62 protein-coding genes (2 of these 62 running past the window's edge) are annotated in these 56357 nt (G+C 51.6%); 39 read left to right on the top strand and 23 right to left on the bottom strand.

What is annotated here, in order from left to right; genetic code table 11:
• The 4 genes in view from csgG to csgD are tightly spaced (at most 25 nt apart) and all read right to left on the bottom strand, a layout consistent with a single transcriptional unit that may run on beyond the window.
• Positions 1-581, bottom strand: partial view of a curli production assembly/transport protein CsgG gene (csgG, locus tag N7268_RS18010; RefSeq protein ID WP_198903672.1) — the 5' portion only. 253 nt of this gene lie to the left of the window's left edge; 581 of the gene's 834 nt are visible here — the first part of the coding sequence; its start codon is at positions 579-581; its stop codon lies beyond the left edge, outside the window.
• A gap of 25 nt (positions 582-606) precedes the next feature.
• On the bottom strand, positions 607-1020 hold the full coding sequence (gene csgF, locus N7268_RS18015; protein WP_198903673.1) for a curli production assembly/transport protein CsgF: 414 nt from the start codon (positions 1018-1020) through the stop codon (positions 607-609).
• A gap of 25 nt (positions 1021-1045) precedes the next feature.
• Complete coding sequence (csgE, locus tag N7268_RS18020; RefSeq protein ID WP_045441570.1) at positions 1046-1438, bottom strand: curli production assembly/transport protein CsgE; 393 nt, start codon at positions 1436-1438, stop codon at positions 1046-1048.
• A gap of 4 nt (positions 1439-1442) precedes the next feature.
• On the bottom strand, positions 1443-2093 hold the full coding sequence (csgD, locus tag N7268_RS18025; RefSeq protein WP_198903675.1) for a biofilm master transcriptional regulator CsgD: 651 nt from the start codon (positions 2091-2093) through the stop codon (positions 1443-1445).
• A 763-nt stretch (positions 2094-2856) separates the two neighbouring features.
• Between csgD and csgB the strand changes: the two genes are divergently transcribed.
• The 6 genes from csgB to N7268_RS18055 all read left to right on the top strand — a co-directional run bounded on the left by csgB (position 2857) and on the right by N7268_RS18055 (position 6746).
• On the top strand, positions 2857-3312 hold the full coding sequence (gene csgB / locus N7268_RS18030; protein ID WP_260863941.1) for a curli minor subunit CsgB: 456 nt from the start codon (positions 2857-2859) through the stop codon (positions 3310-3312).
• A gap of 41 nt (positions 3313-3353) precedes the next feature.
• Positions 3354-3806, top strand: a complete 453-nt coding sequence (gene csgA / locus N7268_RS18035; RefSeq protein ID WP_260863942.1) for a curli major subunit CsgA — start codon at positions 3354-3356, stop codon at positions 3804-3806.
• A gap of 60 nt (positions 3807-3866) precedes the next feature.
• Positions 3867-4199: a curli assembly chaperone CsgC gene (csgC, locus tag N7268_RS18040; RefSeq protein WP_260863943.1), complete on the top strand. Its 333-nt coding sequence runs from the start codon at positions 3867-3869 to the stop codon at positions 4197-4199.
• A gap of 160 nt (positions 4200-4359) precedes the next feature.
• Positions 4360-4680 (top strand): type 1 fimbrial protein, encoded by a 321-nt coding sequence (locus tag N7268_RS18045; RefSeq protein ID WP_260863944.1) that lies wholly within the window; start codon positions 4360-4362, stop codon positions 4678-4680.
• 100 nt (positions 4681-4780) lie between these two features.
• Positions 4781-5323: an O-acetyl-ADP-ribose deacetylase gene (gene ymdB / locus N7268_RS18050; protein ID WP_260863945.1), complete on the top strand. Its 543-nt coding sequence runs from the start codon at positions 4781-4783 to the stop codon at positions 5321-5323.
• On the top strand, positions 5256-6746 hold the full coding sequence (locus N7268_RS18055; protein WP_260863946.1) for a phospholipase D family protein: 1491 nt from the start codon (positions 5256-5258) through the stop codon (positions 6744-6746). Before ymdB ends, N7268_RS18055 begins: the two co-directional genes overlap by 68 nt.
• Here N7268_RS18055 and mdoC read toward each other — a convergent pair.
• Positions 6741-7904, bottom strand: coding sequence for a glucans biosynthesis protein MdoC (gene mdoC / locus N7268_RS18060; RefSeq protein WP_260863947.1), 1164 nt, complete (start codon positions 7902-7904; stop codon positions 6741-6743). The genes N7268_RS18055 and mdoC overlap by 6 nt on opposite strands.
• Positions 7905-8175: 271 nt before the next feature.
• Between mdoC and mdoG the strand changes: the two genes are divergently transcribed.
• The 3 genes from mdoG (at position 8176) to N7268_RS18075 (ending at position 12535) form a co-directional block, all read left to right on the top strand.
• Positions 8176-9711, top strand: a complete 1536-nt coding sequence (gene mdoG / locus N7268_RS18065) for a glucan biosynthesis protein G (RefSeq protein WP_198903683.1) — start codon at positions 8176-8178, stop codon at positions 9709-9711.
• Positions 9704-12232, top strand: a complete 2529-nt coding sequence (gene mdoH, locus N7268_RS18070; RefSeq protein ID WP_260863948.1) for a glucans biosynthesis glucosyltransferase MdoH — start codon at positions 9704-9706, stop codon at positions 12230-12232. The genes mdoG and mdoH overlap by 8 nt, the downstream gene beginning before the upstream one ends.
• A 75-nt stretch (positions 12233-12307) precedes the next feature.
• Entirely contained in the window at positions 12308-12535 is a 228-nt protein-coding gene (locus tag N7268_RS18075; RefSeq protein ID WP_260863949.1) for a YceK/YidQ family lipoprotein, read from the top strand.
• Here N7268_RS18075 and N7268_RS18080 read toward each other — a convergent pair whose 3' ends face one another.
• The 3 genes from N7268_RS18080 to N7268_RS18090 all read right to left on the bottom strand — a co-directional run bounded on the left by N7268_RS18080 (position 12536) and on the right by N7268_RS18090 (position 15290).
• Complete coding sequence (locus tag N7268_RS18080) at positions 12536-12913, bottom strand: MysB family protein (RefSeq protein ID WP_198903686.1); 378 nt, start codon at positions 12911-12913, stop codon at positions 12536-12538.
• A gap of 80 nt (positions 12914-12993) precedes the next feature.
• Positions 12994-14214, bottom strand: a complete 1221-nt coding sequence (gene mdtG / locus N7268_RS18085) for a multidrug efflux MFS transporter MdtG (RefSeq protein WP_260863950.1) — start codon at positions 14212-14214, stop codon at positions 12994-12996.
• A gap of 155 nt (positions 14215-14369) precedes the next feature.
• The gene (locus N7268_RS18090; RefSeq protein WP_260863951.1) at positions 14370-15290 is read right to left on the bottom strand and encodes a Kdo(2)-lipid IV(A) acyltransferase; all 921 of its coding nucleotides are present in this window, start codon (positions 15288-15290) and stop codon (positions 14370-14372) included.
• 219 nt (positions 15291-15509) lie between these two features.
• Here N7268_RS18090 and N7268_RS18095 point away from each other — a divergent pair, with 219 nt between their 5' ends.
• On the top strand, positions 15510-16562 hold the full coding sequence (locus tag N7268_RS18095) for a rhodanese-related sulfurtransferase (protein ID WP_260863952.1): 1053 nt from the start codon (positions 15510-15512) through the stop codon (positions 16560-16562).
• Positions 16563-16628: 66 nt separating this feature from the next.
• Here the strand turns inward: N7268_RS18095 and N7268_RS18100 are convergent, their stop codons facing one another.
• The 9 genes from N7268_RS18100 to mdtH form a co-directional block, all read right to left on the bottom strand.
• The gene (locus tag N7268_RS18100) at positions 16629-17204 is read right to left on the bottom strand and encodes a YceI family protein (protein ID WP_198903690.1); all 576 of its coding nucleotides are present in this window, start codon (positions 17202-17204) and stop codon (positions 16629-16631) included.
• 1 nt (position 17205) lies between these two features.
• Positions 17206-17772: a cytochrome b gene (locus tag N7268_RS18105; RefSeq protein ID WP_260863953.1), complete on the bottom strand. Its 567-nt coding sequence runs from the start codon at positions 17770-17772 to the stop codon at positions 17206-17208.
• Between the two features lie 262 nt (positions 17773-18034).
• Positions 18035-18148: a YceO family protein gene (locus N7268_RS18110; RefSeq protein WP_198903692.1), complete on the bottom strand. Its 114-nt coding sequence runs from the start codon at positions 18146-18148 to the stop codon at positions 18035-18037.
• 52 nt (positions 18149-18200) lie between these two features.
• Positions 18201-19319, bottom strand: a complete 1119-nt coding sequence (solA, locus tag N7268_RS18115; RefSeq protein ID WP_260863954.1) for an N-methyl-L-tryptophan oxidase — start codon at positions 19317-19319, stop codon at positions 18201-18203.
• A gap of 114 nt (positions 19320-19433) precedes the next feature.
• Positions 19434-19688, bottom strand: a complete 255-nt coding sequence (bssS, locus tag N7268_RS18120) for a biofilm formation regulator BssS (protein WP_003036154.1) — start codon at positions 19686-19688, stop codon at positions 19434-19436.
• Between the two features lie 341 nt (positions 19689-20029).
• On the bottom strand, positions 20030-20275 hold the full coding sequence (gene dinI, locus N7268_RS18125) for a DNA damage-inducible protein I (protein WP_260863955.1): 246 nt from the start codon (positions 20273-20275) through the stop codon (positions 20030-20032).
• A gap of 75 nt (positions 20276-20350) precedes the next feature.
• Positions 20351-21397 carry a dihydroorotase gene (gene pyrC, locus N7268_RS18130; protein WP_260863956.1) on the bottom strand — a complete coding sequence of 349 codons (1047 nt, stop codon included), beginning with the start codon at positions 21395-21397 and terminating at the stop codon, positions 20351-20353.
• A 105-nt stretch (positions 21398-21502) separates the two neighbouring features.
• Positions 21503-22063: a lipoprotein gene (locus tag N7268_RS18135; RefSeq protein WP_260863957.1), complete on the bottom strand. Its 561-nt coding sequence runs from the start codon at positions 22061-22063 to the stop codon at positions 21503-21505.
• A gap of 115 nt (positions 22064-22178) precedes the next feature.
• Positions 22179-23387 carry a multidrug efflux MFS transporter MdtH gene (mdtH, locus tag N7268_RS18140; RefSeq protein ID WP_260863958.1) on the bottom strand — a complete coding sequence of 403 codons (1209 nt, stop codon included), beginning with the start codon at positions 23385-23387 and terminating at the stop codon, positions 22179-22181.
• Between the two features lie 259 nt (positions 23388-23646).
• On the opposite strand from mdtH, the gene rimJ reads away from it, so the two are divergent.
• From rimJ to murJ, 4 genes are all read left to right on the top strand, one after another.
• Positions 23647-24231: a ribosomal protein S5-alanine N-acetyltransferase gene (gene rimJ / locus N7268_RS18145; protein ID WP_260863959.1), complete on the top strand. Its 585-nt coding sequence runs from the start codon at positions 23647-23649 to the stop codon at positions 24229-24231.
• A 35-nt stretch (positions 24232-24266) separates the two neighbouring features.
• A complete protein-coding gene (locus tag N7268_RS18150) occupies positions 24267-24914 on the top strand; it encodes a YceH family protein (RefSeq protein WP_260863960.1) in 648 nt (215 codons plus the stop codon).
• Between the two features lies 1 nt (position 24915).
• The gene (locus N7268_RS18155) at positions 24916-25839 is read left to right on the top strand and encodes a Gfo/Idh/MocA family protein (protein ID WP_260863961.1); all 924 of its coding nucleotides are present in this window, start codon (positions 24916-24918) and stop codon (positions 25837-25839) included.
• Positions 25840-26062: 223 nt separating this feature from the next.
• Complete coding sequence (murJ, locus tag N7268_RS18160) at positions 26063-27598, top strand: murein biosynthesis integral membrane protein MurJ (RefSeq protein WP_260863962.1); 1536 nt, start codon at positions 26063-26065, stop codon at positions 27596-27598.
• A 43-nt stretch (positions 27599-27641) separates the two neighbouring features.
• Here the strand turns inward: murJ and flgN are convergent, their stop codons facing one another.
• The 3 genes from flgN to flgA form a co-directional block, all read right to left on the bottom strand.
• Positions 27642-28064 (bottom strand): flagella biosynthesis chaperone FlgN, encoded by a 423-nt coding sequence (flgN, locus tag N7268_RS18165; RefSeq protein ID WP_198903701.1) that lies wholly within the window; start codon positions 28062-28064, stop codon positions 27642-27644.
• Between the two features lie 3 nt (positions 28065-28067).
• Positions 28068-28361, bottom strand: coding sequence for a flagellar biosynthesis anti-sigma factor FlgM (gene flgM, locus N7268_RS18170; RefSeq protein ID WP_198903702.1), 294 nt, complete (start codon positions 28359-28361; stop codon positions 28068-28070).
• 91 nt (positions 28362-28452) lie between these two features.
• Positions 28453-29112 carry a flagellar basal body P-ring formation chaperone FlgA gene (gene flgA, locus N7268_RS18175; protein ID WP_260863963.1) on the bottom strand — a complete coding sequence of 220 codons (660 nt, stop codon included), beginning with the start codon at positions 29110-29112 and terminating at the stop codon, positions 28453-28455.
• Between the two features lie 156 nt (positions 29113-29268).
• On the opposite strand from flgA, the gene flgB reads away from it, so the two are divergent.
• The 11 genes from flgB to flgL all read left to right on the top strand — a co-directional run bounded on the left by flgB (position 29269) and on the right by flgL (position 39165).
• Positions 29269-29685 (top strand): flagellar basal body rod protein FlgB, encoded by a 417-nt coding sequence (flgB, locus tag N7268_RS18180; protein WP_198903704.1) that lies wholly within the window; start codon positions 29269-29271, stop codon positions 29683-29685.
• A 3-nt stretch (positions 29686-29688) separates the two neighbouring features.
• On the top strand, positions 29689-30093 hold the full coding sequence (flgC, locus tag N7268_RS18185; protein WP_045441655.1) for a flagellar basal body rod protein FlgC: 405 nt from the start codon (positions 29689-29691) through the stop codon (positions 30091-30093).
• An 11-nt stretch (positions 30094-30104) separates the two neighbouring features.
• Complete coding sequence (gene flgD / locus N7268_RS18190) at positions 30105-30803, top strand: flagellar hook assembly protein FlgD (protein ID WP_260863964.1); 699 nt, start codon at positions 30105-30107, stop codon at positions 30801-30803.
• Positions 30804-30829: 26 nt separating this feature from the next.
• Positions 30830-32083: a flagellar hook protein FlgE gene (gene flgE, locus N7268_RS18195; RefSeq protein ID WP_260863965.1), complete on the top strand. Its 1254-nt coding sequence runs from the start codon at positions 30830-30832 to the stop codon at positions 32081-32083.
• 20 nt (positions 32084-32103) lie between these two features.
• On the top strand, positions 32104-32859 hold the full coding sequence (locus N7268_RS18200) for a flagellar basal body rod protein FlgF (RefSeq protein ID WP_198903707.1): 756 nt from the start codon (positions 32104-32106) through the stop codon (positions 32857-32859).
• 13 nt (positions 32860-32872) lie between these two features.
• Positions 32873-33655, top strand: a complete 783-nt coding sequence (gene flgG, locus N7268_RS18205) for a flagellar basal-body rod protein FlgG (protein ID WP_003036202.1) — start codon at positions 32873-32875, stop codon at positions 33653-33655.
• Between the two features lie 57 nt (positions 33656-33712).
• The gene (gene flgH, locus N7268_RS18210) at positions 33713-34411 is read left to right on the top strand and encodes a flagellar basal body L-ring protein FlgH (protein WP_198905369.1); all 699 of its coding nucleotides are present in this window, start codon (positions 33713-33715) and stop codon (positions 34409-34411) included.
• A 33-nt stretch (positions 34412-34444) separates the two neighbouring features.
• On the top strand, positions 34445-35521 hold the full coding sequence (locus N7268_RS18215) for a flagellar basal body P-ring protein FlgI (RefSeq protein WP_260864696.1): 1077 nt from the start codon (positions 34445-34447) through the stop codon (positions 35519-35521).
• Positions 35521-36471: a flagellar assembly peptidoglycan hydrolase FlgJ gene (gene flgJ / locus N7268_RS18220; RefSeq protein WP_260863966.1), complete on the top strand. Its 951-nt coding sequence runs from the start codon at positions 35521-35523 to the stop codon at positions 36469-36471. Before N7268_RS18215 ends, flgJ begins: the two co-directional genes overlap by 1 nt.
• Positions 36472-36535: 64 nt before the next feature.
• Positions 36536-38197 (top strand): flagellar hook-associated protein FlgK, encoded by a 1662-nt coding sequence (flgK, locus tag N7268_RS18225; RefSeq protein WP_260863967.1) that lies wholly within the window; start codon positions 36536-36538, stop codon positions 38195-38197.
• A gap of 14 nt (positions 38198-38211) precedes the next feature.
• Positions 38212-39165 carry a flagellar hook-associated protein FlgL gene (flgL, locus tag N7268_RS18230; RefSeq protein WP_260863968.1) on the top strand — a complete coding sequence of 318 codons (954 nt, stop codon included), beginning with the start codon at positions 38212-38214 and terminating at the stop codon, positions 39163-39165.
• Between the two features lie 78 nt (positions 39166-39243).
• Here flgL and N7268_RS18235 read toward each other — a convergent pair whose 3' ends face one another.
• The gene (locus tag N7268_RS18235) at positions 39244-40443 is read right to left on the bottom strand and encodes an MFS transporter (protein WP_260863969.1); all 1200 of its coding nucleotides are present in this window, start codon (positions 40441-40443) and stop codon (positions 39244-39246) included.
• A 110-nt stretch (positions 40444-40553) separates the two neighbouring features.
• Here N7268_RS18235 and N7268_RS18240 point away from each other — a divergent pair, with 110 nt between their 5' ends.
• On the top strand, positions 40554-41489 hold the full coding sequence (locus tag N7268_RS18240) for a LysR family transcriptional regulator (protein WP_260863970.1): 936 nt from the start codon (positions 40554-40556) through the stop codon (positions 41487-41489).
• A 40-nt stretch (positions 41490-41529) separates the two neighbouring features.
• On the opposite strand, the gene rne is transcribed toward N7268_RS18240, so the two are convergent.
• Complete coding sequence (rne, locus tag N7268_RS18245; protein WP_260863971.1) at positions 41530-44781, bottom strand: ribonuclease E; 3252 nt, start codon at positions 44779-44781, stop codon at positions 41530-41532.
• A gap of 693 nt (positions 44782-45474) precedes the next feature.
• Between rne and rluC the strand changes: the two genes are divergently transcribed.
• On the top strand, positions 45475-46428 hold the full coding sequence (gene rluC, locus N7268_RS18250; protein ID WP_198903714.1) for a 23S rRNA pseudouridine(955/2504/2580) synthase RluC: 954 nt from the start codon (positions 45475-45477) through the stop codon (positions 46426-46428).
• Positions 46429-46503: 75 nt separating this feature from the next.
• On the opposite strand, the gene N7268_RS18255 is transcribed toward rluC, so the two are convergent.
• Positions 46504-47088, bottom strand: coding sequence for a Maf family protein (locus N7268_RS18255; RefSeq protein WP_260863972.1), 585 nt, complete (start codon positions 47086-47088; stop codon positions 46504-46506).
• Positions 47089-47285: 197 nt separating this feature from the next.
• Between N7268_RS18255 and yceD the strand changes: the two genes are divergently transcribed.
• From yceD to holB, 12 genes are all read left to right on the top strand, one after another.
• The gene (yceD, locus tag N7268_RS18260) at positions 47286-47807 is read left to right on the top strand and encodes a 23S rRNA accumulation protein YceD (protein WP_003036239.1); all 522 of its coding nucleotides are present in this window, start codon (positions 47286-47288) and stop codon (positions 47805-47807) included.
• A gap of 16 nt (positions 47808-47823) precedes the next feature.
• Positions 47824-47997, top strand: coding sequence for a 50S ribosomal protein L32 (gene rpmF / locus N7268_RS18265; RefSeq protein ID WP_003036242.1), 174 nt, complete (start codon positions 47824-47826; stop codon positions 47995-47997).
• 123 nt (positions 47998-48120) lie between these two features.
• Positions 48121-49200, top strand: a complete 1080-nt coding sequence (gene plsX / locus N7268_RS18270) for a phosphate acyltransferase PlsX (protein WP_260863973.1) — start codon at positions 48121-48123, stop codon at positions 49198-49200.
• Positions 49201-49277: 77 nt separating this feature from the next.
• A complete protein-coding gene (fabH, locus tag N7268_RS18275) occupies positions 49278-50231 on the top strand; it encodes a beta-ketoacyl-ACP synthase III (RefSeq protein ID WP_198903717.1) in 954 nt (317 codons plus the stop codon).
• A 15-nt stretch (positions 50232-50246) separates the two neighbouring features.
• Positions 50247-51176 carry an ACP S-malonyltransferase gene (fabD, locus tag N7268_RS18280; RefSeq protein WP_260863974.1) on the top strand — a complete coding sequence of 310 codons (930 nt, stop codon included), beginning with the start codon at positions 50247-50249 and terminating at the stop codon, positions 51174-51176.
• Between the two features lie 12 nt (positions 51177-51188).
• Positions 51189-51923 (top strand): 3-oxoacyl-ACP reductase FabG, encoded by a 735-nt coding sequence (gene fabG, locus N7268_RS18285; protein ID WP_198903719.1) that lies wholly within the window; start codon positions 51189-51191, stop codon positions 51921-51923.
• A gap of 154 nt (positions 51924-52077) precedes the next feature.
• Positions 52078-52314, top strand: coding sequence for an acyl carrier protein (acpP, locus tag N7268_RS18290; protein WP_000103754.1), 237 nt, complete (start codon positions 52078-52080; stop codon positions 52312-52314).
• 85 nt (positions 52315-52399) lie between these two features.
• Positions 52400-53641: a beta-ketoacyl-ACP synthase II gene (gene fabF, locus N7268_RS18295; RefSeq protein ID WP_260863975.1), complete on the top strand. Its 1242-nt coding sequence runs from the start codon at positions 52400-52402 to the stop codon at positions 53639-53641.
• A 134-nt stretch (positions 53642-53775) separates the two neighbouring features.
• The gene (gene pabC / locus N7268_RS18300; RefSeq protein WP_260863976.1) at positions 53776-54585 is read left to right on the top strand and encodes an aminodeoxychorismate lyase; all 810 of its coding nucleotides are present in this window, start codon (positions 53776-53778) and stop codon (positions 54583-54585) included.
• A 2-nt stretch (positions 54586-54587) separates the two neighbouring features.
• A complete protein-coding gene (gene yceG, locus N7268_RS18305; RefSeq protein ID WP_260863977.1) occupies positions 54588-55610 on the top strand; it encodes a cell division protein YceG in 1023 nt (340 codons plus the stop codon).
• Positions 55600-56241: a dTMP kinase gene (gene tmk, locus N7268_RS18310; RefSeq protein ID WP_260863978.1), complete on the top strand. Its 642-nt coding sequence runs from the start codon at positions 55600-55602 to the stop codon at positions 56239-56241. Before yceG ends, tmk begins: the two co-directional genes overlap by 11 nt.
• On the top strand, positions 56238-56357 hold the start of the coding sequence (gene holB / locus N7268_RS18315; protein WP_260863979.1) for a DNA polymerase III subunit delta'. The gene runs 885 nt beyond the window's last position; 120 of the gene's 1005 nt are visible here — the first part of the coding sequence; its start codon is at positions 56238-56240; its stop codon lies beyond the right edge, outside the window. The genes tmk and holB overlap by 4 nt, the downstream gene beginning before the upstream one ends.

Raw genomic sequence — 56357 nt, forward strand, 5'->3', positions numbered from 1 at the left:
TTGCTGGTATTGACCGAGGAAAGGATCTCACCGGTACTGACGTTAACCACGCGCAGGTTTACCGCAATTTGGTCGAGTTGGTATTGTGTATCTGCACCGATACCGAAATAGCGCGCACCGACCCCACCCGATTTCACGTTGCTTTCATAACCGATGATCGAGCCTTCAACCATAATATTCGCAGCAGTCAGCGACTGGAGTGGAATACGGTTGTTGATCGCCACGGTGCCATTTTCCTGTGCTGCACGAATGATTTTTCGTTCGTTCAGCAGGTTTTGTAATCCCTGGCGTTCCAGCGGAATAAACCAGCGGGAATCCTTCAACGCAGTGACTAACATCGCCGTGGCACTTTGCGGGACGGCGGTTGAGAAGTTACTTGCCGGGTAAGGTTTAAACTGACCCGTTTCATCCTGAATATTGTATACCGACACGAAGATTTTCCCTGTCGGCATTGGCAGGTGCGTCAAGTCCTTATAGCTTTGTGCTCGCGGCATTAATGTCGGTTTAGCGGCTTCTTTTGGCGGGGCTGTCAAGCAACCGCTCAGTAAAAACATGGCAACCAGAATAAGTAAGCGCTGCATGGTTTATTCCTTTCGTAGAGATATCTTAGAAATCGGTTGACTGTGTTTGTAAACCCGACACTTCTATCGTCGATGTTTTCCCCGTTTTCCTGTCCGTGACATTTAATTGCAGTTGTCCATCCCGGTTGGCGATATCAATGATAAAATCATTGGTTACCATCCTTCCCGGCTTACCCGTATTAATATTCGTGAGCAGCCCACCGAGTATTTGAGACTGGATAGCCTGGGTAAAGTTATCCAGTGCGGAAGGGGTTTCAAACCCGAAATCATCGCCACTCGGATCTTTATAAGAGTTTTGCGCCTGAGCACTATTTAATAGAAAAGATCCGTTGTTAGGGTTACCCCCAAAGTTAGGGTTGCGGAACTGGAACGTCATGTTTCCGGCCCAACTTAATGGTGAAATTAGCATGAGCAAAACGACTGCATGTTTGACACGCATGAAAGCCTCCGGACAAAATCATGTTTTAGAATTCATCGCGCGCTAAATCGCTCGTGCTTAATAGTGTTTGATCTATTTGCCGGCGACTTAATGCTTCTTCAGTTTGTGCCAATGCGAAGACCACTGTTTTTTCGAAGTCTCTTTTCGTTGGGAATAAAAAAGTCTGGAAGATAACGTCCTGATTAACCGTTATGGTGATCCAACTTCCCCAACGTGCACTGGGCCTTTCATTGATGGTTAAATTTCCTGTGTATTCGCTTTCCCACTTGTCACTAAATGCACGATAAAAATCGTGTCCAATTGAAGAGACAGTGTGGTCAGTTAATAGTCCGGGAACCTCCACTTCTACGGCTGCGTGTAGATTCCCGGCAGCAAGGAATAAATTTGCTGCCACAATCCAGGTCAAATAGCGTTTCATGGCATTATCGCCTGAGGTTATCGTTGGCCCACGAGACCGCCTGCGTACGATTTTTGACAGCTATCTTTTTGAAAAGATTATAAAGATGCGTTTTTACCGTATTTTCACTGATAAACAGTGAACGGGCGATCTCGATGTTTGAGGCGCCAATACGCAGTTTATTAAGGATCTCTTTTTCACGATGAGTGAGTAGCGCCGACTCCGTGCTGTTATAACGATAGTTTCCAGAATGGGTGATCAAGTAACTGGCCAATTTTTGCGAAAAGTAGCATTCGCCTCGCAAGACACCTTGCAACCCGCTAATGACTCGCTGCTCATCTTCTGTTGCGTAGAACACACCATTGATGTGCGGCCAGTTTTCAATATCCCGGTAAGGATAATCATCGGGTGTATTCAACAATAACGTCTTTATATTGTTGTTTTTTCTGCTCAAATTATCTTGCCAGTAATGGATCAGTTTTTTATCTGCCTCCATCATGTCCATTAAAACAATACAGCTGGCAGATATATCATCCAGAGAACGTTGAATATTATGTAGTTTTCCGGTTAGCGCCAGTGATTGCTTTAAATGTTGTAATAATGCAGTTGCCTGCAAAGAGGGTTTAGTGATCAACAATAATGTATGACTATGAATACTATGGACTTCATTAAACATGATGAAACTCCACTTTTTTTAGTCGCACACCTGACAGCTGTCTCTACTAAAATAGAGGCACCAGAAGTACTGACAGATGTTGCACTGCTGCGTAGAAATAAAATATCGACCCTATTGGGTGAAAATATAAAAACAAATGGACTTCAACTGTTTTCAATCTAGCTATTACAAATCTTAAAGCAAGTGTTAAACTTGTAACAGGATGTAAAATTATATATTAAAATGTGATTTTATGGTTTTTATGGAGTTTAGATTTGATAGAAAAGTTGTACATTTAACTGTTATTGCATAGATTTAAAAAATCATACAAATTATATTAATATAATGATTTATAAAGAGTTAATTTATAGTACTTTGATTTTGTCATTCTAATGAATTCAGAATTTTTTGTCTCACTTTACGTTGGACAATTTTTGAGAGAAAAAAATGAGGCTTGTCACGACTTGTCTCCGACCCTATCGCGTTACCGTGTTGAAAAGCCCTGAAATCGTTGCATGCAGCCGTTTTATGCCACTGCATAGAAATGCATGATTAACGCCACAACGGAAATAAAATCTGTACATATCGCGGCGTTATTAACGGCTAATTAGCACTTTGGTGTGAATCTGGATATAAAAATACCACTCGCGGGTGAGTTATTTAAAATGTTTCAGCGGACATACTCTTCATCGTAACGTAGCGTTAACAAAAGTAAGCTATGTTAACAACAAATTTGAGTGGTAATTAATTTAACTTCATGTACGACCAGGTCCAGGGTGACAACATGAAAAACAAGTTGTTATTTATGATGTTTACAATGCTGGGTGTGCCTGGGATTGCATCCGCAACAAGTTATGATTTAGCTAATTCAGAATATAACTTTGCGGTAAATGAATTAAGTAAGTCTTCATTTAATCAGGCAGCCATTATTGGTCAAGTTGGTAATGCAAATAGTGCAAATACCCGCCAGGCGGGCTCGAAGTTATTGTCAGTTATTTCGCAAGACGGTTCAGGTAACCGAGCGAAAACAGAACAGACAGGATCATATAACTTTGCATATATTGATCAAACGGGTAGTTCCAATGATGCGAGTATAAAGCAAGGCTCTTACGGTAATACGGCGATGATTATCCAGAAAGGCTCTGGTAATAAAGCGAATATTACCCAGTACGGCACACAAAAAACAGCAGTTGTGGTGCAGAGACAGTCGCAAATGGCCATTCGCGTTACTCAACGCTAATCCACTAACGACGTTTAAATCAATCCGATGGGGGTTTTACCATGAAACTTTTAAAAGTGGCAGCATTCGCAGCAATCGTAGTTTCTGGCAGTGCTCTGGCTGGTGTTGTTCCGCAATGGGGCAATAATAATCATCACGGCGGTGGTAGTAATTTCGGCCCGGATTCATCAATGAGTATTTACCAATATGGGTCTGGCAACGTTGCGAATGCTCTGCAAAGTGATGCGCGTAAATCAGATGTGACCATCACACAACATGGGCGTGGTAACGGTGCAACCGTCGGGCAAGGTGCTGATGACAGTACCATTAACCTGAAACAGACTGGCTTCCAGAACAGTGCCACTATCGATCAGTGGAATGCCAAACGTGCTGATATTAGCGTGACCCAGTACGGTGGTCGTAACGGTGCGGTAGTTAATCAGACTGCATCTGACTCCAATATTCTGGTTCGCCAGGTTGGCTTTGGTAACAGCGCGACAGCTAACCAACACTAATTCAGCTTTCTGACTGATAATAAACAGGGCGAAAGCCCTGTTTTTTTTCGGGAGAATACTATGCATACGTTATTACTCATTGCCGCGCTGTCAAATCAAATCACATTCAATACAACGCAGCAAGGTGAGATGTACACCATCATCCCTCAGGTCACACTGTCTCAACCCTGCGTATGTCAGGTACAAGTTCTGGCATTACGTGACGGGAAAAGCGGTCAAAGCCAAACTCAACAGAAAACAACGCTGTCTTTGCCCGCTAATCAAACGATTGATTTAACCAAACTCAGTTTAAATATATCTGCTGATGATTCGGTCAAGATTGTGGTTACTGTTTCCGACGGGCAGTCTTTGCATCTATCGCAACAGTGGCCCGACTCAACCAGCCACTCATGATTTTTTATTTATTTGCATAAAGGGTGTGGCTGGGAGCGCGGCGCTGTTCTATGAATATAAATACTCGTCATCGTTAAAGTTGTTTGCGCGTTAGCCGTTAATCGTAGCGGTGAAGGATCACGCCGATCCCTCAAGGATGATTAATCATTGAGGAACCTTTATGTGTACATTATCTAATCGTTTTTTTAGTACGATGTTGTGCGCGTTTTCGCTTTATACGGCCTGTGCAACTGCTCAGCAAATCTCGCCTGGCGGAGTCATTCATTTTCGCGGCGAAATCGTTGAATCCCCTTGTGAAGTCAGTACACATCAACAACAAATAGAATTGTCATGTATACGTGATGGTGAAATATACAATAGTCGCTATAACGAACAGCAAGTAATGATGTCCCCCCAGAACGTTAAACAGATTGCCTCGGTGAAAATGCATTACCTTAATGAGCAGAAAAACCTCGCTATTCTTGATATTGAATATAAATGAAGGGTTCTGGCGTAGATATGCAAGCGATCCCTTAAAAAGTGAGATTTCATGGAAAACCCTGCTGTACACTTAGAGAAAGGTGTTTTGTCAGGGGAAATTTATGCAATCGCGAGTTCATGTGTTACATGGCGACATTACGACGACCGCTGTTGATGTGATCGTCAATGCGGCTAACTCTTCGCTGCTCGGAGGGGGTGGTGTCGATGGCGCCATTCATCGCGCTGCCGGACCTTCGTTGCTGGAAGCGTGCAAGCGGGTTATACAACAACAGGGCGAGTGTCCGACCGGTCATGCCGTGATTACGCTTGCCGGTGCTCTGCCTGCAAAAGCGGTGATTCATACAGTCGGGCCGGTCTGGCAAGGGGGCGATCACCATGAAGCGGAGCGACTGGAGGAGGCCTATTTTAATAGTCTGCAACTGGCATTAGCGAATGGCTATCAGTCCATTGCATTTCCGGCTATCAGCACGGGCGCTTACGGTTACCCGCGGGCTGCAGCGGCAGAAATTGCGGTCAATACGGTGTTGAAATTTATTACCCGTCGGGCGCAGCCTGAGCAAATTTACTTCGTTTGCTATGATGATGAAAACACCCGACTTTATAATCGATTGCTCACCCAACAAGGCGATGACAATACGGCCTGATATGACGCGACTCGAGCGTGCCATCACCCCTCTGTGCGCCAGCCATCCTGCGGAATGTGGCATTCTTGCGCTGGATGACAGCCTCGATGCTTTTGCGGCTCGCTATCGGCTTACGGAAATGGCGGAGCGCACCCTGGATGTGCAGTATTACATCTGGGAGAACGACATGTCCGGGCTATTGCTGTTTTCGGTGTTGTTAGCGGCGGCGAAACGTGGGGTGCGGGTCCGCTTGCTTTTGGATGATAACAACACGCCGGGTCTGGATGATACGCTGCGCTTGCTTGATAACCATCCTAATATCGAAGTCCGCCTGTTTAATCCCTTTTCATTTCGCATCTTGCGTGCCCTGGGTTATTTAACCGATTTTGCCCGGCTCAATCGCCGCATGCACAATAAAAGTTACACCGCTGACGGCGTCGTTACGCTCGTTGGAGGGCGCAATATTGGCGATGCTTATTTTGGCGCAGGTGAACAACCGCTGTTTTCCGATCTGGACGTAATGGCCATCGGGCCGGTTGTTAAAGAGGTTGCCGATGATTTTGAGCGCTACTGGCACTGCCGATCGGTTTCTACATTGCAGAACGTTCTGGAGCTGTCTGAACCCGAATCACCCCAGCGTATTGAGCTTCCTGAATCCTGGTACAATGATGATATTACCCGCCGCTATCTGCATAAGCTGGAAACCAGCCAGTTTATGACCCACCTCGATCAGGGGGCATTACCGTTGATTTGGGCAAAAACGCGTCTGCTCAGCGATGATCCTGTCAAAGGTGAGGGGAGGGCACCGCGACATTCGCTCTTGCCACAGCGTTTGTTCGATGTCATGGGGTCGCCCAGCGAACGCATTGATATTATTTCTGCCTATTTTGTGCCAACGCGCGCCGGCGTGGCTCAGCTACTGCGGCTGGTCAGAAAAGGGGTCAAAATTGCCATTTTAACCAATTCGTTGGCGGCGAATGACGTTGCGGTCGTCCACGCGGGCTATGCGCGCTGGCGGAAGAAATTACTGCGCTATGGTGTGGAATTGTATGAGCTTAAACCAACGCGCGATCGTGTTACGGTGGTGCACGACCGCGGGTTAACCGGTAATTCTGGCTCCAGTCTGCATGCGAAAACCTTCAGTATTGACGGTCGTAAGGTCTTTATTGGTTCGCTTAATTTTGACCCTCGTTCAACGTTACTCAATACCGAAATGGGATTTGTCATTGAAAGCGAAGTGCTGGCGGCGCTGATTCATAAGCGTTTTATGCAAAGTCAGCACGATGTTGCCTGGCAATTGCGCCTCGACCGCTGGGGCAGGATCAACTGGGTCGATCGTCAACAAGGTACCGAAGTGGTGTTAAAAAAAGAACCCGCGACAGGTTTCTGGAAGCGGGTTCTGGTGAAGCTTGCGTCAGTATTACCTATTGAATGGTTATTATGACGCTCCAACTGCTTTGTTTTTATCCTGCTTAACGGGAGGTTTGCCCGAAAAGAGGAATTTCAGCAGCGGAATACGCAAATGGATTTCGTACAGTATTACTGCAATCCCGACCACAAACAGCAATCCACATAAAAAGCCAAGCAGATTCGACGAGATGTGCGGCGTGATAAAGGCGCCGAAAAACAGGGTTAATGGATGGTGCACCAGATAGATAAACAGCGACGCGTTGACAAAATAGGTGACGCGGGCTGACTGGAAGTTCAATAAACGGTGGCCAAGTGAGAATACAACGTTAACCATCCACAGCCCCATGACCATGGTGATCACATATTCCGTTTCGTACATCCATGCATCACCGTTTCCGTAACGCTGATTAAGCAGGTAGACCACAAACGCGAAGGCCGCGCCTAAGGTGCAACCCCGGGATGGCGTGGTGAACAGCGCTTTCAGGTTGGGGTTGATAAACGCCAGGGCACCAAGCATAAAGAAAGGCACATAGAACAGCGTTTGCATGACGACAAAATTAAACATGCCGTCGCTGAGAATGGAAGGATAGACGATAAAAATCGTCCGTCTGACCGCGGCATACCCCACACCTAATAATAAGAAAATCAGCGTTAACTTCATCATTGATGCGGGGGCTGTGGCGGAACCTTCGACGGGCGTTAGCCTTTTTTTCATCTGGCTGAACACCCACATACTCACGGTCGTTAAAACGACAAGCACGAGTAAAAACCACAAATGGGAAATCAGTTCCCAGGCAAGGGCGTTGTATTTGTCGTACGCGCTAAGGCTATGCCAGCTGTCAGCTTTTCCTTTCACATATTGCAGCATGATAAATTGCGGCAGCGTGAGCAGTGGAATAGCGGTCAGCATGGGAATACCGACACGTTCAACACGGACTTTCCACCACCGTTTTAATGGGTAGCGCAAAAAAAGCATGTATGAAAAATAGCCCGAAATAACGAAGAACACCTGCATGCGAAACGCATGAATGAAATCGTTAAAAAGGGTCAGCCACCACGACGGTTCTGCACTGTTCACATGCCAGGTATGCGTGGAATAGATCAATGAGATATGAAAGGGGATCCCCAACAACATCAGCCAGGCTCGGATGGAGTCAAGAAAGTATTCACGCGGTGGGGATACAGAGCTCATAGACAGTTACGTATTCTCAGACTTTTCGTCTTATCCCTAAGACGAATAATGGTTACATTCGAGGGCAACCCTACACGAAGTCCAACAACCTGTCTCCAGGATAAGCACTGAAAGTGGAAGCAGGCAGACGAACCTGATTAAACCATGAGCCAGCGCGCGAACAATACAGGGATTCAGTTGTCGGAATACCCGATTATCCATTAAAATGGATCGGATCAATATAAGCACACAAAGGGGGAAGTGCTTACTAATTATGAAACATAAACTACAAATGATGAAATTGCGTTGGTTGGGTGCAGCAGTCATGTTAACGCTGTACACATCATCAAGCTGGGCATTCAGCATTGATGATGTTGCAAAACAAGCTCAATCCTTAGCCGATAAAGGCTATGAGGCGCCAAAAAGTAACTTGCCCTCCGTTTTCCGCGACATGAAATATGCGGATTATCAGCAGATCCAGTTTAATCGCGATAAAGCTTACTGGAGCAATCTTAAGACCCCATTCAAGCTCGAATTCTACCACCAGGGTATGTACTTCGACACGCCGGTCAAAATCAACGAAGTCACCGCCACAGCGGTTAAAAAAATCAAATACAGCCCGGATTATTTTAATTTTGGCGATGTTCAGCATGATAAAGACACGGTAAAAGATCTCGGTTTCGCCGGGTTCAAAGTGCTGTATCCGATCAACAGCAAAGATAAAAACGACGAAATCGTCAGCATGCTCGGTGCCAGCTATTTCCGCGTCCTGGGTGCAGGTCAGGTTTATGGTTTGTCTGCTCGCGGTCTCGCGATTGATACCGCACTGCCGTCTGGTGAAGAATTTCCCCGCTTTCGTGAGTTTTGGATTGAACGTCCAAAACCGACTGATAAACGTTTAACCATTTACGCATTGCTGGATTCCCCGCGTGCAACCGGGGCGTATCGTTTTGTGATTATTCCAGGCCGTGACACGGTTGTGGATGTCCAGTCCAAAGTTTACCTGCGCGATAAAGTGGGTAAATTGGGCGTAGCGCCATTAACCAGCATGTTCCTGTTTGGGCCGAACCAGCCTTCTCCGGCAACCAACTATCGTCCTGAATTGCATGACTCGAACGGTTTGTCTATCCACGCGGGTAATGGCGAGTGGATTTGGCGTCCGCTGAACAACCCGAAACATCTGGCTGTAAGCAGCTTCGCGATGGAGAACCCGCAAGGATTCGGCCTGCTGCAACGTGGCCGTCAGTTCTCTCGCTTTGAAGATCTCGACGACCGCTACGACCTGCGCCCAAGCGCCTGGATCACGCCGAAAGGTGACTGGGGTAAAGGTAAGATTGAGCTTGTTGAAATTCCGACCAACGATGAAACCAACGACAACATCGTGGCTTACTGGACGCCGGATCAACTGCCTGAAGCAGGCAAAGAGATGAACTTCAAGTACACCCTGACGTTCACTCGTGATGAAGACAAGCTTCATGCGCCGGACAGCGCCTGGGTTCAGCAGACTCGCCGCTCTACCGGTGATGTCAAACAATCGAATCTCATTCGTCAGCCTGACGGCACCATTGCCTTTGTTGTGGATTTTGCCGGCGCAGACATGAAAAAACTGCCGCAGGATACGCCTGTTACCGCGCAAACCAGCATTGGCGACAATGGTGAGATCGTTGAAAGCTCAGTACGTTACAACCCGGTGACTAAGGGATGGCGTTTGATGCTGCGCGTGAAAGTGAAAGATGCGAAGAAAACCACTGAAATGCGTGCTGCGTTGGCGAATGCCGATCAGACGTTGAGTGAAACCTGGAGCTACCAGTTACCTGCCAATGAATAAGACAACTGAGTATATTGACGCAATGCCGCTTTCGGATATCGAAAAAGCGGCATTGCCGAAAACTGACATCCGCGCCGTCCATCAGGCGCTGGATGCCGAGCATCGTACTTACTCGCGTGAAGATGATTCACCGCAGGGGTCTGTTAAAGCGCGTCTTGAGCAAGCCTGGCCGGACTCTCTGGCCAAAGATCAGTTGATTAAGGACGACGAAGGGCGTGACCAACTGCAGGCAATGCCGAAGGCTACGCGTACGTCAATGTTCCCCGATCCCTGGCGTACTAACCCGGTAGGCCGTTTTTGGGACCGACTGCGTGGACGCGATGTGACGCCGCGTTATCTTTCTCGCTTGACGAAAGAAGAGCAAGAGAGCGAGCAGAAGTGGCGTACCGTTGGGACCATTCGTCGCTACACCTTGTTGATCTTAACGCTGGCGCAAACGATCGTCGCAACCTGGTATATGAAGACGATTCTTCCTTACCAGGGTTGGGCGTTTATTAATCCGGCAGACATGATTGGGCAGAACCTGTGGGTTTCCTTTATGCAGCTGCTGCCCTACATGTTACAGACCGGCATTCTTATCTTGTTTGCCGTGCTTTTCTGTTGGGTATCCGCCGGGTTCTGGACCGCACTGATGGGCTTCCTGCAACTGTTGATCGGCCGGGATAAGTACAGTATTTCGGCCTCAACGGTAGGGGATGAACCCCTTAATCCTGAGCACCGTACTGCGCTGATTATGCCGATCTGTAACGAGGACGTTGATCGCGTATTCGCGGGACTGCGTGCCACGTGGGAGTCGGTTAAAGCAACGGGCAATGCTGAACATTTCGATGTTTACATTCTGAGCGACAGCTACAACCCCGATATTTGTGTCGCAGAACAAAAAGCGTGGATGGAGCTGATCGCCGAAGTGCAGGGCGAAGGGCAGATCTTCTACCGCCGCCGCCGCCGTCGTGTGAAGCGTAAAAGTGGTAACATCGATGACTTCTGTCGTCGTTGGGGTAACCAGTATAGCTACATGGTCGTGCTGGACGCTGACTCCGTAATGAGCGGCGACTGCCTGACTGGCCTCGTGCGTCTGATGGAAGCGAACCCAAACGCCGGGATTATCCAGTCTTCTCCGAAAGCTTCCGGGATGGACACGCTGTATGCGCGTTGCCAGCAATTTGCGACCCGTGTCTACGGTCCGCTCTTTACCGCCGGGCTTCACTTCTGGCAGTTGGGAGAGTCGCACTACTGGGGTCATAACGCGATTATTCGCGTGAAACCGTTTATTGAGCACTGTGCTCTCGCGCCGTTACCTGGCGAAGGTTCATTTGCGGGTTCAATCCTCTCCCATGACTTTGTGGAAGCGGCATTGATGCGTCGTGCGGGTTGGGGCGTGTGGATTGCCTACGATCTGCCTGGCTCTTATGAAGAGCTGCCGCCGAACCTGCTGGATGAACTTAAGCGCGACCGTCGCTGGTGCCATGGCAACCTGATGAACTTCCGTCTGTTCCTGGTGAAGGGGATGCACCCGGTTCACCGCGCGGTGTTCCTGACGGGGGTCATGTCCTATCTGTCAGCACCGCTGTGGTTTATGTTCCTGGCATTATCTACCGCGTTACAGGTCGTTCATGCGTTGACAGAGCCGCAGTACTTCCTGCAGCCGCGCCAGTTGTTCCCGGTGTGGCCACAATGGCGACCTGAACTGGCTATCGCGCTGTTTGCCTCGACAATGGTTCTGCTGTTCCTGCCTAAGCTGCTGAGTATTTTGCTTATCTGGTGTAAGGGCACGAAAGAGTACGGTGGATTTATCCGTGTCACACTGTCACTGCTGCTGGAGGTTCTGTTCTCCGTGCTGCTGGCGCCAGTGCGTATGCTGTTCCACACCGTCTTTGTCGTCAGCGCTTTCCTCGGCTGGGAAGTGGTCTGGAACTCGCCGCAGCGTGATGATGATTCCACCCCATGGGGTGAAGCGTTTATGCGTCACGGATCGCAGCTGCTGCTGGGTCTGGTGTGGGCTGTGGGTATGGCCTGGCTGGATCTGCGCTTCCTGTTCTGGCTGGCTCCGATCGTCTTTTCGCTGATCCTGTCGCCGTTTGTTTCCGTGATCTCCAGTCGTTCAACGGTGGGGTTACGCACCAAACGCTGGAAACTGTTCCTGATCCCGGAAGAGTATTCTCCGCCGCAGGTACTGGTGGATACGGATAACTATCTGGAGTTGAACCGTAATCGTTCGCTGAACGACGGCTTTATGCATGCGGTGTTTAACCCGTCGTTTAACGCGCTGGCGACAGCCATGGCGACCGCTCGTCACCGTGCCAGTAACGTGCTTGAGATTGCCCGTGACCGTCATGTGGAGCAGGCGCTCAATGAAACGCCGGAGAAACTGAATCGCGATCGTCGTCTGGTGCTGTTGAGCGATCCGATGACGATGGCGCGTTTGCACTATCGCGTCTGGAATTCACCTGATAAGTACTCTTCGTGGGTCAATTATTATCAGGGGATCACCCTCAACCCACTGGCGCTCAGGAAAAAATAAACGTACTGAAACGTGAAAATACCGGCCTGGTGCCGGTATTTTTTTACCCTAAATAAACGCGTTATGAGGTATCAGGTGCGTCTACTCGCAGTGAGCTTAATGGTTATCGTCCTGAGCGGATGCGGCAGCATTATTAGCCGGACAATACCGGGCCAGGGCCACGGGAATCAATATTATCCAGGCGTGCAATGGGATGTGCGCGATTCAGCGTGGCGCTACGTCACCCTACTCGATCTGCCATTTTCACTGGTGTTTGATACGCTGCTGTTGCCGCTCGATATCCACCATGGGCCTTATGAGTAACTACCGCTCATCCCATTCATCGGCGGCTGTCTGACCCTCTTCAGTATCCAGGGGCGGTTCAAGCTGGAATTCGCCCTCATCCCATTCATGGAGGGTGTTTTCTTCCTGCCACTCCTGGCGAATCTCAATCTCATCGTAGTCGCCGTCAAAGACGCTTTGCGCCGCTTCACCGCTCAGCATCGGCAGACATTCACCGCCTTCCTCATCTTCATCGGCAAAGAATTCGGCTTGCCACATGATGTCGCCATCCTGTAGTACGTATTTTTGTACATTGAGTTGCTGAACACTGGCCTCGTCAGGCTCAAGGTCGGGATTATCCGCCAGAAACTCTTCACGGGCTGCATCAATGGCTTCTTCAAGCGTGGCATACATGGTCATCAGAGTCTCCCTTTGATTTCATGAGATATTCATGAAAATAATAGTTGATTCTCCAATATAGCAAGTATGAAAGCACAAAATTATCCCGTGGCCTGAGATCCACGGCGCTGACGCAGGCTATTCCACGAGTAGATGGCGTTGAACAACACCACACCCGCCGTGACGCAGAAGACGGCGCGAAAACCATAGTTTGCCGAAATCGCGGCACCCATTAGCGGTCCCGTCACGTTGCCGATATCACGAAATGACTGGTTGTAGCTGAAAATACGCCCGGCGATCTGATTCGTTGAGTTATAAACCAGCAGCGTTTGAACGGCAGGGAGCAGAGCACCGTCGGCCGCACCGAGCAAAAAGCGCAAAACGCCAAGTTGCCAGGGTGTTTGTACGAATGACATGGGGATCAGCAGTAATACCGAGATAACCAATGCGACGATCAGGATCTTCTCGGGGCCAATTCTGTCACCCAACTTACCCAGCCTCGGTGCGCTGATTAAAGCGGCCACGCCAGGTACAGAGGCAATCATGCCGCTGATAAAAGCGATATTACTGACGTTGCCCGCAAGCTCTCGCACATACAGCGTCAGGATTGGCGCAATCGAGCCGGTTGCAACCTGAATGATCAACGTGGTGACAAACAGACTCAGGACCAGTCTGGGATTTTTTAAAGAGGCCACGACTTCCCGAATGTGCAGCATCTCTTTCTTACTCACTGGCTGGAAACGCTCACGAATAAAAAACAGCGTCAGGATAAAACAGGTCAAAAGTACCGTGGCGGTAATGAAAAATACGGGACGCAGTCCATACTGGTCGGCGAGTAATCCGCCTGCCAGCGGTCCCAGTAATGCGCCACTGACACCGCCCGTGGAAAGTGTTCCCAGCGCCCAGCCGCTTTTGTTGCGGGGGACCTGAGTGGCGATCAACGCATTGGCATTGGGAATGAATCCGCCGAGTAACCCTAACAGGGCACGCAAGGCCAGGAACTGCCAGATATTTTGCGCCAGCCCCATCAACAACATTACGATTGCCATACCGAGAGCTGAACGTAATAGCATTATTTTTCTGCCTTTTCTGTCGGCAAGTCCGCCCCAGAATGGTGATGCAATAGCAGAAAAAAGAAAGGTGATGCTGAAGACCAGGCCGGACCACATGTTTAAGGCACTGTGTCCCGTCACGCCAAGGGCTTCGACGTAAAGAGGTAAAAATGGCATGACCAGGCTAAATGCTGCGCCGGTCAGAAAACAACCCAGCCAGGCAACCATCAGGTTGCGCTTCCAGTTGATGGGAACATCAGAGGGTGACATAGCGATCCGCAGTGTGTCGCGCTGTTTGCGCTATCGTTGGAATATAAGTAAGCAGGCTAATTATGCGCCTGGTTGATAGTTGCTGCAATGCGGAAAACAGTGAAATCGTAACCGTCAGGATGAATGTCGCAGCCCCTGAGGGCTGCAACAGATTTTCAATACAGAGAGGGGGAGCCTTCAGGACGTGTTTTAAAGCGACGGTGCAGCCACATATATTGTTCTGGCGCCATCATAATGCACTTCTCGACAATCTTATTCATCCATGCGGCAGTGGTCTCGGCATCGTCCAGCGGCGGCGAACATTCCGGGGGCAGCATAATCAACTGATACCCTTTGCCATCGGGCTTGCGGCGCGGGACAAACGGTACCAGACAGGCATTGGACATACGCGAAAGCATCCAGGTCCCGGACGTTGTGGCGGCCTGTTCGACGGCAAAAAGCGGTACAAAGACGCTTGCGCGCGGGCCGTAGTCATGATCCGGCGCATACCAGACGACCTCACCTTTTTTCAATGCTTTGATCATTCCTTTCAGGTCTTTGCGATCGAGCATCGATTTATTGGAGCGCATACGTCCCCAGGTCTGTAGCCAGTCGAGTAGGGGGTTATCGTTGGGGCGATACACGCCAATCCCCGGTTCCTGCAAGCCGAACTGGCGCGCGCCGAGTTCAAGAGTCAGGAAGTGCAGGCCGACTAACAGGATCCCCCGTTGCTGTGCCTGAACGTCACGGATATGTTCCATGCCGATAACTTCTGTCCAGCGCGTAATACGGCGGTCGGGCCAGAACCAGGCCATTCCCGTTTCCATCACGCCCATGCCGACAGATTCGAAGTTCTTCACTATCATCTGCTGGCGTTCCTGCTCACTCATTTGCGGGAAACACAGTTCCAGATTACGGGAGACGATTTCAGCGCGACGTTTCATCAAACGTAACGCCAGACGGCCTAATGCACAGCCCAGTTTATAGATTAACGGGTAGGGTAACTGCACGATCAACCAAAGGATGCCAATCCCCAGCCAGGTTAACCAATAACGTGGATGCAGTAACGCCGCCGAAAACTTGGGTAAATTCGTCATGTCTATCCTGTCTTTAAACGACCAATGCCCTGTATTGTCGCATTTTTTCGCGCGTATCAAAAATTTGTGATGGGAGAATGGCTGAAAAAACGGCAATTGTTGTTGTATGTTTATCTCGGAGTATGAAATGTAGCGTAAAATGTGTGGATGTAAATTGGCAGTGTTTGCTTTATGATGCCGGCCGATTTTCGATTTTACTGACCGCAGGATACGTACACCATGCCAGTGTTACACAACCGCATTTCGAATGATGCGCTCAAAGCCAAAATGCTGGCTGAGTCTGAGCCGCGCACCACCATTTCGTTCTATAAATATTTCACTATCGACAACCCGCAGCAAACGCGTGATGCGCTGTACCAGATGTTTACGGCGCTGAATGTCTTCGGACGCGTGTATCTTGCGCATGAAGGGATCAACGCGCAAATCAGCGTCCCGCAAAGTCAGGTTGAAGCCTTCCGCCAACAGATTTATGCGTTTGATCCCGCATTTGCCGGATTGCGTTTAAACATTGCGCTGGATGATGACGGGAAATCGTTCTGGGTATTGCGCATGAAAGTGCGTGAACGCATTGTGGCGGATGGCATTGAAGATCCTGCTTTTGACGCCAGCAACGTAGGCGATTATCTGAAGGCGGCAGAAGTGAATGCCATGCTTGATGATCCCGACGCTGTGTTTATCGATATGCGTAACCACTACGAATATGAAGTGGGGCATTTCGAGAACGCGCTGGAAATTCCGGCAGATACTTTCCGCGATCAGTTACCGAAAGCTGTGGAAATGATGCAGGAACATAAAGACAAAAAAATTGTGATGTATTGCACGGGCGGTATCCGCTGTGAGAAGGCCAGCGCCTGGATGAAATACAACGGGTTTAGTAAAGTCTGGCACATTGAGGGCGGCATTATTGAATATGCTCGTAAAGCGCGTGAGCAGGGGCTTCCGGTTCGTTTTATTGGCAAAAACTTTGTTTTTGATGAACGTATGGGAGAAAGGATCTCTGAAGATGTTATTGCTCACTGCCATCAGTGCGGTGCTGCGTGTGACAGCCATACCAATTGTAAAAATGACGGCTGCCATCTGCTGTTTATTCAGTGCCCGGTCTGTGCTGAGAAGTATAAAGGCTGCTGTAGTGAGCTGTGCTGTGAAGAGAGCGCGTTGCCAGAAGAAGAGCAGCGCCGCCGTCGTGCAGGGCGTGAAAATGGCAACAAAATCTTTAATAAATCCCGCGGTCGCCTGAATACGAAAATGGGTATTCCTGATCCAATGCCGTAACACAACGCTGAAGTCTTATCCGGCCTGTAAACCCGTTATTGCAGACCGGATAAGATGTGTTCGTGGTTACTTCTGCTGTACGCCTTCCACCGAGATGATTAAATCGACTTCCTGCGAGGCAGGGCCAAGGTCGGTGGTAATGTTGAAATCCTTCAGCTTAATTTTCCCTTGCGCTTCAAAGCCCGCACGCGTACCACCCCACGGGTCGCCACCTTGCCCAATCAGTTTCGCGTCCAGTGTTACTGGTTTGGTCACGCCGTTGAGTGTCAGGTCACCCGTGATATCCAGGTCATTGCCTTCTTTCTTCACGCTGGTAGAGGTAAAGGTTGCCTGCGGGAATTTTGCGACGTTGAGGAAGTCAGCGCTGCGCAGATGTTTGTCGCGCTCCGCGTGGTTGGTATCAACGCTGTTGGTGTTAATGGTGACGTTGACTTTATCCGCGGCAGGATTTTTTTCATCGAAGGTAAATGTCCCGTCGAAGTCTTTAAATGTGCCATACAGCCAGCTGTATCCCAGATGCTGGATGCGGAAATTAACAAAGGCATGCTGTCCCTCTTTGTCAATTTTGTAATCTGCCGCGATAGCAGAACCGGTGGTGAATAACAGTGAGGCAAGAGTCAGTCCCAGCAGGTTTTTTTTCATTTTACGCTCCATAGTCAGATGACGATTTTCCCAACATGCGATTAAGGGTATCGTCGTTATCGATAAAGTGATGTTTCAGGGCCATCAGCCCATGCAGAAGTGATAAAACGACAACGGTCCAGGCAAGCCACAGATGCAGCTCTCCGGCGAGGTCGGCCTGAGCGCTAGCATTGGCAAACGTCGCGGGGATCTCGAACCAGCCAAAGACACTGATAGGTTTACCGTCCGCGGTGGAGATCAGATAACCGCTGAAAACAATCGCAAAGAGCAGGACATATAACGTGAGGTGTCCGGCTGTCGCCGCGAGGCGGGTTAAACGCGAATAGCTTTTCAGTGGTGCAGGAGAAGGGGAGATAAGGCGCCAGACCACGCGTATCACCAGTCCCATCATCAGCAATATGCCGATGCTTTTATGCAGTTCTGGTGCCTGGTGATACCAGCCATCGTAATAGCTGAGCGTGACCATCCATAAACCCAACGCAAACATGCCATACACGACAATTGCTGTCAGCCAGTGTAATGCCGCAGATACGACGCCATAGCGCTGTGGAGTATTATTGAATTGCATAAACACACCGATAGATATTTCAGAAGTGAATGAAAATGGCGTGGAAAAGACATTAATGCAACTAATAAATAACAATGGTGATGATATTTATTTTTAATTCAATAAAATTGATTTGTTTGTTGAATGTGCATCAAGAGATTAGTGCGATTGAACACTTAGTGGTGCAGGGCGTGGGGCTTTAACGAGGTTTTAATTGTTCAGTTTATTGCAATGAAAATTAAGTTAATATCAATTTTTGTCAATTAGTGTAAGTCGGAATCACTTAGAAAAACATAATATATATAACGTCCATAATTGCCAGCAATGACCATAAAATAATGTAGAGCATGAAATGCTCGCGGATATTATTAACCAGATAGTCAAAGATGCGGCGCATCAACGTGATTCCTTAAATAAAAAATGGCCTCACCGATGAGGCCATATCGTAATTATTGCTTAAAACGGCTAAGTTTGAATGGCGTCAGGTCAAACGCAGACGGTTTGTCCTGAGCAAAATCGGCTGCAATCTCCCCCAGTACGGAAGCAAACTTGAAACCGTGACCGCTCAGACCGGTAATGATAAGCGTATTGTCATGCTCAGGCAGCGTATCAATGATGAAATCTTCATCCGGAGAGTTATCGTAGGTACACGATGCGCCGTGCAGACAACATCCCACACCTGGCAGAATAGTGCGCAGGAAAGGAAACGCCTCTGAACCATCACTGGCGACGGCGGCAAACGGTTTACGCTCCTCAGCAGAATGAATAAGCTGCCCGCCGTTATGTTTGCCAATCTTCAACTCGTCATTTTCAGCCGGGAAACCGTAATACTGATCGCCATTAGGCAGTTCGCCGGTAAAGGCCGGAAACGCGTTTTTAATGCTGTAGCGCCCGTCGGCCTGGTACCACGCAAACACTTTGCGCACCGGCTGTATGGGCAGTTCAGGCACTAATGTCTGTACCCAGGTGCCCGCGCTGATGAGCGCTTTTTTCGCGTGGTAGTCACCGTCTGCGGTCTCAACGGTGACACCGTCATCATGATGATGAATGGCAGTGACAGGGCATTTAAACAGCTGTGCACAGCCCGCCTCTTCAGCCAGACGAATCCAGGTTTTAATCGCCAGTTCGCTGCGTAAAAAACCGGATTCAGATTCAAACAGCCCGATATAATTTTCGGGTACGCGGATTTCTGGCCAGCGCGCCATGATTGCGGCGGCATCCAGTTTCTCAATGTTAAGTTGCCACTGTTGGGCGCTTTGCTCTACCGTCGATAAGAAGGTTGAATCCGCCGGGCCGAGGTTGATAACGCCGGAACGAACAAACACGGGATCTTCATTTTGTGTGGAGAGCTCATCCCATAATTCCTGCGCACGCAGAACCAGCGGAACGTATTTTTCACCTTCGCCATAAGCATGACGAATTAATCTTGTGTCGCCGTGATGGCTGCCCTGTTGATGCGGTGGCATATGTGCATCGATCATCAGAACATTCAGCCCGGCGCGGGTGGCATAGTATCCAGCAGCGGCGCCTACGGAACCACTGCCAATAATGATTAAGTCGTATTTCATCCACTTCTCTCCGCAATCGCGATAGTTGCAGGGTAAATAACTGACTCGCATTATTCAACCAGGAAATAAGAAAGGCACCGCTAAGGTGCCTTTTGAGGGTGGGGTGCATCAGATTTAATGACGCTGATACTCATTTACCTGGTAATCGCCCGATTCAATTTTGGCGATTCCTGCTTCTAATATCGAAATAAATTGCCTGGCAACATCAGTGGTTAACCAGAGCGTTTGACCAACTTCAGTCCCATCCGGGTCCGGACGATTTGGGGTCTGGTAGTGCAAACGCAGCATCAGCGCATCATAGCTATCAACGGTGCTGATGTCCCATCCTACAAGCGGATGAGTCTGAATGACTTCATTATTCTTTTCCATCATGCCCCCTAATTCGTGTTACTAGACAACGGTTTTCGAGGTTCAATGCGTTTTTTTCTGAAGCAACTTCAGTATATCAATAAATAAGGGTATTCACTGAAAATTTAAAGAGGGGGGCAGATAATTTTTTAGTTTTAAGTGTTATCTGAACAATAAAGCGGCATCTTATTCATATTTTTTTGGCATATTGTGCAGTTATTTTGAGGTTGTGATTAAAAGATAATCAGCTACGTAAATAAACACGACTCTGTTTATCGGCAAGATGATGCGATTGATTAAAGAGAAATGCGGATAAAAAAGCCGGGGCGACCCGGCAAACAAACATCACTGCATATCATTTTTTATTCATTGATGAACCAGTCATCTGCGCTTTCCCATGTTTCCTGCAGGATTTCGCTGATGCGTTCTTTGTCCTCTTTTGTCGCGCCAATGACCGACAGATTGTTTGCGGCGGCATAACGGACGGTGACATCACCTTCGTTATCCGGGAAATGGTGGTGAATACGGCGGGAGAGTTCACCTGCCAGTGCGTCTATCGCACCAGCAGGCAAAGGTGAAGTTTTAGCAATAGTGACTTCAATACGCATAATAGCCCCCTGTTGAATATACTGGTTATTTATACAGTTAAACTCAGTAATTGACAACAGTTGGCTATGTTTTTTTTAGCTTTTCACTGACCAGCGCACCGTTTCGCCGCCGAGGAAGGGGACTAAGGTGTCATTTTCCAGGGCGATGCTTTCTGGTACCTGTTGCTCCAGTCGAACCAGTTCGATGAAGCTTTCATTTACCGGTAGACCGTAGAACTGAGGGCCATTAAGCGAGCAGAACGCTTCAAAATGCTCCAGCGCATTCATCTCCTCGAACACCGTTGCATAACTGCCCAGCGCCGTTGGTGCGTTGAAGCATCCCGCACAGCCACAACTGGACTCTTTGCGATGACGCGCATGAGGAGCCGAATCGGTGCCGAGAAACACGCGGTTAAAACCACTGGCAACGAGTTCACGCAGCGCCTGTTGGTGGACGTTACGTTTGAGGATAGGCAGGCAATACAGATGCGGGCGAATCCCTCCGACCAGCATATGGTTGCGGTTAAACATTAAATGCTGAGGCGTAATGGTCGCGGCAAGACGTTCATTTCCGTCGCGCACGTACTCGGCAGCATCTTTGGTCGTGATATGTTCAAACACCACTTTCAACGCGGTCAGACTCTGACGCAGCGGTTCCATGACGGTTTCGATAAAGCGTGCTTCACGATCGAAAATATCGATATCGGCATGCGTGACTTCGCCATGGACCAGTAATGGCATACCAATTTTTTCCATCCGTTCCAACACCGGCATGATGGCTTCAATAGAGGTCACACCGTGAGTGGAGTTGGTGGTGGCATTTGCCGGATAGAGTTTTGCCGCAGTAAAGACACCTTCGTTGTATCCGCGCTCCAGTTCATTCGGATCCAGCGTATCCGTCAGATAACAGGTCATTAACGGGGTGAAGGTGTGTCCCGCAGGTACGGCGTCAAGAATGCGCTGACGGTAGGCGATAGCCGCATCAACCGTGGTCACGGGCGGTGCCAGGTTCGGCATGACGATTGCGCGTCCATAAATTTCACTGGTATAGGGCACGACAGTTTTTAACATGTCGCCATCGCGAAAGTGAAGATGCCAGTCGTCTGGGCGGCGGATCTTTAAAACCTGGGATGGTGCAGTCATCAATATGCTCCGGCTGAGGATAGTCTTTTTTGCCGGAAACAAAGGATAAGCGGAAACGTTTTCGTTTGCACGAAAAAAAAGGGCGCGGAAGCGCCCTTTGTTATATTAATCGGTAAACGGGATGATGATTTCGCCCGGTTTAACCTCAATACCTTTCGCCAGTTTTTTCGCCAGTGCTTCACCTTTGCTGCTGTCTTCGCGCAGGATATAGGCCGGTTGCTGGTTGAAATAATTACGCAGCGACTGGTTTAAATAGGGCATTAGCGTTTGCAGCACCGACTGCATTTTTTCTGGCGTCACTGTCGCATCCACCACTTCCATCTCTTGCAGATAGATTGCGCCTTTCTCTTTATTAAAGACCGGCAAGGCTTTTAACTTCAGCTTCATGGTTGCTTTCTGGCTGCCAAACAGGGAATTCATATCCAGGTTTGCATCGCCAGTGAGGGTAACTTTATTGGGTTCTTCACGACCAATTTGGCTGGCGAGATTGTTCAGGACGATATGCGCTTGTGCGACGCCCGGCAACCCAATGTCTTTAGCAAAGTTATTATGCTTTGCCAGCGCCTGATTAATCTCTTGTTCGCTGACCGTGTATTGCGTGAGTTGATTACAACCAACCAACAGGCCGCTGACAACCAATGCAGCGGCAAAAAAAAACTTTTTCATGGGGTTCCTCAACATGATGCTCGTGGCGTAATCGTGACACAAAGCATCATCGAGTACCAGCACGCCGGACACCAGCAGAAAAAACTGAAAATGTCTCCGCGCGGCGGGTTAACGATCAGGCATCGGGCTCAAGCATTCCGCGTGACGGGCGTTTGTGGCTGAACTGCCAACCCAGCGCCAGGAAAGTAATAAAGCCAATCACACCGAGCATCATCCAGGGGAGTTCAGGCTGCGACAATGCTTTACCCATATCGAACAACCAGCCACCGCCGATGTAGCCTATTGCGCCGCCAATCGCTAATCCCAGCCGACTGAACCCCATGTAACTTCCACGCGCCCGCGCATTCGCCAGTGAGGCACTGAGCGTTTCACGCGCCGGTTCAGCAATGATTGAGCCGATATAGAATGTGCAAATGAGTGTGAACAGTTGCTGCAAATTACCGACCAGTCCAATAGGCATCATACTGAGAGACATCACGAACAGACCGGCCATCAGACGGTGTTCCAGACGAAAACGTTTTTCGCTCCAGCGGGCAATTGGGTAGAGGAGCGTCAAAGAGAGGCAGGCCTCAATGGCGTACATCCATTTCACGGCAGACGGTGAACCGGCGATGTCGTTAACCATAATAGGCAGCATCAGCATGACCTGCACGGCCAGCATGTAATAGCCCGCCAGCGTGAGTACGTAAGTGACAAACCGTTTGTCATGCATCACGTGGCTCATTCCTTCGCGTACCGGAATTTTCACGGTAGACAGCTTCCACGCAGGCAGCAGCCAGGCGTTAAACGCCGCGCACAGAATAAACAGTGCCGCGCCGGTGGCGCAGACCAGTCGGAAATCGTACTGCAACAGCCAGCTGCCGAGCAACGCGCCCACAACGGCACCCGCGCTGTCCTGCATCATCAGGATAGAGAAGAAACGCCCTCGCTTTTCCGGGCGGATCAATTTGACTACCAGCGCCGAGCGGGGAGGATCGAATAACGTACCGCCCAATCCGGAAAGTAAGCAGGAAAACCACAACAGCCAGGGTTCGTGAGCAATCCCCATCGTGGCAAAGCCGGCGGCGCGCATCAGCATGCCGGTGACAATCATCGGTTTTGCGCCAAAACGGTCGGCAATGGCGCCGCCAAAGATCCCCAGACCTTGCTGAATAAATTGGCGTAATCCGAGCGCAATGCCGACCATCACGGCGGCCCAGCCCATTTGGTCTACGAAACGGATAGAGATCAGTGGGAAAACGACGAAGAAACCCAGCACGACCAGCATATTATCGATGAGCAGGAAATATTTACCCAGGTTCCTCGCCTGCGAGACTTGCGACATTTCCCCTCCAGGGAAAAACTCGTCACTCTGAATAGAGTTTAAAAGATAAGCATCTCCTATTCTGCGGTGTTGTCTGACCTTTTCCCACCCTCGGCGGGACAATATTTTTTTATCAAAAGCCAGTCTTGATAGAGAGTTTTCATCAAAATGTGTGAATAATTCAAAAAATGATGTTTTGCTCTTTTCACAGGGTGTATTCGCACAGGTATAGTATCGCGAATAGCGTATTGAAGACGTTACGGGAAGGAGTAGGTATAGAATGTTTGGCTATCGCAGTAACGTGCCAAAAGTGCGCTTAACCACGGACCGCCTGGTCGTGCGTTTAGTGCATGAGCGTGATGCCTGGCGTCTGGCAGATTATTACGCAGAAAATCGTCATTTCTTAAAACCCTGGGAACCTATTCGCGATGAAAGCCACTGTTATCCTTCTGGCTGGCAGGCGCGTCTAAGTATGATCTCTGAATTTCACAAACAAGGTACGGCCTACTATTTTGCGCTGCTCGATCCGGAAGAGAAAGAGATCATCGGCGTTGCAAACTTCTCGAACGTGGTCCGCGGATCTTTTCACGCGTGTTATCTCGGTTATTCCATTGCGCAGAAGTGGCAAGGGCAGGGGCTGATGTACGAAGCCCTGACCGCGGCTATTCGCTATATGCAGCGTACACAGCATATTCACCGCATTATGGCGAACTACATGCCGCACAATAAACGTAGCGGTGATTTACTGGCGCGACTTGGCTTTGAAAAAGAAGGGTATGCAAAAGACTACCTGCTGATTGATGGGCAGTGGCGCGATCATGTGCTGACGGCGTTAACGACATCAGAATGGACCCCCGGCCGCTAAGTTTCAGGTGTATAGCCTGATAAATGGAGAAGACGATGAAATACGAATTAACCGCCACCGAAGCGCGAGTGATTGGCTGTTTGCTGGAAAAGCAGGTCACCACCCCGGAACAGTATCCGCTCTCTGTTAATGGCGTAGTGACGGCCTGCAACCAAAAGACCAATCGTGAGCCGGTGATGAACTTGTCGGAATCCGAGGTGCAGGATCAGCTCGATAATCTGGTGAAACGCCATTTTCTGCGTACCGTCAGTGGGTTCGGCAATCGCGTCACCAAGTATGAGCAGCGTTTTTGCAACTCAGAGTTTGGTAACCTCAAACTCAGCACCGGGGAAGTCGCGCTCATTACGACGTTGCTGCTGCGTGGCGCACAGACGCCAGGAGAACTGCGTAGCCGCGCATCCCGGATGTACGAATTTAGCGACATGGCAGAAGTGGAATCGACGCTGGAAAAACTGGCAACCCGTGAAGATGGCCCTTACGTGGTGCGTCTGGCGCGTGAGCCGGGTAAACGAGAAAGCCGTTATATGCATCTGTTCTGCGGTGATGTCGATGAAACGATCGCCACGGCGGATGAGCCTCAGGCGGTTTCCGGTGATTTGCAGGCCCGCGTTGAGGCGCTGGAAACCGAAGTCGCCGAGCTCAAGCAACGGCTTGATTCACTCCTGGCGCACCTGGGAGACTAATGTGAAAAAATTACGTATTGGTGTTGTCGGTCTGGGCGGTATTGCGCAAAAAGCCTGGCTCCCCGTTCTGGGTGCGGCTTCGGAGTGGACGTTACAAGGTGCCTGGTCACCCTCGCGTGAAAAAGCGGAGCGTATTTGCGATACCTGGAGGATGCCGTACGTTGATTCGCTCCAAAACCTGGCGGCAACCTGTGATGCGGTTTTTGTCCACTCCAGCACCGCGACGCACTATGCGGTAGTGAGTGAACTACTGAAAGCCGGAGTGCACGTTTGCGTGGATAAACCGCTGGCGGAAAACCTGCGTGATGCGGAGCTGCTGGTGGAGATGGCGGCGCGGAAAAAACTGACGCTGATGGTTGGCTTCAACCGTCGATTCGCGCCGTTGTATCAGGATTTAAAAGCGCAGTTAAGCCAGGCGGCATCTGTGCGTATGGACAAACATCGAACGGATAGCGTGGGGCCGCATGATTTGCGCTTTACGCTGTTGGATGACTATTTGCACGTTGTGGATACCGCGTTGTGGCTGGCAGGAGGAGAGGCGCACCTCAATGGCGGCACGTTGTTAACCAATGAGTCCGGGGCGATGCTCTATGCCGAGCACCATTTCTCTGGGGAGCACGTGCAGATAACCACCAGTATGCACCGCCGCGCGGGTAGTCAGCGGGAGAGTGTACAGGCGGTGACGGATGGCGGGTTAATTGACGTCACGGATATGCGGGAATGGCGTGAAGAACGTGGAAACGGCGTGGTACACAAGCCTGTTCCTGGCTGGCAAACGACGTTAGAACAACGTGGATTTGCCGGGTGCGCGCGTCATTTTATGACATGCGTACAAAATCAGACGGTTCCTGAGACTGCCGGGGAACAGGCGCTACTGGCCCAGCGCGTTGTCGAAAAGCTGTGGCGGGAGGCGATTGCCGAATAACCCCCTGTAACATCTGGCGGTAGTAATTCACCGTAATCCAGGTACTATATGCCCACTCAAAATAATGCCTCTTTTCAAACCAGCGGCTAGTTTGTAGGCCTGATAAGACACCTTCGGTGTCGCCATCAGGCACAGTAACATTGCCGGATGGCGGCTCAACGCCTTATCCGGCCTACGGACAGGTTGTGCGGGGTTTTGCCTCAGAGTCTGGAATACAACATAGATGAACTTATTAAAGTCGCTGGCAGCCGTCAGCTCGATGACGATGTTTTCACGCGTACTGGGTTTTGCGCGTGACGCGATAGTCGCCAGAATCTTTGGCGCAGGGATGGCGACAGATGCCTTTTTTGTGGCATTCAAACTTCCTAACCTGCTGCGCCGAATTTTTGCTGAAGGTGCATTTTCTCAGGCATTTGTGCCTATTCTGGCAGAGTACAAAAGTAAGCAGGGTGAAGACGCTACCCGCGTGTTTGTGGCTTACGTTTCGGGGCTGCTCACGCTGGCATTGGCTGTGGTCACGGTTGCCGGGATGCTCGCGGCGCCGTGGGTGATTATGGTGACTGCGCCCGGGTTTGCCGATACTGCCGACAAATTTGCGCTGACCACCCAACTGTTGCGCATTACGTTTCCCTATATCCTGCTGATTTCGCTGGCTTCACTGGTAGGGGCGATTCTTAACACCTGGAACCGCTTCTCTATCCCGGCGTTTGCCCCAACGTTCTTAAACATCAGCATGATCGGTTTTGCGCTGTTTGCGGCTCCTTATTTTCACCCACCGGTGCTGGCGCTGGCCTGGGCCGTTACCGTCGGTGGGGTGCTGCAGTTGGTTTATCAGCTGCCGCATTTGAAGAAAATCGGCATGCTGGTGCTCCCCCGCGTCAACTTCCGCGATGCGGGCGCAATGCGCGTTGTGAAGCAGATGGGACCAGCGATCCTCGGTGTCTCTGTCAGCCAGATTTCCCTGATCATCAACACCATTTTCGCTTCATTTCTGGCCTCCGGTTCGGTCTCATGGATGTACTACGCCGACCGCCTGATGGAGTTTCCGTCCGGTGTGCTGGGTGTGGCGTTGGGGACTATCCTGCTGCCCTCGCTGTCCAAAAGCTTTTCCAGCGGCAATCATGATGAGTACTGCCGTTTAATGGACTGGGGGTTACGCCTCTGTTTTCTGCTGGCATTACCCAGCGCGGTGGCATTGGGCATTCTGGCAAAACCGCTGACAGTGTCGTTGTTCCAGTACGGCAAATTTACCGCTTTTGATGCGGCGATGACGCAACGTGCGCTGGTGGCGTATTCAGTCGGCCTGATTGGTTTGATCGTCGTGAAAGTGCTGGCACCAGGGTTTTATTCGCGTCAGGACATTAAAACGCCGGTGAAAATTGCCATTGTGACACTGATTATGACCCAGGTGATGAACCTGGCGTTTATCGGGCCATTGAAGCATGCCGGGTTGTCACTGTCGATTGGTCTGGCGGCATGTCTGAACGCGTCTTTACTGTACTGGCAATTACGGAAACAGAAAATCTTCACGCCTCAGCCTGGCTGGGCCTGGTTCCTGACACGGCTGGTCATTTCTGTACTGGTGATGTGCGCGGCGCTGGTGGGTATGCTCTACATCATGCCCGAGTGGTCGCAGGGAACGATGTTATGGCGTCTGCTGCGTCTGATGGCTGTGGTGGTTGTCGGGATTGCTGCTTACTTTGCTGCGCTCGCCGTTCTGGGCTTTAAACTGAAAGAGTTTGTGCGCCGGACGGCGTAAGAGAAAGGGGAGTTACCGTCAGGTGGCTCCCCTTATCGAAAGATCAAATAGAGATTTTTTTCCCGCCGCGGTGCGCAGCAGAGGTTTGGCCGTTCGCGCCATAAAGCGTCGGCTCCTGATGCGGTTTCAGCACCGCAATCGCCTGGTGGTTACGCTCGATTTGCCCTTCGAGCAACCAACCGTTGTGCTGATTGAGATCGCGTAAATGCTGTGTTTTCTGGGTAATTGTTTGCCAGCGTTCAGCAATCTCATCATTGGCGCTGCGCGTCGCGTCATGTGCAAGACGGCGCTGCTGCTCCAGATAATCCAGGGTTGCCAGCAACGAGCTTTTTTCTTCTGTAATACGCTGTAGCTGGCTACCGTTGATGTGGCCTGCGGAAAGCTGTTGCTGCTCAGCATCCATCACCGTTTTCAGGTCATTGAGGACGGTCGTCATCTGATCAAGTATTTCTGACAAACGAGTCATACTTTATTTACTCTGTAGGTAGCTCTGTGCCTCGCGGATCAGCGAGTCTGCAATTTTTCCGGTGTCCATTTTCAGCTCACCATTACGGATTGCGGTTTTCAGTGCTTCGACGCGCTCCATATTGATGTCATTGGTACCGGGCTGCATCAGTTTCGCCTGCGCGTCGCTTAACATCACGCTGGTGCTGTGCGTCGCCGATGTTTTTTCCTTCCGCGTTTTTTGTACCTGCGTATCGCTGGTTTCGCGCGGCTGAACAGTGCTGACTGGTTTCAATGGCGAGGTACGATCAATGCTCATTTTTTTATCCTCATAGAGGGTTACGCTATAGCGACCCGCTTTAATCATTGGTTGATTATTTATCGGCATCCGCTAAAAAATCTTTAACCTATTATAGGTTAATAAGAATATTCCCATCAGAATCGACGATACCGCTCACCACCTGGCCTGACATCATCCGCACTCTCGCGTTTTGCGCGACGGCGGCATTGTTCAGCGCTTTGCCTTCTGCATTAACGCGAAAACCGTCGCCGTTGGCGATGACCAGTACGCGCTGGCCTGCTTTTATCCGCCATGCCTGGCGCAACATCGTAAGCTGTATCGGCTGACCGGGGACAAGGTCGCGCAAACTGACGGCTTCCTGCACCTGATCGATATCCAGTACGGTTCGTGGCGGCAATTGGTCCAGACGACCGCGTTTCAATGCCACACTCGTTGCATTCAGCGCGCTGCCTCGTGCAATGGGAGCCGCCGCGACAACATAGTTTCCCGTGGCCTGCACATTGACTTGCAGATAACGTTTTTCATTGGCGCAACGCGCCAGCACATTCACATTTCCCCATAGCTTTGCGCTGCCGGCCACGCTCAACGCAGGCTGCTCGCAACTCGGTAGCAGGTTTGGCGATGTACGGATGGTCACCACTACCTCATCGCTGAACCCTGCCAACCGCTCGGAAAACCAGGCCGTTAGCTGTGAATTCAGGTCCTGCGCCAGCGTCAGAGGGCTAAACAGCAGTGCTGCCACGGCAATTGTGCGTTTAAACGTTTGCATCAAAACCTCGCGCTTTTCAGGTAGTGACGGGATTTTACCTGTGTGACGCACTCATCAACGCAACAAATAGCGACGCATTTTGCGTTTATTCCGGCGATAACGCGCGCGTAATGGGATTTAAGCTGTCGGCTGAATTTTGTCATTTGCGGAGGAGATATGCTCGATAAGCTCGACGCCGCCTTACGTTTTCAACAGGAAGCGCTGAATCTGCGCGCCCAACGCCAGGAAGTATTGGCGGCCAACATTGCCAATGCCGACACGCCCGGGTATCAGGCGCGTGATCTGGATTTCGCCAGTGAACTCAAAAAAATCATGGTGCGCGGACGCGAAGAAACCAGTGGTGTCTCGTTGACGCTGACCTCCGCACAACATATTCCGGCCCAGACCACCTCGGCGCCTTCAATGGAGCTGCTTTATCGTATTCCCGATCAACCCTCCTTGGATGGCAACACGGTTGATATGGACCGGGAACGTACACAGTTTGCGGACAACAGTCTGAAGTATCAGATGGGGCTGACCGCGTTGGGTGGGCAAATCAAAGGCATGATGAACGTGCTGCAAGGAGGGAACTAATTCGTGGCGCTGTTAAATATTTTTGATATCGCAGGTTCTGCGCTGACGGCGCAATCCCAGCGTCTGAATGTGGCAGCCAGCAACATGGCGAACGCGGACAGCGTCACCGGTCCCGATGGCCAACCGTATCGCGCGAAGCAGGTTGTGTTTCAGGTCGATGCAGCCCCGGGCGCGGCAACGGGCGGCGTAAAAGTGGCGGATGTCATTGAAAGCCAGGCGCCGGATAAGCTGGTTTATGAACCCGGTAATCCGCTGGCCGATGCGAATGGTTACGTAAAAATGCCCAATGTGGACGTGGTCGGAGAGATGGTTAACACCATGTCAGCCTCCCGCAGCTATCAGGCAAACGTCGAAGTGCTCAACACCGTAAAAAGCTTGATGCTTAAAACGCTGACGCTAGGCCAGTAAAGGAGGCGCACATGTCAATTGCTGTAAAAATGAATGATCAGAGCACTGCGGGTGTGAATGCCGCGACCGGCAACAGTTCGCTAACGGGCAGCAACGCGGCTGATCTGCAAAGCAGCTTTCTTACGCTTCTGGTTGCGCAGCTGAAAAACCAGGACCCGACGAACCCTCTGCAAAACAACGAACTGACCACGCAGCTGGCGCAGATCAGTACCGTTAGCGGCATTGAGAAACTCAATACCACGCTGGGATCTATCTCCGGTCAGATTGACAACAGCCAGTCTCTACAAGCCAGCACCCTGATTGGCCACGGCGTCATGATCCCGGGCACCACTATCCTGACGGGTAAAGGGGCGGAAGAAGGGGCAAAAACCACCACCACACCGTTTGGCGTTGAGCTGCAGCAACCGGCAGATAAGGTGACGGCAACTATTACCGATAAAGACGGCAAGGTCGTACGCACCATAGACATCGGTGGGTTGAAGGCCGGTGTTCATACCTTTACCTGGGACGGCACGATGACGGACGGTACGGACGCGCCGAGCGGTTCTTATAACGTGGCGATTTCCGCCAGCAATGGTGGTACGCAGCTCGTGGCGCAGCCTCTTCAGTTTGCGCTGGTGCAGGGGGTTATTCGCAGTAACGGCGGTAATACGCTGGATCTCGGCACCTACGGAACCACCACCCTCGACGAAGTACGGCAGATAATTTAAGCCCTCACACTTATCAGGAGTAAGTCATGGCCTTTTCTCAAGCGGTCAGCGGTCTGAACGCTGCAGCGACCAACCTCGATGTCATCGGTAACAACATCGCCAACTCCGCCACGTACGGTTTTAAATCCGGTTCGGCCTCATTTGCGGATATGTTTGCCGGTTCTAAAGTAGGTTTGGGCGTAAAAGTTGCGGGTATTACCCAGGACTTTACCGACGGTACTACCACCAACACCGGGCGCGGGCTGGATGTTGCCATCAGCCAGAATGGTTTCTTCCGTATGGTCGATAGTAACGGTTCTGTTTTCTACAGCCGTAACGGTCAGTTCAAGCTCGATGAAAACCGCAATATCGTCAATATGCAGGGGCTTCAGCTGACAGGCTATCCGGCAACGGGCACCCCGCCAACGGTACAACAGGGCGCTAACCCGACCCCCATCACCATCCCGAATACCCTGATGGCGGCAAAAGCGACGACCACGGCGTCAATGCAGATCAACCTGAACTCCACTGACAAAGTGCCTACGAAGACGCCATTTAACCCAGGCGATGCGGATTCCTACAATAAAAAAGGCACCGTGACCGTTTTTGATAGCCAGGGTAACGCCCATGACATGAATATTTTTTATGTCAAAAATGCCAAGGACAATACCTGGGAAGTCTACACCCAGGATGCATCAACCGGTGATGCTGCAAAATCTGCGGGATTTATGCGCTTTAACGAAAATGGTGCGTTTTTAGGCATAAGTGCAACGGCAACGGAGACACCACCAACTGCACCGGCAACCTGGCCCACAGATATCAAGGTCGACACAGGTACGATCAATGGCGCAACCGCAGCCAATTTCTCTCTGAGCTTCCTGAATTCCATGCAGCAGAACACCGGCGCCAACAACATCGTTGCAACCAATCAGAACGGTTATAAGCCAGGCGATCTGGTGAGCTACCAGATTAACAATGACGGCACCGTTGTCGGTAATTACTCCAACGAACAGCAGCAGATTCTGGGACAGATTGTACTGGCAAACTTTGCCAACAACGAAGGTCTGGCGTCTCAGGGGAATAACGTCTGGGCTGCAACGCAGTCTTCGGGTGTGGCGCTGCTCGGAACGGCAGGTACGGGGAACTTCGGCAAGCTGACTAACGGTGCGCTGGAAGCTTCAAACGTGGATTTGAGTAAAGAACTGGTGAACATGATCGTCGCGCAGCGTAACTATCAGTCGAACGCGCAGACCATCAAAACCCAGGATCAGATCCTCAACACGCTGGTCAACCTGCGCTAAGCGCCTGACGGGATGGCTTAATGGATCACGCAATTTATACCGCCATGGGGGCGGCCAGCCAGACGCTGAATCAGCAGGCGGTGACGGCCAGCAACCTGGCAAACGCCTCTACGCCGGGCTTTCGCGCGCAGCTCAATGCGTTGCGTGCCGTTCCGGTGGAAGGACTTTCGTTACCGACGCGAACGCTGGTCGTCGCTTCGACGCCGGGCGCGGATATGACACCCGGTCAGATGGACTACACCTCCCGCCCGCTGGATGTGGCATTGCAACAGGACGGTTGGCTGGCGGTGCAGACCGCGGACGGTAGCGAAGGGTATACCCGCAATGGTGCTATTCAGGTCAGCCCGACCGGTGAACTGACCATCCAGGGGCATCCGGTCATTGGCGAAGCCGGACCGATTGCCGTACCGGAAGGTTCGGAAATCACCATCGCTGCCGACGGGACGATTTCGGCGCTGAACCCCGGCGATCCGGCGAACACGGTAGCACCTGTAGGGCGTCTGAAGCTGGTGAAAGCCACGGGTAATGAAGTGCAGCGTGGGGATGACGGGATGTTCCGTCTGAGCGCGGCGGCGCAGGCGACCCGTGGACCGACACTGCAAGCCGATCCCAGCATCCGCGTGATGTCGGGCGTACTGGAGGGCAGTAACGTCAAACCGGTAGCGGCGATGAGCGACATGATCGCCAGTGCCCGCCGTTTCGAAATGCAGATGAAGATTATCAGTAGCGTGGATGATAACGCGGGTCGTGCCAACCAACTGCTGTCGATGAGTTAATACAGGACATTTTATGATCAGTTCATTGTGGATCGCCAAAACCGGCCTGGATGCGCAGCAAACCAATATGGATGTGATTGCCAACAACCTGGCAAACGTCAGCACCAATGGGTTTAAGCGTCAGCGCGCGGTTTTTGAAGACCTGCTGTACCAGACGATTCGCCAGCCGGGCGCTCAGTCTTCTGAGCAGACAACGCTGCCGTCCGGTTTGCAAATTGGTACCGGTGTGCGTCCGGTTGCGACCGAGCGTTTACACAGTCAGGGTAACCTGTCGCAGACCAATAACAGTAAAGATGTGGCGATTAAAGGCCAGGGCTTTTTCCAGGTCATGTTGCCGGATGGTACATCAGCCTATACCCGTGATGGCTCGTTCCAGGTGGATCAAAACGGTCAACTGGTGACGGCGGGTGGTTTTCAGGTACAGCCTGCGATCACCATCCCGGCTAACTCGCTCAGTATCACTATCGGGCGTGATGGCATCGTCAGCGTGACGCAACAGGGGCAGGCCGCACCCGTTCAGGTGGGGCAGCTCAACCTGACCACTTTTATGAATGATACTGGCCTGGAGAGTATCGGTGAAAATCTGTACACCGAAACGCAATCCTCCGGTGCGCCTAACGAAAGTACGCCGGGGCTTAACGGCGCGGGTCTGCTGTATCAGGGGTATGTCGAAACGTCTAACGTTAACGTGGCCGAAGAACTGGTGAATATGATCCAGGTTCAGCGCGCTTACGAAATTAACAGTAAAGCGGTATCGACCACCGATCAGATGCTGCAAAAACTGACGCAACTCTAAAGTGATGTCCGGTGGGGTGTGAGCCTCACCGGCGCACTGATTTTGAAGATCATGGCAATGCGAAAATACGCGCTTCACCCTTACCCAATGATGGCCCTGTTGGTGGTTTCACTGACAGGATGCGCCTGGATCCCGGCGACACCGCTCGTGCAGGGCGCGACGACGGCTCAGCCCATTCCAGGTCCGACGCCGGTGGCGAATGGATCAATCTTCCAGTCTGCGCAGCCGATTAACTATGGCTATCAGCCACTATTTGAAGACCGTCGCCCGCGTAATATTGGCGATACGCTGACCATCGTATTGCAGGAAAACGTCAGTGCGAGCAAAAGCTCCTCTGCCAATGCCAGTCGTTCTGGCAAAACAAACTTTGGCTTTGATACGGTTCCGCGCTATCTGGAAGGGCTGTTCGGGAACGAGCGTGCCGACGTAGAAGCGTCTGGCGGCAATACCTTTAATGGTAAAGGTGGCGCAAACGCCAGTAACACATTCAGCGGTACGTTGACCGTGACGGTGGATCAGGTGCTGGTGAATGGCAATTTACACGTTGTGGGTGAAAAGCAGATCGCCATCAATCAGGGCACGGAATTCATCCGCTTCTCAGGGGTTGTTAACCCGCGCACGATCAGCGGCACCAACTCCGTTCCGTCAACACAGGTTGCGGATGCGCGAATTGAGTATGTCGGCAATGGCTACATCAATGAAGCGCAGAATATGGGTTGGCTGCAGCGTTTCTTCCTTAATTTGTCGCCGATGTAAGCGAGGGCTCCAGTGTTTAAATCTCTTATTGGAATGGTACTGGTCCTGGCAACCACCTTTGCGCATGCCGATCGTATTCGCGACCTGACCAGCGTTCAGGGCGTGCGTGAAAACTCGCTAATTGGTTACGGGCTGGTGGTCGGACTGGATGGGACGGGCGACCAGACCACTCAGACGCCGTTTACCACGCAAACGCTCAATAACATGCTTTCCCAGTTAGGGATCACTGTGCCAACCGGCACCAATATGCAGTTGAAAAACGTGGCGGCGGTGATGGTTACCGCATCATTCCCGGCATTCGGTCGCCAGGGGCAAACCATTGATGTGGTTGTCTCTTCAATGGGTAACGCCAAAAGCCTGCGCGGTGGTACGCTGCTGATGACGCCGCTGAAAGGTGTGGATAGCCAGGTGTACGCGCTGGCGCAGGGGAATATTTTAGTGGGCGGCGCGGGTGCGGCGGCCGGTGGTAGCAGCGTTCAGGTTAACCAGCTCAACGGTGGACGCATTACCAATGGCGCCACCATTGAGCGTGAGCTGCCCAGCCAGTTTGGCGGTGGCAACACCATCAATCTGCAGCTTAATAATGAAGATTTCACTATGGCGCAGCAAATTACCGACACCATCAACCGCTCTCGCGGCTTTGGTAGCGCTACGGCGCTGGATGCCCGAACCATTCAGGTGCGGGTGCCGAGCGGCAATAGTTCGCAGGTTCGTTTCCTTGCGGATATCCAGAATATGGAAGTGAACGTTACGCCGCAGGATGCGAAGGTGATTATCAACTCCCGTACCGGCTCTGTGGTGATGAACCGTGAAGTGACGCTGGACAGTTGTGCTGTTGCGCAAGGCAACCTGTCGATTACCGTTAACCGCCAGGCGAACGTCAGCCAGCCGGATACGCCGTTTGGCGGTGGGCAAACCGTTGTGACTCCGCAAACTCAGATCGATCTGCGCCAAAGCGGCGGTTCGTTGCAGAGCGTCCGTTCCAGCGCCAATCTGAACAACGTCGTGCGTGCACTGAATGCCCTGGGCGCAACGCCGATGGATCTGATGTCTATCCTGCAATCCATGCAGAGTGCGGGTTGTTTACGCGCCAAACTGGAAATTATCTGATGATTGGCGACAGCAAACTGCTGAGCAGCGCGGCCTGGGATGCGCAATCACTGAATGAACTGAAAGCGAAAGCGGGCCAGGACCCGACGGCGAATATCCGTCCGGTCGCCCGCCAGGTTGAAGGGATGTTCGTACAGATGATGCTGAAAAGCATGCGCGAAGCGCTACCGAAAGACGGGGTGTTCAGCAGCGACTCGACGCGTCTGTACACCAGCATGTATGACCAACAAATCGCCCAGCAGATGACCGCAGGTAAAGGTCTGGGTCTGGCTGAAATGATGGTTAAGCAGATGACGCAAGGGCAGGCGCAACCGGCTGAAGAGGCACCGCAGGTGCCGATGAAGTTTCCGCTGGAAACGGTGACCAGCTATCAAAATCAGACCCTGACGCAGCTGGTACGCAAAGCTATCCCTCGCACAGCAGAAAGTAACGATGAGCCACTCTCAGGTGACAGCAAAGACTTCCTCGCCCAACTCTCGCTGCCGGCCAAACTGGCGAGCCAGCAAAGCGGGGTTCCGCATCACCTGATACTGGCGCAGGCGGCGCTGGAATCCGGCTGGGGACAACGACAAATTCGTCGCGAGAATGGCGAACCCAGCTTCAATATTTTTGGGGTCAAGGCCTCGGGAAGCTGGAAAGGGCCGACAACCGAAATTACCACCACCGAATATGAAAACGGTGAAGCGAAAAAGGTGAAAGCCAGATTCCGTGTCTATAGCTCTTACCTTGAGGCACTGTCGGATTATGTGGGGCTAATATCCCGAAATCCGCGCTACGCGGCGGTAACGGGCGCTGCAACCGCTGAACAGGGCGCACAGGCCTTGCAGAATGCCGGTTACGCAACTGACCCTAACTATGCGCGTAAATTAACCAGCATGATCCAGCAGCTGAAATCGATGAGCGAGAAAGTGAGCAAAACGTACAGTACGAATCTCGATAATCTCTTTTAAATAGCTCAAGTCTACGCATCCGCTGCCGATAATAACGAGTATTGAAGGATTACAAGGAACCTCCATGTCCAGCTTGATCAACAACGCTATGAGTGGACTCAGCGCAGCGCAGGCTGCGTTGAATACTGCCAGTAATAACATCTCCAGCTATAACGTTGCCGGGTACACACGGCAAACGACAATCATGGCGCAAGCGAACAGCACGCTGGGTGCGGGGGGCTGGGTAGGCAATGGCGTCTATGTTTCTGGCGTGCAGCGTGAATATGATTCATTCATCACCAATCAGTTACGTGCGGCGCAGAACCAGAGCAGCGGCCTGACGACGCGTTATGAGCAGATGTCGAAAATCGACAATCTGCTTGCCAGCAAAACCAGTTCCATTTCGACCTCAATGCAGGACTTTTTTACCAGCCTGCAGACGCTGGTCAGTAACGCGGAAGATCCGGCGGCGCGTCAGGCGCTGATCGGCAAAGCGGATGGTTTAGTGAATCAGTTCAAAACCACCGATCAGTACCTTCGCGATCAGGATAAGCAGGTTAACATTGCGATTTCCGCCAGCGTTGATCAGATCAATAACTACGCGAAGCAAATTGCCAGCCTCAACGACCAAATCTCCCGTTTAACCGGTGTCGGTGCGGGTGCTTCACCTAACGACCTGCTTGATCAGCGTGACCAGTTGGTGGGTGAGTTGAACAAGATCGTTGGCGTGGAAGTCAGCGTTCAGGATGGCGGTACGTACAACGTCACCATGGCGAATGGTTATTCGTTGGTGCAGGGGAGCAATGCGCGTCAGCTGGCGGCGGTGCCTTCCAGTGCCGATCCTTCCCGTACAACGGTGGCCTATGTTGACGGCGTTGCCGGCGATATTGAGATCCCTGAGAAACTGCTCAATACCGGTTCACTGGGGGGATTGTTGACGTTCCGCTCGCAGGAGCTGGATCAAACGCGTAATACGCTGGGCCAGTTGGCACTCGCCTTTGCCAAAGAGTTTAATACCCAGCATAAAGCCGGTTATGACGCCAACGGCGATCAGGGCAAAGATTTCTTTGCCATTGGCAATCCTTCCGTAACCAGCAATGCTAAAAACACGGGCAAAGCGGTGTTAACCGCGGAAGTGGATGACAGCTCGAAAGTGCAGGCCACCGATTATAAGGTCGAGTTTAAGAGTGGTAAGTGGCAAGTCACGCGCCTGGCCGATAACACGACGTTTGAAGCCAAACCGGATGCCAGCGGCAAGCTGGATATTGATGGCCTGAAAGTGACGGTGGCGCCATCGACAGGGGCGAATGAAAACGACAGCTTCATTCTGAAGCCGGTCAGTGACGCTATCGTAAACATGAAAGTCATGGTGACGGACGAGTCGAAAATCGCCATGGCGTCAGAGAAAAAAAACGATCCAGCCGCTGATACAGGTGCAAGTGATAACCGCAATGGTCAGAAACTGTTGGATCTGCAAACCAAGGCGACCGTCGGGAATAAATCCTTTAACGACGCGTATGCCACGCTGGTAAGCGATGTGGGGAACAAAACCGCCACGCTGAAGACCAGCAGTACCACGCAAAACAATGTGGTCACGCAGCTCTCTAATCAGCAGCAGTCCATTTCCGGGGTTAACCTCGACGAAGAGTACGGCAATTTGCAGCGCTATCAGCAGTATTATCTGGCCAACGCCCAGGTCCTGCAAACGGCGAACTCACTCTTTGATGCACTTCTGAATATTCGTTAAGGGAGAGGGATTTAATGCGTATTAGCACTCAGATGATGTACCAGCAGAACATGCGCGGCATCACCAACTCTCAGGCTGAATGGATGAAGTTCGGTGAGCAGATGTCAACGGGTAAACGCGTGATCAACCCGTCAGACGATCCTATCGCCGCATCGCAGGCGGTTGTACTGTCCCAGGCTCAGGCACAAAACAGTCAGTATACGCTGGCGCGTACATTCGCAACGCAGAAAGTCTCGCTGGAAGAGAACGTCCTGGGACAGGTCACAACGGCTATCCAGGCAGCGCAGGAAAAAATTGTTTATGCAGGGAACGGCACATTAAGTGACGATGACCGCGCATCGCTGGCCACCGATTTACAGGGTATCCGCGACCAGCTTATGAACCTGGCGAACAGCACGGACGGCAATGGTCGCTACATTTTCGCCGGCTACAAAACTGAGTCCGCGCCTTTTTCTCAGGCCAATGGTGATTACACTGGTGGAAGCAAAGATGTCACTCAGCAGGTGGATGCCGCGCGTACTATGGTGATTGGCCACACGGGCGACAAAATTTTTGCCGATGTCACCAGCAATGCGGTTCCCGAGCCGCCAGGCAGTACCCAGGAAAAGAACCTGTTCAAAATACTGGATAGCGCCATTGCTGAACTCAATAAGCCTATTGCGGGTAATGATGCGGCAAAAGATGCTGCAGCAGCGGTCATCGACAAAGCCAACCGCGGTCTGAAAAACTCGCTCAACAACGTGTTGTCTGTTCGTGCAGAATTAGGGACGCAACTCAGTGAACTCAGCTCGCTGGATTCATTGGGGGCCGATCGTGCATTAGGACAAACTCAGCAGATGAGTAATCTGGTGGATGTTGACTGGAATGCGGCAATCTCTTCTTATGTCATGCAGCAGGCGGCATTACAGGCATCGTATAAAGCGTTTACCGATATGCAGGGAATGTCATTGTTCCAGCTAAATCGATAACGTCCTTTTTTGAAACATATCATGAAACTGGATATGTTTGTCTGCCCGCTCCATTTACACCCCGGAGCGGGCATTTTTTTAGGCAATGGTCGCCTGACTCACCCGCGCTTTTCCTGTTAAGCGTATCGCCAGCGCAATCACACCACTGAGGGTTGCCAGTCCTACAACACCTTCCCAGTTCGCCACCCTGTAAACCTGGCTTCCAAGCACGGAACCCAATGCCATTCCGATAAATACCAGGGTAAACAGCAGAGCATTCAGACGCCCTCTGGCCTGTGGCTCCAGGCTGTACACCAGATTCTGATGAGCAACCAGACTGGACTGGAGGCCAAGATCGAAGCCTACCGCTGACAAGGCGATCAGCAACCACTGACCGTGCACCGGCAGGGCGGGCAACAAAAACATCATTGAGAAAGAGAGGGTAACCAGCAATGCGCCCAATTGGGTGACCTTTTCGGCGCCGACTTTATCTGCAAGATGACCGGCTAACGGCGCAGCCAGCGCCCCGGCGGCTCCGGCAATCCCAAAAGCACCTGCCACCGCACTGCCCATGTGGTAATGCTCAGATAACATCACCGCCAGTGTGGACCAGAAAGCGCTAAACGCTATCGACAAAAACCCTTGTGCCAGCGCAGCGCGGCGCAAAGTGGGGTAGCGTTGCCAAAGTTGCGCCATGGAGATCATCAGTGATGGATAGTTCAGTGTCGAATGCGCCGCAAAGCGGGGCAATACCGTCCACATAATCGCGCTAATCACCGCAATACTGACGGCCGCGAGCTGATACATTTCACGCCAGCCAAACGCCTCGCCCACCAGACCACTGACGGTACGTGAAAGGAGGATACCCAGCAGAAGACCGGTCATGACCGTGCCCACCGTTTTACCCTGTTTTCCTTCTGGTGCAAGAATTGCCGCCGCGGGGACAATATCCTGAGCCATGGTTGCCGCCATCCCCATCAGCAGGCAGACCAGTAACAGTGAATGAAGTTGTCCGATAAAACTACATGCCAGAAGAAGAACGGCTAGAGAGAGGCTTTTCAGCAAGATTAAGGTCCGGCGGTCATAACGATCGCCGAGCGGCAGTAAGAATAAAATCCCGAGCGCATATCCTGCCTGGGTAAGCGTCGGCACCAGCCCCATACCGGTAATATTCAGGTGCAGATCCTGACCGATAAGCGGCAGCAGAGGCTGGGCATAGTAGATAGCGGCAACGCTGAACCCGGCGCCGAGTGCCAGAATAAAGATGACCCAACGGGAAAGTGCGGTGTGTGTGTTCACGAATGATTCCTCAATCACGGATGTGCGGCTATTTTTATCTTTCAGTGGCTGGCGCGGTAGCGAGCGCAGTGGTAAAACTGTTATACGTTTGACGTATGATGAATAGCTAAATGATCAAAACAGAGCGTATAGATAGGGTGGAGTTGATGCGTACGTTTGTACGCATCGTTGAGGCCGGATCGCTCTCTGCGGCGGCAAAGCAGATGGGGACGACTCAGGCAACCATTAGCCGACGGCTACAATCGCTGGAAACCTTGCTCGGCGTTAAGCTGATTTTACGCACCACCCATGCGATGAAACTGACGGATGACGGTGAGCGCGCCTATGATCATGCTAAGCACATTATTGATGCCTGGCTGGCGCTTGAAGATGGGTTAAATGTGACGGAAGACGATCCGGTGGGTACGCTGCGTGTCAGAGCTCCCCATGCTTTCGGTCAGCAACAACTTCTTGAGCCACTGTTGCAATTTTTGTCGCGCTACCCACAACTGTCAGTAGAGTGGATGCTCAATGATAAAACGGTTGAATTTCTGAGCGATAATATCGATTGTGCTATCCGGGTGGGAGCCGAGGTTGATCCGGCAACGGTATCGGTATTACTGGCTGAGGTTCCCCGCTGCATGGTGGCAAACCCGGGGTTTATCGCGCAATATGGCGAACTCTCGCATCCTGAACAGTTATCTGGGTTGCCCTGGATTGCGGTAAGTACGTTTTATCAGCACAGCGTGTCGTTATTTCATTCACCCAACAATGACTCCCGCACAGTGAATATCTCGCCGAGATTAAGCACGGACAGTATTTATGTCGCGAGAAATGCAGCCCTGGCAGGGCTGGGCGTGGCAATTGTTTCTCGCTGGATGGTGGAAGAAGACCTTGCTCAGGGGCGGTTAGTTGAATTGCTGCCAGACTGGCATGCCGCACCATTACCTGTGCATCTGGTGTATCCGTGGGCGCGTTACTATCCGACCCGCTTACGTAAATTTTTAGCGTTGATGAAGGATGTTATGCCCCAACTGGCAGGGATGAAGCGTGTAGAGAAGGTATAAAAAAGCCGACCCGGAGGTCGGCTTTTTTGTCTATAACGGCTTACTCAACCGGCTGCGGGCGTGCAGCTGGCGCAGTTGCCTGATGTGTGGCGCTGTGACCACCTGCCGCACCTTTACCGTCAAAGGCAAAAGCAGGGCGCTGCCAGTCGCTATGACGCGGCGCTTCCGGCACATATTCTGGTGCTGGTGCGCGGGTCATCGGCGCAGTTGCATAGCTGTGAACCACTTTTGCGTCCACGGCAGCCGGTGCACGTTCTGCAACGACTTCAGCCGCTACGGCTGGAACAGCCACTTCAACGTCTGCTTTTGGTTCTTCAGCAACAGCGGTTTCAACCACTTCAGCCACCACTTCTGGCTGAGTAGCCACAACGGCAACCGGTGCTTCAACGACAGGCGCTTCAACAACCGGCGCTTCTACAACGTCAGCCACAGGTTCGGCTTCAGCCGCGATTTCTTCAGCTACAGGTACGTCCGCTTCAGCGATGACCTGAGGTTGTTCCTCAACAGGTGTTGCGATCACTTCCGGATGCGTTGTTTCCACAACGACAGCCTGAGGCTCTTCTGCAACGACAGTTTCAGTCACCACCGGCGCTTCTGTTACGGTTTCTGCGACGGTCTCAACAACAGGTTCTGCAGCAGCAAGGATTTGCTGTTCAGCGACAACCGGTTGAACCGGCGTAACATCCTGTTCGCGCTGCTCTTCAACAACCTGCATATCCTGAGGACGAGCGACAGGGTAGCGGATCCACACTTTACCGGACGCTAATTCCGGTGAAGCACAAGCGACCGTGATTGGCATCGGTGACTGGAGCGGATAACGCTCGTCACGATAGCGACGACGACGCTGCCCACTTACGCGCAGATGGCGAGGCGAACGGCGAGAACGACGTGGCATACCGTTGGAGTCACGCGCTTCGCTGTTATCTTCTTGCTCCGGTGCAACGACCGCAGGCAGATCGACTTTCGCCAGTTCGGTGCGCGGTGCCGGTGCGGACTGAGCAACAGGTGCCGCGGCAGCCGTTTCAGCAACCATGGCTGCGGTAGCGACATCAGCCTCAACCGGAGCGCTTTCCGTGTAACGGACTTTCTGGTTCAACTGGCGCTGTTTACGACGAGTCTGAGGCTGACGTACGCGCTCTTCCTGTTCCGTATCCTGTACCGGTTGTTCTGCCAGGTTCAGTTCTTTAACTTCCTGCTGTGCCTGACGCTTATCATCATTACGACGACGGTTGCGTTCACGACGCGGAGCCTGTTGATCATCACCTGATTTCGCTTTGTCAGCGGTATCGTTGGACTGCTGGCGGTTATCACGGGATTCCGCGTTTTGCTGCTGCGCCTGGCGACGGTTACGGCGATTGTCATCGCGGTTTTCGCTGCCTTCGGCACGTTCATTGCGGTTATCACGATCGCCACGGTTATCGCGATTATCACGGCGGTCGTTACGATCGCGACGATTGTTCTGACGTGGTTTGCGGCGATCCTGCTGGCGTTCAGATTTCTCTTCTGCTTTCGGTGCAGGTTGCTCAACCGGTTTCACTTCTTCGCTACCACCGAAGATAGACTTCAGCGCGCCGAGGAAACGGCTAAACAGACCCGGTTGCGCGACACTCGCTGCCGCAGCGGCTGCTTTTGGCGCGGCAACGGCTTTAACCGCTGGCTCCTGCAGGGCAGGGGCCAGCGGAACGTCAGGCATAGCGAAGGTGGCAAGCGCCGGTTGCTCTGGCTGTTTACGCTCGACGTACTCTTCTTCTGTCGGCAACGCCATCGCTTCTTCATGCAGTTTCGGCAGCAGATAGCTCAGGGTTGGCGTTTCTTCCCCTTTGCGTACGCGCAGTACGGAGTAGTGCGGAGTTTCCATCTGATCGTTTGGTACGATCACGCAGCGCACACCGTTCTGGCGAGTTTCAATCGCATTTACCGCAGAACGTTTTTCGTTGAGCAGGTAAGAGGCAATCGGCACAGGCACGATGGCGTGCACTTCCTGGGTATTTTCTTTCAGCGCTTCTTCTTCAATCAGACGCAGAATCGACAGTGACAGCGATTCGTTATCACGGACGGTGCCAGTGCCGGAGCAGCGTGGGCAGACGTGATGACTGGATTCGCCCAAGGACGGACTCAGACGCTGACGGGACATTTCCAGCAGACCGAAGCGAGAAATATGGCTGATCTGAATGCGCGCTCTGTCCTGACGTACGGCCTCACGCAGACGGTTTTCTACCGCGCGCTGGTGGCGAACCGGGGTCATATCGATAAAGTCGATAACGATCAGACCGCCGAGGTCGCGCAGACGCAACTGACGAGCAATTTCATCGGCAGCTTCAAGGTTAGTGTTAAACGCCGTTTCTTCGATGTCGCCGCCGCGGGTTGCGCGTGCGGAGTTGATGTCGATAGCGGTCAGCGCTTCAGTGCTGTCGATAACGATTGAGCCGCCGGAAGGCAGACGCACTTCACGCTGGAAGGCGGATTCAATCTGGGATTCAATCTGGTAGTGACTGAACAGCGGGATTTCGCCGGTGTACAGTTTGATTTTGCTGCTGAAATCCGGACGACCCAGTGCGGCGATGTGCTGACGCGCCATCTCCATAACTTTCGGGTTATCGATAAGGATTTCGCCAATATCCTGACGTAAGTAGTCACGGAAAGCACGAACGATGACGTTGCTTTCCTGGTGGATCAGGAACGGAGCAGGTCGGCTTTCAGCGGCTTTTTGAATCGCTTCCCAGTGTTTCAGGCGGAAACTCAGATCCCACTGCAGCGCTTCGGCAGATTTGCCGACGCCTGCGGTACGCACGATAAGCCCCATGCCATCAGGCAGTTCAAGGCTCGCCAGCGCTTCTTTTAATTCGGTTCGGTCATCACCTTCGATGCGACGGGAGATACCGCCCGCGCGCGGGTTGTTCGGCATCAGAACCAGATAGCTACCCGCCAGACTGATAAACGTCGTCAGCGCAGCGCCTTTATTGCCGCGTTCTTCTTTATCGATCTGAACAATAACTTCCTGGCCTTCGCGCAACACATCTTTAATGTTTGGACGGCCATGGGAGTTGTAGTTGGCAGGAAAGTATTCGCGGGCAATTTCTTTTAACGGGAGGAAACCGTGACGTTCAGCGCCGTAATCAACAAAAGCGGCTTCCAGACTCGGTTCAATACGGGTAATTTTACCTTTGTAGATGTTGGCTTTTTTCTGCTCGTGTCCAGGACTTTCGATATCCAGATCGTACAGACGTTGCCCATCTACAAGGGCGACACGCAACTCTTCCTGCTGAGTTGCGTTAATTAACATTCTTTTCATCGTAACTTACTCATTATTCTTACATTGACGACTAAGCTGCGGGCAGAGTAATGCCTTTCCGGGTGTGAACCGATGGCCTCGTGTCTATTCGCGTCGCCAACCTCACGGTTATCGTCAGCTCAAAGAGGCGCAGAGTGTCGGTTGCCTGTATTTCATACGGAAACACAGCGCAATTATCAGGGGAACAGTCTGGGAAAACTCTCCAGAGAAGCTTCCATTATGCTTGTGTCTTTCACGCTGTAAGTGGCTTAATCTGCTCACCCCAGTCACTTGACGTTAGTAAGCTCCAGGGGATTCCCAGACTTGCCGCCGACCTGCAACGCGAAATTCATACAGCATTTACCGGTAAGGACTGCAACCCGCAGCCCGCTAACTGCCTGAAAGATCAATACGTCTTACGCCATTGCTGCGTTGATGATCGGTCGGGCAAAATTGGGTCATTCCGGAAAAGTTCTTGTTTTAACAAGATTCAACACGGAAACAAGTTCATTATTCCACTGCTAACCTTGTTATAGCAAGATGACTTTTGCCATTTATCACCCGGTTACTCACAGTTTTTACACTTCCGCGTGGTGATTGGTTTAATAACCACCAAATCGGCAATGTCAAACCTAAGTAATAGGGTATAGCAGTAAATATAAGCATAGAAAAATGTGTGGCGCGAATCTTGATGGCTATTTAAAATCGGCCCCCATGAAAACAGAGACTCCAGCCGTAAAAATAGTTGCCATTACTGCCGACGAAGCAGGGCAACGCATCGACAACTTTTTGCGTACCCAGCTTAAAGGCGTACCAAAAAGTATGATTTATCGCATTTTGCGTAAAGGCGAAGTGCGGGTGAATAAAAAGCGTATTAAACCCGAGTACAAGCTTGAAGACGGGGATGAAGTGCGCATTCCACCTGTACGTGTGGCCGAACGTGAAGAAGACGCTCTTTCACCGCATTTGCAAAAGGTCGCGGCACTGAGTGATGTCATTTTATATGAAGATGACCATATTCTGGTGCTTAACAAACCGTCGGGTACCGCCGTACACGGTGGTAGCGGACTCAGCTTCGGTGTGATTGAAGGCCTGCGCGCACTGCGCCCTGAGGCGCGATTCCTGGAGCTGGTGCATCGTCTCGACCGCGATACCTCCGGCGTCCTGCTGGTTGCGAAAAAACGCTCCGCGTTGCGTTCGTTGCATGAGCAACTGCGTGAAAAAGGGATGCAAAAAGATTACCTGGCGCTGGTAAGAGGCCAATGGCAGTCGCATGTCAAAACCGTACAGGCACCGCTGTTAAAGAACATTTTGCAAAGCGGTGAGCGTATTGTGCGGGTGAATCAGGAAGGTAAACCGTCAGAAACGCGTTTTAAAGTGGAAGAGCGCTATGCGTTTGCCACGCTGGTGCGTTGCAGTCCGGTAACCGGGCGTACTCACCAGATTCGCGTACATACCCAGTATGCCGGGCATCCTATTGCTTTTGACGACCGCTATGGTGATCGTGAGTTTGATCAGCAACTGGCGGGCACGGGACTCAACCGTCTGTTTCTGCATGCTGCGGCATTGAAATTTACCCATCCGGGGACAGGGGAAGTTATGCGGGTTGAAGCACCGATGGATAAACAGCTGAAGCGCTGTCTTGAAGTGTTACGTAGCAAAGCCTGATGACGCGTTGCTTGTCAGGCCGACCCTTACAGTAGGCCTGACAAGACGCTTTCGCATCGCTCTTTACCCAATTGATCACGCCTTAAGCGGGTTCATCTCTTCGCGACGCAGCATCTGACACAAGGCTATCAGTGGCAAGCCAATTAATGTGTTAGGATCGCGGCCCTCCAGACGCTCGAAAAGCGCAATGCCTAAACCTTCGCTTTTAAAACTGCCAGCACAATGTAACGGACGTTCTTTGCGCACATAATCTTCAATTTCCACTTCACTTAAATGACGAAAGTGAACGTCAAACGGTTCGACTTCGGTCTGTAAATGCCCGTTTGCGGAATTATACAGCGCCAATCCGGTATAAAAGGTGACAATATTTCCGCTGGCTTTGGTTAATTGTTGTCTTGCTTTTTCTTCGGTTAATGGCTTGCCGGTTATTTCTCCATCAAGCACGCAAATTTGATCGGAACCAATAATCAGATGCGACGGGTAGCGATGGGCAAGGGATTGCGCCTTTTCCTGTGCCAGACGTGACACCAAATGCCGTGGTGTTTCGCCGGGTAAAGGCGTTTCATCAACCTCAGGCGCTGCGCATTCGAAGGGTATGGCCAGTTTTTCGAGCAACGCGCGACGCCAGGGAGAGGTGGACGCAAGAATAAGTTGAGGCATATTTTTTCCCCCGCATATAGCGTAATGATGAGAGCCATTTTAAACTATGGACTTCGTCCTTCAAGCTGGCTGCGATGGCTTGTCGTGATCGATTTTAAGTCGATGACCCGCAATGTGTGCGAATTATTGGCAAAAGGCAACCGCAGGCTGCCTTTTTCTTTGACTATATGACGTTACAAAGTTAATATGCGCGCCCTATGCAAAAGGTAAAATTACCCCTGACTCTTGATCCGGTTCGTACGGCTCAAAAACGCCTTGATTATGAAGGTATCTATACTTCTGATCTGGTTGAGCGTGTCGCCGATTCTGTAGTCAGTGTGGACAGTGATGTGGAATGCTCCATGTCGTTCGCGATCGATAACCAGCGCCTTGCCGTGATAACCGGTGATGCAAAGGTTTCGGTTACGCTCGAGTGTCAGCGTTGCGGGAAACCGTTCCCACTTCATGTTCACACAACATATTGTTTTAGTCCTGTCCGTTCTGACGAGCAGGCTGAAGCACTCCCGGAAGCGTATGAGCCGATTGAGGTTAACGAATTCGGTGAAATCGATCTGCTTGCAATGGTTGAAGATGAGATTATCCTCTCCTTGCCGGTAGTTCCGGTGCATGATTCTGAACACTGTGAAGTGTCCGAGGCGGACATGGTCTTTGGCGAATTGCCTGATGAAGCGCAAAAACCAAACCCATTTGCCGTATTAGCCAGCTTAAAGCGTAAGTAATTGAGGAGTAAGGTCCATGGCCGTACAACAGAATAAACCAACCCGTTCCAAACGTGGCATGCGTCGTTCTCATGACGCTCTGACCGCAGTCACCAGCCTGTCTGTAGACAAAACTTCTGGTGAACAACACCTGCGTCACCACATCACTGCCGACGGTTTCTACCGTGGCCGTAAGGTAATCGCTAAGTAATCACGCATGACTCAACGAATTTCGTACCTCTGGTATGAAGGACGAAGAGTACAAGCGTGATGAAGCTTAGTGAGGCTTTCCCCGGGTGACTGGGGAAATACCTGACCAGGCAGCGACGATACCTTGACACGTCTAACCCTGGCGTTAGATGTCATGGGGGGAGATTTTGGCCCTACCGTGACAGTGCCTGCAGCATTGCAGGCACTGAATTCTAATTCGCAACTCACACTTCTTTTAGTCGGGGATCCCGATACAATCACGCCATTACTTGCCAAAGCTGACTTCGAACAACGTTCACGTCTGCAGATTATTCCTGCTCAGTCAGTTATTGCCAGTGATGCCCGGCCCTCGCAGGCTATCCGCGCCAGTCGTGGAAGCTCTATGCGTGTTGCCCTGGAGCTCGTGAAAGAAGGTCGAGCACAAGCCTGTGTGAGCGCTGGTAATACGGGCGCGCTGATGGGACTTGCGAAACTATTGCTCAAACCCCTTGATGGGATTGAGCGTCCTGCGCTGGTGACGGTATTGCCGCATCAGCAAAAGGGCAAAACGGTGGTGCTGGATTTAGGCGCCAACGTGGATTGCGACAGTACGATGTTGGTGCAATTTGCCGTCATGGGTTCCGTGTTGGCAGAAGAGGTGGTAGGGATTGCCACTCCTCGGGTTGCGTTGCTCAACATCGGCGAAGAAGAAACAAAGGGTCTCGACAGTATTCGGGACGCTTCTGCTGTGCTAAAAACAATCCCCTCCATCAATTATATCGGCTATCTTGAAGCCAATGAGTTACTGACGGGCAAAACTGATGTGCTGGTCTGTGACGGCTTTACAGGGAACGTCACATTAAAGACGATGGAAGGTGTTGTAAGAATGTTCCTTTCACTGCTGAAGTCTCAGGGTGAGGGTAAAAAACGGTCGTGGTGGCTGCTGTTATTAAAACGTTGGTTACAAAAAAGCCTAACGAGGCGATTCAGTCACCTCAACCCCGACCAGTATAATGGCGCCTGTCTGTTAGGATTGCGCGGCACGGTGATTAAAAGTCATGGTGCGGCCAACCAGCGAGCTTTTGAGGTCGCGATTGAACAGGCAGTGCAGGCGGTGCAGCGACAAGTTCCTCAGCGAATTGCCGCTCGCCTGGAATCTGTATACCCAGCGGGATTTGAACCGCTGGACGGTGGCGAAAGCAAACATTCACACGTGCACAGATAACAGTGCGGCTGGGAGTGTCGTCAACGTTCCAGTGATTTGCTCGCCGCGGTATATAACCAAAAAGTGACTGAGCGTACATGTATACGAAGATTATTGGTACTGGCAGCTACCTGCCTGAACAAGTGCGTACTAACGCCGATTTGGAAAAAATGGTCGAGACATCTGATGAGTGGATCGTCACTCGTACAGGTATCCGTGAACGCCACATTGCAGCACCGAACGAAACCGTTGCGACGATGGGCTTTGCCGCCGCAAACCGTGCGCTTGAAATGGCGGGCATCGACAAAGAACAAATTGGTTTAATTGTGGTGGCGACCACATCCTCAACGCACGCGTTTCCGAGCGCGGCGTGCCAGATCCAAAGTATGCTGGGGATTAAAGGCTGCCCGGCGTTTGACGTTGCCGCAGCGTGTGCCGGTTTTACCTATGCGCTGAGCGTTGCCGACCAGTATGTTAAGTCTGGCGCGGTAAAACATGCGCTGGTGGTGGGGTCTGACGTACTGGCTCGTACCTGCGATCCAACCGATCGCGGAACGATCATCATTTTTGGTGACGGAGCTGGTGCAGTCGTACTGAGCGCATCAGAAGAGCCAGGTATCCTCTCCACGCATCTGCATGCTGATGGTCGCTACGGTGAACTGCTGACGCTGCCTAATGCCGATCGCGTAAACCCGGAAAACCCGATTCATTTGACCATGGCGGGTAACGAAGTCTTTAAAGTGGCGGTTACCGAGCTTGCTCACATCGTTGATGAAACGCTGGAAGCAAACAACCTCGACCGTTCTGCGCTCGACTGGCTGGTGCCGCATCAGGCAAACCTTCGTATTATCAGCGCGACAGCGAAAAAACTGGGCATGTCGATGGATAATGTCGTGGTCACGCTGGACAGACATGGCAATACCTCTGCTGCTTCCGTACCGTGCGCGTTGGACGAAGCTGTCCGCGACGGGCGAATTAAACCAGGGCAGTTGATATTGCTGGAGGCCTTCGGGGGTGGATTCACCTGGGGCTCCGCGCTGGTTCGTTTCTAGTATAAGGATTTTAACATGACGCAATTTGCATTTGTGTTTCCTGGTCAGGGTTCTCAGACCGTCGGGATGTTGTCTGAAATGGCAGCAGACTACCCGATTGTTGAAGAAACTTTTGCTGAAGCTTCAGCTGCACTGGGCTATGATCTCTGGGCACTGACTCAGCAGGGTCCGGCTGAAGAATTGAATAAAACCTGGCAGACCCAGCCTGCGTTGTTAACCGCTTCTGTCGCGCTGTATCGTGTATGGCAGCAGCAGGGTGGTAAGACACCTGCGCTGATGGCTGGTCACAGCCTGGGTGAATACTCTGCACTGGTGTGCGCGGGCGTAATCAATTTCGCTGATGCTGTGCGCCTGGTTGAACTGCGTGGCAAATTCATGCAGGAAGCTGTACCGGAAGGCACTGGCGGCATGTCCGCGATTATTGGGCTGGACGATGCCTCTATCGCGAAAGCCTGTGAAGAATCTGCTGAAGGTCAGGTGGTTTCTCCGGTGAACTTCAACTCACCAGGTCAAGTGGTTATTGCCGGACACAAAGAAGCCGTAGAGCGTGCAGGCGCGGCCTGTAAAGCGGCTGGTGCTAAGCGTGCGTTGCCGCTGCCAGTAAGCGTGCCTTCTCACTGCGCGCTGATGAAGCCTGCGGCAGAGAAACTTGCCGTTGAGCTGCAAAAAATTACCTTTAACACGCCGACTGTTTCCGTTGTGAACAACGTTGACGTGAAATGCGAAACCTCTGCTGACGCGATCCGCGACGCGCTGGTTCGTCAGTTGTACAGCCCGGTTCAGTGGACCAAAACCGTTGAGTTTATGGCGTCCCAGGGTGTCGAGCATTTGTATGAAGTTGGACCGGGTAAAGTTCTCACTGGTTTGACAAAACGTATTGTTGATACCCTGACGGCTTCGGCACTGAATGAGCCGGCGGCACTGTCTGCGGCACTTTCGCAATAAAAGAGGAAGACCATGAGTTTTGAAGGAAAAGTCGCGCTGGTAACCGGTGCAAGCCGTGGCATAGGCCGCGCAATTGCTGAAACACTCGTTGCCCGTGGCGCGAAAGTTATCGGTACTGCCACCAGCGAAAACGGTGCGCAGGCGATTAGCGATTATTTAGGTGCAAATGGTAAAGGTCTGATGTTGAATGTGACCGATCCTGCATCTATCGAATCTGTTCTGGAAAATATTCGCGCAGAATTTGGTGAAGTCGATATTCTGGTCAATAATGCCGGGATTACTCGTGATAACCTGTTAATGCGCATGAAAGATGACGAGTGGAACGATATTATCGAAACCAACCTGTCATCTGTTTTCCGTCTGTCAAAAGCGGTAATGCGAGCTATGATGAAAAAGCGTCATGGTCGTATTATCACTATCGGTTCTGTGGTTGGTACCATGGGAAATGCGGGTCAGGCTAACTACGCTGCGGCGAAAGCGGGTCTGATTGGCTTCAGTAAGTCACTGGCTCGTGAAGTTGCGTCCCGTGGCATTACTGTAAACGTTGTTGCTCCGGGCTTTATTGAAACGGACATGACGCGTGCGCTGTCTGATGATCAGCGTGCGGGTATTCTGGCGCAGGTTCCTGCGGGTCGCCTTGGTGGCGCTCAGGAAATCGCCAGTGCGGTTGCATTTTTAGCTTCTGACGAAGCAAGTTACATCACTGGTGAGACTTTGCACGTCAACGGCGGGATGTACATGGTTTAACCACGATGAAAAATATTTGCGTTATTGGGGTGAATGGCCTCAAAATAACGTAAAATCGTGGTAAGACCTGCCGGGATTTAGTTGCAAATTTTTCAACATTTTATACACTACGAAAACCATCGCGAAAGCGAGTTTTGATAGGAAATTTAAGAGTATGAGCACTATCGAAGAACGCGTTAAGAAAATTATCGGCGAACAGCTGGGCGTTAAGCAGGAAGAAGTAACCAACAATGCTTCCTTCGTTGAAGACCTGGGCGCAGATTCTCTTGACACCGTTGAGCTGGTAATGGCTCTGGAAGAAGAGTTTGATACTGAGATTCCGGACGAAGAAGCTGAGAAAATCACTACTGTTCAGGCTGCCATTGATTACATCAACGGCCACCAGGCGTAAGTGAACATCTCCAGGCGGTCATTCGACCGCCTGAGTTTTATCTTTTTATCCCACTTGAATTATTTTCCCTCCCTGGAGGACAACCGTGTCTAAGCGTCGTGTAGTTGTGACCGGACTGGGCATGTTGTCTCCTGTCGGCAATACCGTAGAGTCTACCTGGAAAGCTCTCCTTGCCGGTCAGAGTGGCATCAGCCTGATCGACCATTTCGATACTAGCGCCTATGCAACGAAATTTGCTGGCTTAGTAAAGGATTTTAACTGTGATGACATTATCTCGCGCAAAGAACAGCGCAAGATGGATGCCTTCATTCAATATGGAATTGTCGCTGGCGTTCAGGCCATGCAGGATTCTGGCCTCGAAATTACGGAAGAGAACGCCCACCGTATTGGCGCTGCTATCGGCTCCGGTATTGGCGGTCTCGGTCTTATCGAAGAAAACCATACCTCTCTGGTAAACGGTGGACCGCGTAAGATTAGCCCGTTCTTCGTTCCGTCGACGATTGTTAACATGGTGGCCGGTCATCTGACCATCATGTATGGCCTGCAAGGGCCAAGCATCTCCATCGCAACGGCCTGTACATCAGGCGTGCACAACATCGGTCATGCCGCACGTATCATTGCATACGGCGATGCAGACGCGATGGTTGCCGGTGGTGCTGAAAAAGCCAGTACTCCGCTGGGCGTCGGTGGCTTCGGTGCTGCGCGTGCGCTGTCTACACGTAATGACGACCCGCAAGCGGCAAGCCGTCCGTGGGATAAAGAGCGTGATGGTTTTGTGCTGGGTGACGGCGCAGGCATGGTGGTACTGGAAGAGTACGAGCATGCAAAAGCGCGTGGCGCGAAAATCTATGCTGAAGTGGTCGGCTTTGGGATGAGCAGCGATGCTTACCATATGACGTCACCGCCGGAAAACGGTGCAGGTGCTGCCCTGGCTATGGTCAATGCACTGCGTGATGCGGCCATTGAACCGGGTCAGATTGCCTATGTCAACGCACATGGCACGTCCACCCCGGCAGGCGATAAAGCTGAAACCCAGGCAGTGAAATCTGTCTTTGGTGATGCTGCACGTAGCGTGATGGTCAGCTCGACCAAATCCATGACCGGACACCTGCTGGGTGCGGCGGGCGCGGTAGAGTCTATTTTCTCTATCCTGGCGCTGCGCGATCAGGCGGTTCCGCCAACCATTAACCTGGATAACCCGGATGAAGGTTGTGACCTGGACTTCGTTCCACACGAAGCGCGTCAGGTTAGTGGCATGGAATACGCACTGTGCAACTCCTTTGGTTTCGGTGGTACCAACGGTTCTGTGATCTTTAAGAAGATCTAAGAGTCACAAGTGATGCTTCAGCGTCCTTGCTAAATAAAAAAGGTCCGTATGCCGGGCCTTTTTTTATTCGTTTTTCTACCCTTGTCCTGGGGTACTCATCCTGCCAAACTAGCGAACCACAATAAGGAGCTACCATGTTCTTAATTAATGGCCGTGAGCAGACTATGCTGCCTGCAAGCGATCGGGCTACGCAGTTTGGTGATGGCTGTTTTACTACCGCGCGAATCATCGACGGCCAGGTGTGCTTTCTTGCGGCGCATCTCCAGCGTTTACAAGATACGTGTCAAAAATTGCTGATTGCTTTCGATAAGTGGGCGGAACTGCAGCGGGAAATGGAAACGCTGGCAGCAGGGCATGTGCATGGCGTGCTGAAAGTGATGATTAGCCGTGGCAGTGGTGGTCGCGGCTATAGCGGCGCGAATTGCCATGCGGCAACCCGTATCCTCTCCGTTTCGGCTTATCCTGCACACTATAAGGGTTGGCGAGAACATGGCATTACGCTCGCGCTAAGCCCCGTACGCCTGGGACGTAATCCGTTACTTGCCGGCCTTAAACACCTGAACCGCCTTGAGCAAGTATTGATCCGCTCTCATCTTGAGCAGACGGATGCGGACGAAGCGCTGGTTCTTGACAGCGAGGGATGGGTTACGGAATGCTGTGCGGCTAATTTGTTCTGGCGTAAAGATGATGTGGTTTACACTCCCCGGCTGGATCAGGCCGGCGTGAACGGGATTATGCGACAATTCTGTATTCGGATGCTGGCACAATCCCCTTTCAGGGTTGTCGAAGTGTATGCCGGAATAGAGGACGTTATGCAGGCGGATGAAATGGTCATCTGTAATGCGTTAATGCCTGTTATTCCTGTGCGTGCATGTGGTGACATGCTGCTGTCTTCACGTTTGTTATTTGATTTTTTAGCCCCACTTTGTGAGCACCCAAATTAGTCATGAAAAAATTTTTACGTGTTGTTCTGTTATTGCTGATAGTGCTGGGCATTGCCGCGGGAGTGGGAATGTGGAAAGTTCGCCATCTGGCGGACAGTAAATTATTGATTAAAGACGAAACAATTTTCACGCTTAAAGCGGGTACGGGGCGTCTTGCATTAGGTGAACAGTTGTATGCGGACAAAGTGATTAATCGTCCGCGTGTATTCCAGTGGCTGCTGCGTATCGAGCCTGATCTTTCGCATTTTAAAGCCGGAACCTACCGTTTTACACCTGACATGACTGTACGGGAGATGCTGCAACTGCTGGAAAGTGGTAAAGAAGCACAGTTCCCATTGCGTCTGGTTGAGGGGATGCGCCTGAGCGATTACCTCAAACAGTTGCGTGAGGCGCCGTATATCAAGCATACCCTGAGTGATGACAACTACGAGACTGTCGCTCAGGCGCTGAAGCTGGAAAACCCGGAATGGGTGGAAGGCTGGTTCTGGCCGGATACCTGGATGTATACCGCGAATACCACTGACGTGGCGTTGCTGAAGCGTGCGCATCAAAAAATGGTCAAAGCGGTAGATACTGTCTGGGAAGGACGTGCCGAAGGTCTGCCTTACAAAGATAAAAATCAGCTGGTCACGATGGCGTCGATCATTGAAAAAGAAACGGCAGTGGCCAGTGAACGCGATCAGGTGGCCTCAGTCTTTATTAACCGTTTACGTATTGGCATGCGACTGCAGACCGATCCGACCGTGATTTACGGGATGGGGACACGTTATAATGGAAAATTGTCGCGCGTGGATTTAGAAACGCCGACCGCCTATAACACCTATACCATTACGGGACTGCCGCCGGGTCCGATTGCCATGCCAGGAGAAGCCTCGCTGCAGGCTGCTGCGCATCCGGCAAAAACACCGTATCTCTATTTTGTGGCTGACGGTAAAGGTGGCCACACGTTTAACACGAATCTTGCCAGCCACAACCGGTCTGTGCAGGATTACCTGAAAGTGCTTAAGGAAAAAAATGGGCAGTAATTACATCGTCATCGAAGGCCTGGAAGGCGCGGGAAAAACCACAGCACGTGATGTCGTGGTGGAGACACTTGAGCAACTGGGTATTCACGACATGATTTTTACCCGCGAGCCTGGCGGAACCCAGCTTGCTGAGAAATTAAGAAGCCTGGTGCTGGACATCAAATCTGTTGGCGATGAGATTATCACCGACAAAGCAGAAGTCCTGATGTTTTATGCGGCACGCGTACAACTGGTTGAAACGGTGATCAAACCTGCGCTGGCAAAAGGGACATGGGTCATTGGCGATCGTCATGACTTGTCAACTCAGGCTTATCAGGGCGGGGGACGCGGTATCGATCAAACCATGCTGGCGACGCTGCGCGATGCGGTGCTGGGCGACTTCCGTCCTGATCTGACTCTTTATCTGGACGTGACGCCAGAAGTCGGTTTGAAACGTGCGCGTGCGCGCGGCGAACTGGACCGCATAGAACAGGAGTCGTTTGATTTCTTCAATCGCACCCGAGCCCGTTACCTCGAACTGGCTGCCAAAGACACCCGCATTCGTACTATTGATGCCACACAGCCGCTTGACGCGGTAATGAGTGATATCCGCAGCACCATTACCCACTGGGTGAAGGAGCAGGGCGCATGAAATGGTATCCATGGTTACGACCGGATTTTGAAAAACTGGTAACAAGCTACCAGGCGGGTCGTGGTCACCATGCGTTACTGATTCAGGCGTTACCTGGCATGGGTGACGATGCGTTG

The organism is Citrobacter sp. Marseille-Q6884 (genome assembly GCF_945906775.1).
Taxonomy (GTDB): Bacteria; Pseudomonadota; Gammaproteobacteria; order Enterobacterales; family Enterobacteriaceae; genus Citrobacter.

What these genes read in the sequence shown, in the direction of transcription:
- flgH (WP_198905369.1), top strand. Translation starts at nt 33,713, where the DNA reads ATGCGAAAATACGCGCTTCACCCTTACCCAATGATGGCCCTGTTGGTG.
- N7268_RS18200 (WP_198903707.1), top strand. Translation starts at nt 32,104, where the DNA reads ATGGATCACGCAATTTATACCGCCATGGGGGCGGCCAGCCAGACGCTG.
- N7268_RS18135 (WP_260863957.1), bottom strand. Translation starts at nt 22,063, where the DNA reads ATGAAAAAGTTTTTTTTTGCCGCTGCATTGGTTGTCAGCGGCCTGTTG.
- N7268_RS18215 (WP_260864696.1), top strand. Translation starts at nt 34,445, where the DNA reads ATGGTACTGGTCCTGGCAACCACCTTTGCGCATGCCGATCGTATTCGC.
- pabC (WP_260863976.1), top strand. Translation starts at nt 53,776, where the DNA reads ATGTTCTTAATTAATGGCCGTGAGCAGACTATGCTGCCTGCAAGCGAT.
- rluC (WP_198903714.1), top strand. Translation starts at nt 45,475, where the DNA reads ATGAAAACAGAGACTCCAGCCGTAAAAATAGTTGCCATTACTGCCGAC.
- N7268_RS18080 (WP_198903686.1), bottom strand. Translation starts at nt 12,913, where the DNA reads ATGACCATGTATGCCACGCTTGAAGAAGCCATTGATGCAGCCCGTGAA.
- acpP (WP_000103754.1), top strand. Translation starts at nt 52,078, where the DNA reads ATGAGCACTATCGAAGAACGCGTTAAGAAAATTATCGGCGAACAGCTG.
- csgC (WP_260863943.1), top strand. Translation starts at nt 3,867, where the DNA reads ATGCATACGTTATTACTCATTGCCGCGCTGTCAAATCAAATCACATTC.
- dinI (WP_260863955.1), bottom strand. Translation starts at nt 20,275, where the DNA reads ATGCGTATTGAAGTCACTATTGCTAAAACTTCACCTTTGCCTGCTGGT.
- csgD (WP_198903675.1), bottom strand. Translation starts at nt 2,093, where the DNA reads ATGTTTAATGAAGTCCATAGTATTCATAGTCATACATTATTGTTGATC.
- fabG (WP_198903719.1), top strand. Translation starts at nt 51,189, where the DNA reads ATGAGTTTTGAAGGAAAAGTCGCGCTGGTAACCGGTGCAAGCCGTGGC.
- rne (WP_260863971.1), bottom strand. Translation starts at nt 44,781, where the DNA reads ATGAAAAGAATGTTAATTAACGCAACTCAGCAGGAAGAGTTGCGTGTC.
- yceD (WP_003036239.1), top strand. Translation starts at nt 47,286, where the DNA reads ATGCAAAAGGTAAAATTACCCCTGACTCTTGATCCGGTTCGTACGGCT.
- mdoG (WP_198903683.1), top strand. Translation starts at nt 8,176, where the DNA reads ATGATGAAATTGCGTTGGTTGGGTGCAGCAGTCATGTTAACGCTGTAC.
- fabH (WP_198903717.1), top strand. Translation starts at nt 49,278, where the DNA reads ATGTATACGAAGATTATTGGTACTGGCAGCTACCTGCCTGAACAAGTG.
- N7268_RS18105 (WP_260863953.1), bottom strand. Translation starts at nt 17,772, where the DNA reads ATGCAATTCAATAATACTCCACAGCGCTATGGCGTCGTATCTGCGGCA.
- N7268_RS18240 (WP_260863970.1), top strand. Translation starts at nt 40,554, where the DNA reads ATGATCAAAACAGAGCGTATAGATAGGGTGGAGTTGATGCGTACGTTT.
- flgG (WP_003036202.1), top strand. Translation starts at nt 32,873, where the DNA reads ATGATCAGTTCATTGTGGATCGCCAAAACCGGCCTGGATGCGCAGCAA.
- rpmF (WP_003036242.1), top strand. Translation starts at nt 47,824, where the DNA reads ATGGCCGTACAACAGAATAAACCAACCCGTTCCAAACGTGGCATGCGT.
- flgK (WP_260863967.1), top strand. Translation starts at nt 36,536, where the DNA reads ATGTCCAGCTTGATCAACAACGCTATGAGTGGACTCAGCGCAGCGCAG.
- rimJ (WP_260863959.1), top strand. Translation starts at nt 23,647, where the DNA reads ATGTTTGGCTATCGCAGTAACGTGCCAAAAGTGCGCTTAACCACGGAC.
- N7268_RS18110 (WP_198903692.1), bottom strand. Translation starts at nt 18,148, where the DNA reads ATGCGCCGCATCTTTGACTATCTGGTTAATAATATCCGCGAGCATTTC.
- flgE (WP_260863965.1), top strand. Translation starts at nt 30,830, where the DNA reads ATGGCCTTTTCTCAAGCGGTCAGCGGTCTGAACGCTGCAGCGACCAAC.
- N7268_RS18095 (WP_260863952.1), top strand. Translation starts at nt 15,510, where the DNA reads ATGCCAGTGTTACACAACCGCATTTCGAATGATGCGCTCAAAGCCAAA.
- N7268_RS18255 (WP_260863972.1), bottom strand. Translation starts at nt 47,088, where the DNA reads ATGCCTCAACTTATTCTTGCGTCCACCTCTCCCTGGCGTCGCGCGTTG.
- csgA (WP_260863942.1), top strand. Translation starts at nt 3,354, where the DNA reads ATGAAACTTTTAAAAGTGGCAGCATTCGCAGCAATCGTAGTTTCTGGC.
- N7268_RS18150 (WP_260863960.1), top strand. Translation starts at nt 24,267, where the DNA reads ATGAAATACGAATTAACCGCCACCGAAGCGCGAGTGATTGGCTGTTTG.
- mdtG (WP_260863950.1), bottom strand. Translation starts at nt 14,214, where the DNA reads ATGTCACCCTCTGATGTTCCCATCAACTGGAAGCGCAACCTGATGGTT.
- N7268_RS18090 (WP_260863951.1), bottom strand. Translation starts at nt 15,290, where the DNA reads ATGACGAATTTACCCAAGTTTTCGGCGGCGTTACTGCATCCACGTTAT.
- flgA (WP_260863963.1), bottom strand. Translation starts at nt 29,112, where the DNA reads ATGCAAACGTTTAAACGCACAATTGCCGTGGCAGCACTGCTGTTTAGC.
- murJ (WP_260863962.1), top strand. Translation starts at nt 26,063, where the DNA reads ATGAACTTATTAAAGTCGCTGGCAGCCGTCAGCTCGATGACGATGTTT.
- solA (WP_260863954.1), bottom strand. Translation starts at nt 19,319, where the DNA reads ATGAAATACGACTTAATCATTATTGGCAGTGGTTCCGTAGGCGCCGCT.
- N7268_RS18055 (WP_260863946.1), top strand. Translation starts at nt 5,256, where the DNA reads ATGATGATGAAAACACCCGACTTTATAATCGATTGCTCACCCAACAAG.
- flgN (WP_198903701.1), bottom strand. Translation starts at nt 28,064, where the DNA reads ATGACTCGTTTGTCAGAAATACTTGATCAGATGACGACCGTCCTCAAT.
- csgB (WP_260863941.1), top strand. Translation starts at nt 2,857, where the DNA reads ATGAAAAACAAGTTGTTATTTATGATGTTTACAATGCTGGGTGTGCCT.
- flgM (WP_198903702.1), bottom strand. Translation starts at nt 28,361, where the DNA reads ATGAGCATTGATCGTACCTCGCCATTGAAACCAGTCAGCACTGTTCAG.
- tmk (WP_260863978.1), top strand. Translation starts at nt 55,600, where the DNA reads ATGGGCAGTAATTACATCGTCATCGAAGGCCTGGAAGGCGCGGGAAAA.
- pyrC (WP_260863956.1), bottom strand. Translation starts at nt 21,397, where the DNA reads ATGACTGCACCATCCCAGGTTTTAAAGATCCGCCGCCCAGACGACTGG.
- flgL (WP_260863968.1), top strand. Translation starts at nt 38,212, where the DNA reads ATGCGTATTAGCACTCAGATGATGTACCAGCAGAACATGCGCGGCATC.
- mdoH (WP_260863948.1), top strand. Translation starts at nt 9,704, where the DNA reads ATGAATAAGACAACTGAGTATATTGACGCAATGCCGCTTTCGGATATC.
- csgF (WP_198903673.1), bottom strand. Translation starts at nt 1,020, where the DNA reads ATGCGTGTCAAACATGCAGTCGTTTTGCTCATGCTAATTTCACCATTA.
- yceG (WP_260863977.1), top strand. Translation starts at nt 54,588, where the DNA reads ATGAAAAAATTTTTACGTGTTGTTCTGTTATTGCTGATAGTGCTGGGC.
- mdoC (WP_260863947.1), bottom strand. Translation starts at nt 7,904, where the DNA reads ATGAGCTCTGTATCCCCACCGCGTGAATACTTTCTTGACTCCATCCGA.
- N7268_RS18045 (WP_260863944.1), top strand. Translation starts at nt 4,360, where the DNA reads ATGTGTACATTATCTAATCGTTTTTTTAGTACGATGTTGTGCGCGTTT.
- mdtH (WP_260863958.1), bottom strand. Translation starts at nt 23,387, where the DNA reads ATGTCGCAAGTCTCGCAGGCGAGGAACCTGGGTAAATATTTCCTGCTC.
- ymdB (WP_260863945.1), top strand. Translation starts at nt 4,781, where the DNA reads ATGCAATCGCGAGTTCATGTGTTACATGGCGACATTACGACGACCGCT.
- fabD (WP_260863974.1), top strand. Translation starts at nt 50,247, where the DNA reads ATGACGCAATTTGCATTTGTGTTTCCTGGTCAGGGTTCTCAGACCGTC.
- N7268_RS18100 (WP_198903690.1), bottom strand. Translation starts at nt 17,204, where the DNA reads ATGAAAAAAAACCTGCTGGGACTGACTCTTGCCTCACTGTTATTCACC.
- bssS (WP_003036154.1), bottom strand. Translation starts at nt 19,688, where the DNA reads ATGGAAAAGAATAATGAAGTCATTCAGACTCATCCGCTTGTAGGATGG.
- flgB (WP_198903704.1), top strand. Translation starts at nt 29,269, where the DNA reads ATGCTCGATAAGCTCGACGCCGCCTTACGTTTTCAACAGGAAGCGCTG.
- flgJ (WP_260863966.1), top strand. Translation starts at nt 35,521, where the DNA reads ATGATTGGCGACAGCAAACTGCTGAGCAGCGCGGCCTGGGATGCGCAA.
- flgD (WP_260863964.1), top strand. Translation starts at nt 30,105, where the DNA reads ATGTCAATTGCTGTAAAAATGAATGATCAGAGCACTGCGGGTGTGAAT.
- csgE (WP_045441570.1), bottom strand. Translation starts at nt 1,438, where the DNA reads ATGAAACGCTATTTGACCTGGATTGTGGCAGCAAATTTATTCCTTGCT.